The organism is Pseudonocardia kujensis (genome assembly GCF_021283305.1).
In the GTDB taxonomy this organism is placed as follows: domain Bacteria; phylum Actinomycetota; class Actinomycetes; order Mycobacteriales; family Pseudonocardiaceae; genus Pseudonocardia; species Pseudonocardia kujensis.
The window spans coordinates 1-55,520 of sequence record NZ_JAJSOK010000046.1 but is presented as its reverse complement, the minus strand read 5'-3'; the positions used below and the strand labels follow the sequence as shown (position 1 = coordinate 55,520).

Annotated in this window: 57 protein-coding genes and 2 pseudogenes (1 of these 59 running past the window's edge); 38 read left to right on the top strand and 21 right to left on the bottom strand. The window is 74.2% G+C overall.

Going from position 1 to position 55,520, the window contains the following annotated elements; translation table 11 throughout:
• The 5 genes from mtrB to secA form a co-directional block, all read left to right on the top strand.
• A protein-coding gene (mtrB, locus tag LWC35_RS26545) for an MtrAB system histidine kinase MtrB (protein WP_372463105.1) crosses the window boundary here: on the top strand, window positions 1-1,764 show its 3' portion. The gene continues 6 nt to the left of window position 1, outside the view; the window shows 1,764 of its 1,770 coding nt (coding positions 7-1,770); its start codon lies off the left edge, out of view; it ends in the stop codon at window positions 1,762-1,764.
• Window positions 1,761-3,485, top strand: coding sequence for an LpqB family beta-propeller domain-containing protein (locus LWC35_RS26540; RefSeq protein WP_232872985.1), 1,725 nt, complete (start codon window positions 1,761-1,763; stop codon window positions 3,483-3,485). The genes mtrB and LWC35_RS26540 overlap by 4 nt, the downstream gene beginning before the upstream one ends.
• 168 nt (window positions 3,486-3,653) lie before the next feature.
• On the top strand, window positions 3,654-4,520 hold the full coding sequence (locus tag LWC35_RS26535) for a ComF family protein (RefSeq protein ID WP_232872984.1): 867 nt from the start codon (window positions 3,654-3,656) through the stop codon (window positions 4,518-4,520).
• Between the two features lie 141 nt (window positions 4,521-4,661).
• Window positions 4,662-5,354, top strand: a complete 693-nt coding sequence (hpf, locus tag LWC35_RS26530) for a ribosome hibernation-promoting factor, HPF/YfiA family (protein ID WP_232872983.1) — start codon at window positions 4,662-4,664, stop codon at window positions 5,352-5,354.
• 259 nt (window positions 5,355-5,613) lie between these two features.
• The gene (secA, locus tag LWC35_RS26525; RefSeq protein WP_232872982.1) at window positions 5,614-8,559 is read left to right on the top strand and encodes a preprotein translocase subunit SecA; all 2,946 of its coding nucleotides are present in this window, start codon (window positions 5,614-5,616) and stop codon (window positions 8,557-8,559) included.
• A gap of 94 nt (window positions 8,560-8,653) precedes the next feature.
• Here the strand turns inward: secA and LWC35_RS26520 are convergent, their stop codons facing one another.
• Window positions 8,654-9,220 carry an Rv3235 family protein gene (locus LWC35_RS26520; RefSeq protein WP_232872981.1) on the bottom strand — a complete coding sequence of 189 codons (567 nt, stop codon included), beginning with the start codon at window positions 9,218-9,220 and terminating at the stop codon, window positions 8,654-8,656.
• 99 nt (window positions 9,221-9,319) lie between these two features.
• Between LWC35_RS26520 and LWC35_RS26515 the strand changes: the two genes are divergently transcribed.
• Both LWC35_RS26515 and LWC35_RS26510 read left to right on the top strand, forming a co-directional pair.
• Entirely contained in the window at window positions 9,320-9,736 is a 417-nt protein-coding gene (locus tag LWC35_RS26515; RefSeq protein WP_232872980.1) for a MarR family winged helix-turn-helix transcriptional regulator, read from the top strand.
• On the top strand, window positions 9,733-10,107 hold the full coding sequence (locus tag LWC35_RS26510) for an HAD-IA family hydrolase (RefSeq protein WP_232872979.1): 375 nt from the start codon (window positions 9,733-9,735) through the stop codon (window positions 10,105-10,107). The genes LWC35_RS26515 and LWC35_RS26510 overlap by 4 nt, the downstream gene beginning before the upstream one ends.
• Window positions 10,108-10,164: 57 nt before the next feature.
• On the opposite strand, the gene LWC35_RS26505 is transcribed toward LWC35_RS26510, so the two are convergent.
• The 3 genes from LWC35_RS26505 to LWC35_RS26495 all read right to left on the bottom strand — a co-directional run bounded on the left by LWC35_RS26505 (window position 10,165) and on the right by LWC35_RS26495 (window position 12,494).
• Complete coding sequence (locus tag LWC35_RS26505; protein WP_232872978.1) at window positions 10,165-10,392, bottom strand: antitoxin; 228 nt, start codon at window positions 10,390-10,392, stop codon at window positions 10,165-10,167.
• 44 nt (window positions 10,393-10,436) lie between these two features.
• Entirely contained in the window at window positions 10,437-11,657 is a 1,221-nt protein-coding gene (locus LWC35_RS26500; RefSeq protein ID WP_232872977.1) for an alpha-hydroxy acid oxidase, read from the bottom strand.
• An 81-nt stretch (window positions 11,658-11,738) separates the two neighbouring features.
• Window positions 11,739-12,494 carry a TrmH family RNA methyltransferase gene (locus tag LWC35_RS26495; protein WP_232872976.1) on the bottom strand — a complete coding sequence of 252 codons (756 nt, stop codon included), beginning with the start codon at window positions 12,492-12,494 and terminating at the stop codon, window positions 11,739-11,741.
• 36 nt (window positions 12,495-12,530) lie between these two features.
• Between LWC35_RS26495 and LWC35_RS26490 the strand changes: the two genes are divergently transcribed.
• Window positions 12,531-13,943 carry a WS/DGAT/MGAT family O-acyltransferase gene (locus LWC35_RS26490; protein ID WP_232872975.1) on the top strand — a complete coding sequence of 471 codons (1,413 nt, stop codon included), beginning with the start codon at window positions 12,531-12,533 and terminating at the stop codon, window positions 13,941-13,943.
• Window positions 13,944-13,959: 16 nt separating this feature from the next.
• On the top strand, window positions 13,960-14,472 hold the full coding sequence (locus LWC35_RS26485; protein WP_232872974.1) for a DUF6912 family protein: 513 nt from the start codon (window positions 13,960-13,962) through the stop codon (window positions 14,470-14,472).
• Window positions 14,473-14,546: 74 nt separating this feature from the next.
• On the opposite strand, the gene LWC35_RS26480 is transcribed toward LWC35_RS26485, so the two are convergent.
• Together LWC35_RS26480 and LWC35_RS26475 are read right to left on the bottom strand one after the other, a co-directional pair.
• The gene (locus LWC35_RS26480; protein ID WP_232872973.1) at window positions 14,547-15,350 is read right to left on the bottom strand and encodes a crotonase/enoyl-CoA hydratase family protein; all 804 of its coding nucleotides are present in this window, start codon (window positions 15,348-15,350) and stop codon (window positions 14,547-14,549) included.
• A 3-nt stretch (window positions 15,351-15,353) separates the two neighbouring features.
• Window positions 15,354-16,121, bottom strand: coding sequence for an enoyl-CoA hydratase/isomerase family protein (locus LWC35_RS26475; protein WP_232872972.1), 768 nt, complete (start codon window positions 16,119-16,121; stop codon window positions 15,354-15,356).
• Window positions 16,122-16,184: 63 nt separating this feature from the next.
• On the opposite strand from LWC35_RS26475, the gene LWC35_RS26470 reads away from it, so the two are divergent.
• The 9 genes from LWC35_RS26470 (at window position 16,185) to LWC35_RS26430 (ending at window position 26,682) form a co-directional block, all read left to right on the top strand.
• Window positions 16,185-17,441 carry an acyl-CoA dehydrogenase family protein gene (locus LWC35_RS26470; protein WP_232872971.1) on the top strand — a complete coding sequence of 419 codons (1,257 nt, stop codon included), beginning with the start codon at window positions 16,185-16,187 and terminating at the stop codon, window positions 17,439-17,441.
• Window positions 17,441-18,367 carry a cyclase family protein gene (locus LWC35_RS26465; protein ID WP_232872970.1) on the top strand — a complete coding sequence of 309 codons (927 nt, stop codon included), beginning with the start codon at window positions 17,441-17,443 and terminating at the stop codon, window positions 18,365-18,367. The genes LWC35_RS26470 and LWC35_RS26465 overlap by 1 nt, the downstream gene beginning before the upstream one ends.
• Before the next feature lie 87 nt (window positions 18,368-18,454).
• The gene (locus LWC35_RS26460; protein WP_232872969.1) at window positions 18,455-19,096 is read left to right on the top strand and encodes a TetR/AcrR family transcriptional regulator; all 642 of its coding nucleotides are present in this window, start codon (window positions 18,455-18,457) and stop codon (window positions 19,094-19,096) included.
• 16 nt (window positions 19,097-19,112) lie between these two features.
• On the top strand, window positions 19,113-20,510 hold the full coding sequence (locus LWC35_RS26455; RefSeq protein WP_232872968.1) for a phosphotransferase family protein: 1,398 nt from the start codon (window positions 19,113-19,115) through the stop codon (window positions 20,508-20,510).
• 76 nt (window positions 20,511-20,586) lie between these two features.
• The gene (locus LWC35_RS26450) at window positions 20,587-22,137 is read left to right on the top strand and encodes a class I adenylate-forming enzyme family protein (protein WP_232872967.1); all 1,551 of its coding nucleotides are present in this window, start codon (window positions 20,587-20,589) and stop codon (window positions 22,135-22,137) included.
• Window positions 22,138-22,203: 66 nt separating this feature from the next.
• The gene (locus LWC35_RS26445) at window positions 22,204-23,166 is read left to right on the top strand and encodes an SMP-30/gluconolactonase/LRE family protein (RefSeq protein WP_232872966.1); all 963 of its coding nucleotides are present in this window, start codon (window positions 22,204-22,206) and stop codon (window positions 23,164-23,166) included.
• Window positions 23,163-24,848, top strand: a complete 1,686-nt coding sequence (locus tag LWC35_RS26440) for a class I adenylate-forming enzyme family protein (RefSeq protein ID WP_232872965.1) — start codon at window positions 23,163-23,165, stop codon at window positions 24,846-24,848. The genes LWC35_RS26445 and LWC35_RS26440 overlap by 4 nt, the downstream gene beginning before the upstream one ends.
• Window positions 24,845-25,636: an enoyl-CoA hydratase/isomerase family protein gene (locus tag LWC35_RS26435; RefSeq protein WP_232872964.1), complete on the top strand. Its 792-nt coding sequence runs from the start codon at window positions 24,845-24,847 to the stop codon at window positions 25,634-25,636. Before LWC35_RS26440 ends, LWC35_RS26435 begins: the two co-directional genes overlap by 4 nt.
• Window positions 25,633-26,682, top strand: coding sequence for a phosphotransferase family protein (locus LWC35_RS26430; RefSeq protein ID WP_232872963.1), 1,050 nt, complete (start codon window positions 25,633-25,635; stop codon window positions 26,680-26,682). The genes LWC35_RS26435 and LWC35_RS26430 overlap by 4 nt, the downstream gene beginning before the upstream one ends.
• Here LWC35_RS26430 and LWC35_RS26425 read toward each other — a convergent pair.
• Window positions 26,592-27,449: an AraC family transcriptional regulator gene (locus LWC35_RS26425; protein ID WP_232872962.1), complete on the bottom strand. Its 858-nt coding sequence runs from the start codon at window positions 27,447-27,449 to the stop codon at window positions 26,592-26,594. The genes LWC35_RS26430 and LWC35_RS26425 overlap by 91 nt on opposite strands.
• A gap of 86 nt (window positions 27,450-27,535) precedes the next feature.
• Between LWC35_RS26425 and LWC35_RS26420 the strand changes: the two genes are divergently transcribed.
• The 3 genes and pseudogenes from LWC35_RS26420 to LWC35_RS26410 all read left to right on the top strand — a co-directional run.
• Window positions 27,536-28,312 carry a sulfite exporter TauE/SafE family protein gene (locus LWC35_RS26420; RefSeq protein WP_232872961.1) on the top strand — a complete coding sequence of 259 codons (777 nt, stop codon included), beginning with the start codon at window positions 27,536-27,538 and terminating at the stop codon, window positions 28,310-28,312.
• A gap of 119 nt (window positions 28,313-28,431) precedes the next feature.
• The gene (locus tag LWC35_RS26415) at window positions 28,432-29,055 is read left to right on the top strand and encodes a GNAT family N-acetyltransferase (RefSeq protein ID WP_232872960.1); all 624 of its coding nucleotides are present in this window, start codon (window positions 28,432-28,434) and stop codon (window positions 29,053-29,055) included.
• Window positions 29,056-29,080: 25 nt separating this feature from the next.
• Window positions 29,081-29,587, top strand: a pseudogene (locus tag LWC35_RS26410) (oligopeptide/dipeptide ABC transporter ATP-binding protein); the annotation flags it as partial.
• Window positions 29,588-29,649: 62 nt separating this feature from the next.
• Here LWC35_RS26410 and LWC35_RS26405 read toward each other — a convergent pair.
• Both LWC35_RS26405 and LWC35_RS26400 read right to left on the bottom strand, forming a co-directional pair.
• Window positions 29,650-30,792 (bottom strand): acetyl-CoA C-acetyltransferase, encoded by a 1,143-nt coding sequence (locus tag LWC35_RS26405; RefSeq protein ID WP_232872959.1) that lies wholly within the window; start codon window positions 30,790-30,792, stop codon window positions 29,650-29,652.
• A 105-nt stretch (window positions 30,793-30,897) separates the two neighbouring features.
• Window positions 30,898-31,518 carry a TetR/AcrR family transcriptional regulator gene (locus LWC35_RS26400; protein WP_232872958.1) on the bottom strand — a complete coding sequence of 207 codons (621 nt, stop codon included), beginning with the start codon at window positions 31,516-31,518 and terminating at the stop codon, window positions 30,898-30,900.
• A gap of 105 nt (window positions 31,519-31,623) precedes the next feature.
• Here LWC35_RS26400 and LWC35_RS26395 point away from each other — a divergent pair, with 105 nt between their 5' ends.
• The 4 genes from LWC35_RS26395 to LWC35_RS26380 all read left to right on the top strand — a co-directional run bounded on the left by LWC35_RS26395 (window position 31,624) and on the right by LWC35_RS26380 (window position 35,738).
• Window positions 31,624-32,841 carry an acyl-CoA dehydrogenase family protein gene (locus LWC35_RS26395; protein WP_232872957.1) on the top strand — a complete coding sequence of 406 codons (1,218 nt, stop codon included), beginning with the start codon at window positions 31,624-31,626 and terminating at the stop codon, window positions 32,839-32,841.
• 71 nt (window positions 32,842-32,912) lie between these two features.
• The gene (locus LWC35_RS26390) at window positions 32,913-34,013 is read left to right on the top strand and encodes an acyl-CoA dehydrogenase family protein (RefSeq protein ID WP_232872956.1); all 1,101 of its coding nucleotides are present in this window, start codon (window positions 32,913-32,915) and stop codon (window positions 34,011-34,013) included.
• Window positions 34,014-34,026: 13 nt separating this feature from the next.
• A complete protein-coding gene (locus tag LWC35_RS26385; protein WP_232872955.1) occupies window positions 34,027-34,824 on the top strand; it encodes an enoyl-CoA hydratase/isomerase family protein in 798 nt (265 codons plus the stop codon).
• On the top strand, window positions 34,821-35,738 hold the full coding sequence (locus tag LWC35_RS26380) for an enoyl-CoA hydratase-related protein (RefSeq protein WP_232872954.1): 918 nt from the start codon (window positions 34,821-34,823) through the stop codon (window positions 35,736-35,738). The genes LWC35_RS26385 and LWC35_RS26380 overlap by 4 nt, the downstream gene beginning before the upstream one ends.
• A 19-nt stretch (window positions 35,739-35,757) precedes the next feature.
• Here the strand turns inward: LWC35_RS26380 and LWC35_RS26375 are convergent, their stop codons facing one another.
• Window positions 35,758-36,282 carry a DUF1707 SHOCT-like domain-containing protein gene (locus LWC35_RS26375; RefSeq protein WP_232872953.1) on the bottom strand — a complete coding sequence of 175 codons (525 nt, stop codon included), beginning with the start codon at window positions 36,280-36,282 and terminating at the stop codon, window positions 35,758-35,760.
• Between the two features lie 168 nt (window positions 36,283-36,450).
• Between LWC35_RS26375 and LWC35_RS26370 the strand changes: the two genes are divergently transcribed.
• Both LWC35_RS26370 and LWC35_RS26365 read left to right on the top strand, forming a co-directional pair.
• Window positions 36,451-36,858, top strand: a complete 408-nt coding sequence (locus LWC35_RS26370) for a YciI family protein (RefSeq protein ID WP_232872952.1) — start codon at window positions 36,451-36,453, stop codon at window positions 36,856-36,858.
• Between the two features lie 8 nt (window positions 36,859-36,866).
• On the top strand, window positions 36,867-38,006 hold the full coding sequence (locus tag LWC35_RS26365) for an RNA polymerase sigma factor (protein WP_232872990.1): 1,140 nt from the start codon (window positions 36,867-36,869) through the stop codon (window positions 38,004-38,006).
• Between the two features lie 15 nt (window positions 38,007-38,021).
• On the opposite strand, the gene LWC35_RS26360 is transcribed toward LWC35_RS26365, so the two are convergent.
• Genes LWC35_RS26360 through aroA form a run of 4 tightly spaced genes read right to left on the bottom strand, consistent with a single transcriptional unit; the run spans window position 38,022 to window position 42,666 of the window.
• Window positions 38,022-39,464 (bottom strand): serine/threonine-protein kinase, encoded by a 1,443-nt coding sequence (locus tag LWC35_RS26360; protein WP_232872951.1) that lies wholly within the window; start codon window positions 39,462-39,464, stop codon window positions 38,022-38,024.
• 22 nt (window positions 39,465-39,486) lie between these two features.
• On the bottom strand, window positions 39,487-40,326 hold the full coding sequence (locus LWC35_RS26355) for an SCO4651 family lipoprotein (protein WP_232872950.1): 840 nt from the start codon (window positions 40,324-40,326) through the stop codon (window positions 39,487-39,489).
• 37 nt (window positions 40,327-40,363) lie between these two features.
• The gene (gene rsgA / locus LWC35_RS26350) at window positions 40,364-41,389 is read right to left on the bottom strand and encodes a ribosome small subunit-dependent GTPase A (protein WP_232872949.1); all 1,026 of its coding nucleotides are present in this window, start codon (window positions 41,387-41,389) and stop codon (window positions 40,364-40,366) included.
• Window positions 41,386-42,666, bottom strand: coding sequence for a 3-phosphoshikimate 1-carboxyvinyltransferase (aroA, locus tag LWC35_RS26345; protein WP_232872948.1), 1,281 nt, complete (start codon window positions 42,664-42,666; stop codon window positions 41,386-41,388). Before aroA ends, rsgA begins: the two co-directional genes overlap by 4 nt.
• Window positions 42,667-42,757: 91 nt before the next feature.
• Between aroA and LWC35_RS26340 the strand changes: the two genes are divergently transcribed.
• Both LWC35_RS26340 and LWC35_RS26335 read left to right on the top strand, forming a co-directional pair.
• On the top strand, window positions 42,758-43,570 hold the full coding sequence (locus tag LWC35_RS26340) for an SOS response-associated peptidase (protein ID WP_232872947.1): 813 nt from the start codon (window positions 42,758-42,760) through the stop codon (window positions 43,568-43,570).
• On the top strand, window positions 43,567-44,265 hold the full coding sequence (locus LWC35_RS26335) for an alpha/beta hydrolase family protein (protein WP_232872946.1): 699 nt from the start codon (window positions 43,567-43,569) through the stop codon (window positions 44,263-44,265). The genes LWC35_RS26340 and LWC35_RS26335 overlap by 4 nt, the downstream gene beginning before the upstream one ends.
• A gap of 4 nt (window positions 44,266-44,269) precedes the next feature.
• Here the strand turns inward: LWC35_RS26335 and ybaK are convergent, their stop codons facing one another.
• Window positions 44,270-44,749, bottom strand: coding sequence for a Cys-tRNA(Pro) deacylase (gene ybaK, locus LWC35_RS26330; protein WP_232872945.1), 480 nt, complete (start codon window positions 44,747-44,749; stop codon window positions 44,270-44,272).
• 200 nt (window positions 44,750-44,949) lie between these two features.
• Between ybaK and LWC35_RS26325 the strand changes: the two genes are divergently transcribed.
• Both LWC35_RS26325 and rsrA read left to right on the top strand, forming a co-directional pair.
• Window positions 44,950-45,633, top strand: a complete 684-nt coding sequence (locus LWC35_RS26325; RefSeq protein WP_232872944.1) for a sigma-70 family RNA polymerase sigma factor — start codon at window positions 44,950-44,952, stop codon at window positions 45,631-45,633.
• The gene (gene rsrA / locus LWC35_RS26320) at window positions 45,630-45,965 is read left to right on the top strand and encodes a mycothiol system anti-sigma-R factor (RefSeq protein WP_232872943.1); all 336 of its coding nucleotides are present in this window, start codon (window positions 45,630-45,632) and stop codon (window positions 45,963-45,965) included. Before LWC35_RS26325 ends, rsrA begins: the two co-directional genes overlap by 4 nt.
• A gap of 71 nt (window positions 45,966-46,036) precedes the next feature.
• Here rsrA and LWC35_RS41060 read toward each other — a convergent pair whose 3' ends face one another.
• Window positions 46,037-46,111, bottom strand: a complete 75-nt coding sequence (locus LWC35_RS41060) for a 50S ribosomal protein bL37 (protein ID WP_370467464.1) — start codon at window positions 46,109-46,111, stop codon at window positions 46,037-46,039.
• 64 nt (window positions 46,112-46,175) lie between these two features.
• Here LWC35_RS41060 and LWC35_RS26315 point away from each other — a divergent pair, with 64 nt between their 5' ends.
• Entirely contained in the window at window positions 46,176-47,675 is a 1,500-nt protein-coding gene (locus LWC35_RS26315; protein WP_232872942.1) for a sensor histidine kinase, read from the top strand.
• A 213-nt stretch (window positions 47,676-47,888) separates the two neighbouring features.
• On the opposite strand, the gene LWC35_RS26310 is transcribed toward LWC35_RS26315, so the two are convergent.
• Window positions 47,889-48,140 carry a WhiB family transcriptional regulator gene (locus tag LWC35_RS26310; protein WP_093082363.1) on the bottom strand — a complete coding sequence of 84 codons (252 nt, stop codon included), beginning with the start codon at window positions 48,138-48,140 and terminating at the stop codon, window positions 47,889-47,891.
• 437 nt (window positions 48,141-48,577) lie between these two features.
• Complete coding sequence (locus LWC35_RS26305; protein WP_232872941.1) at window positions 48,578-49,528, bottom strand: diacylglycerol/lipid kinase family protein; 951 nt, start codon at window positions 49,526-49,528, stop codon at window positions 48,578-48,580.
• 36 nt (window positions 49,529-49,564) lie between these two features.
• Between LWC35_RS26305 and LWC35_RS26300 the strand changes: the two genes are divergently transcribed.
• On the top strand, window positions 49,565-50,002 hold the full coding sequence (locus LWC35_RS26300; protein ID WP_232872940.1) for a hypothetical protein: 438 nt from the start codon (window positions 49,565-49,567) through the stop codon (window positions 50,000-50,002).
• Here the strand turns inward: LWC35_RS26300 and LWC35_RS26295 are convergent.
• Window positions 49,988-50,476 (bottom strand): GNAT family N-acetyltransferase, encoded by a 489-nt coding sequence (locus LWC35_RS26295; protein WP_232872939.1) that lies wholly within the window; start codon window positions 50,474-50,476, stop codon window positions 49,988-49,990. The genes LWC35_RS26300 and LWC35_RS26295 overlap by 15 nt on opposite strands.
• Window positions 50,477-50,586: 110 nt before the next feature.
• Between LWC35_RS26295 and LWC35_RS26290 the strand changes: the two genes are divergently transcribed.
• Entirely contained in the window at window positions 50,587-51,114 is a 528-nt protein-coding gene (locus LWC35_RS26290; RefSeq protein ID WP_232872938.1) for a L,D-transpeptidase, read from the top strand.
• Between the two features lie 53 nt (window positions 51,115-51,167).
• Here the strand turns inward: LWC35_RS26290 and LWC35_RS26285 are convergent, their stop codons facing one another.
• Complete coding sequence (locus LWC35_RS26285; protein ID WP_232872937.1) at window positions 51,168-51,755, bottom strand: acid phosphatase; 588 nt, start codon at window positions 51,753-51,755, stop codon at window positions 51,168-51,170.
• A gap of 126 nt (window positions 51,756-51,881) precedes the next feature.
• Here LWC35_RS26285 and LWC35_RS26280 point away from each other — a divergent pair, with 126 nt between their 5' ends.
• The 4 genes from LWC35_RS26280 (at window position 51,882) to LWC35_RS26265 (ending at window position 55,289) form a co-directional block, all read left to right on the top strand.
• Entirely contained in the window at window positions 51,882-52,502 is a 621-nt protein-coding gene (locus LWC35_RS26280) for a carboxymuconolactone decarboxylase family protein (protein WP_232872936.1), read from the top strand.
• Window positions 52,503-53,246: 744 nt separating this feature from the next.
• A complete protein-coding gene (locus LWC35_RS26275) occupies window positions 53,247-54,404 on the top strand; it encodes a globin domain-containing protein (RefSeq protein WP_232872935.1) in 1,158 nt (385 codons plus the stop codon).
• 68 nt (window positions 54,405-54,472) lie between these two features.
• Entirely contained in the window at window positions 54,473-54,826 is a 354-nt protein-coding gene (locus tag LWC35_RS26270) for an ArsR/SmtB family transcription factor (protein WP_232872934.1), read from the top strand.
• A complete protein-coding gene (locus LWC35_RS26265) occupies window positions 54,804-55,289 on the top strand; it encodes an SRPBCC family protein (protein WP_232872933.1) in 486 nt (161 codons plus the stop codon). Before LWC35_RS26270 ends, LWC35_RS26265 begins: the two co-directional genes overlap by 23 nt.
• A 129-nt stretch (window positions 55,290-55,418) precedes the next feature.
• Here the strand turns inward: LWC35_RS26265 and LWC35_RS26260 are convergent.
• A pseudogene (locus LWC35_RS26260) lies at window positions 55,419-55,520 on the bottom strand (IS5/IS1182 family transposase); the annotation flags it as partial.

The following is a 55,520-nucleotide window of genomic DNA, read 5'->3' as shown; positions in this document are numbered from 1 at the left end:
CTGAGGTCCTTCGTCGCGCGGCTGCCGCTCGCCCGGCGGGCGAAGCGGGCGGCGGCGTCGGCCGGCGTGCTCGTCTCGGAGATCCGCGCGGTCGCGCTGGCGGCGTGGCGGCGCTCGCTGCAGCTGCGCGTCGTCGTCTCCACCCTCGCCCTGTCCACGGCGGTGTCGCTGGTCCTGGGCCTGGTGCTGCAGACGCAGATCGCCGACCGGCTGCTGCAGGGCAAGTTCGACGCGGCCATCGCGCAGGCCGAGTCCGCGCGGGCGATCTCCGAGCGCGACCTCTCCGGCGTCGACCCGGACCGGGAGGGCGCGCAGGGCACCCTGAACAACGCCCTCGACCAGCTCACGAACCAGTCGACGGCCGACGCCGCGGGCGCCCCCACGGCGGGGGAGTTCCGCGCCGCGCTGACCACGGGCGCCGGGAGCGGCCCCGAGATCTCGGCGGGCAACCTCGACGACGTCTCGCCCGAGCAGCGGCAGACCGTCGCGAACGGTGCGCTGTCCACGCAGTACACCACCGTGGACGGCATCCCGACGCTGGTCGTGGGCCAGCCGGTGCGCACCGCCGGGCGCGAGCTGCAGCTCTACCTGATGTTCCCGCTCGACGCCGAGCAGCGGACCCTGGGACTGGTCCAGAGCACCCTGATCGTCGGCGGACTGGTGCTGATCCTGCTGCTCGCCGGCATCGCCGGCCTGGTCACCCGGCAGGTCGTGCGGCCCGTCCGGCAGGCCGCCGAGGTGGCGGAGCGGTTCGCGGAGGGGCATCTCGACGAACGCATGCCCGTGCACGGCGAGGACGAGGTCGCGCGGCTGTTCGAGTCCTACAACGAGATGGCGAGCAGCATCCAGACCCAGATCCGCCAGCTCGAGGAGTTCGGCGCCCTGCAGCGCCGCTTCACCTCGGACGTCAGCCACGAGCTGCGCACGCCGCTCACCACCGTGCGGATGGCCGCCGACATCCTCTACGCCTCGCGGGACGAGCTGCTCCCGGCGCTGCGCCGCAGCTCGGAGCTGCTGGTCACGGAGCTGGACCGGTTCGAGAACCTGCTCGGCGACCTGCTGGAGATCTCCCGGCTCGACGCGGGGGTGGCCGAGCTGGGCACCGACCGGCTGGACATGCGGCACGTCGTCTCCCGCGCCGTGGAGGCGGTCCGCGGGCTGGCGGAGGAGTCGGGCACGCCGCTGGTCCTGGACCTGCCGGGCGACGTCTACGCGGAGGTCGACTCGCGGCGGGTCGAACGGATCGTGCGCAACCTCGTCGCCAACGCCATCGACCACGGCGAGGGCCGGCCGGTGAACGTCACCCTGGCCGGCGACGAGCACGCGGTCGCCGTGGTGGTGCGCGACCACGGCGTCGGGTTGCGGCCCGGTGAGGCGGGGCTGGTGTTCAACCGGTTCTGGCGCGCCGAGGAGTCCCGGGCGCGGCGCAGCGGCGGCAGCGGGCTGGGCCTGTCCATCAGCCTGGAGGACGCGCGGTTGCACGGCGGCTGGTTGCAGGCCTGGGGCGAGCCCGGCCGCGGCTCCGCCTTCCGGCTCACGCTGCCGCGCACGGAGGGTGACCTGCTCGAGTCGAGTCCGCTGCCGCTGCAGCCCGAGGGCGACGACCCGGACACCGCGCACCCGCTCCCGGCCTCGGTGCCCACGCCGCCGTGGGGCACCCCGATCTCGGCCGAGCTGCGCGCCGGGGAACCCGCGGACGGGAGGGGCGGCGACGCCGTCGCGCCCGCCGAACCGGCCGTCCTGGACCCGCGGGGCGACCGGTGACCCGTCGGCTGCTGCTGGTCCTGGTCGCCCTGCTCGTGCTCGCCACCGGGTGCGCGAGCGTGCCCGGCGAGTCGTCCGTGCAGGTGCTGCGCAAGGTCACCGACGGGGACTCCCCGGACATCCCGGCCGGCCCGGTCGACGGCACCAACCCGCTCGACCTGGTCCGCGGCTTCGTCTACGCCTCGGGCAGCACGGTCGACCGGCACGGGGCGGCCCGCCGGTTCCTCACCGCGGAGGCCTCGCAGATCTGGGACGACGGCGACTCCCTGACCGTGCTCGACGAGCAGTTCGACACCGTCTACCCCCCCACGAGCAGCACCGATCCCGACACCGCGACGGTGCGGATCCGCGGCGACCGGGTCGGCTCGCTCGACGCGCTCGGCGCCTTCGAACCCGCCGAGGCGCCGGTGGAGATCGACGTGACGGTCCGCCGCGCGAACGGGCAGTGGCGGATCGACCGGCTGCCCGCCGGGGTACTCGTGCGGCTCTCGGACTTCCGCACCAACTTCCGCACCGTGAAGGGGTACTTCGTCGACCCCGCGCGGCGCGCCACCGTCGCCGACCTGCGCTACCTCCCGGCGGTGCCCGCACAGGCGCTGCCGTCGCGGACCGTCGACATGCTGCTGACGGGTCCCTCGCCCGCGCTGCAGGACGCCGCGGAGTCCGTCGTGCCGGCGTCGGCCCGGCTGCGCACCAACGTCACCGAGGCCCCGGACGGCGCGCTGGTCGTCGACCTCACGCAGGTCGGCGACCTCGACGAGGCCCGCCGCCGGCTCATCGCGGCGCAGTTCGTGCAGACCTTGGCGGAGATCAACGTCCCGCGGGTGCGGCTGCTCGTCGACGGCGCCCCGCTGCTGTCCGGCACGCCCGACCTCACGGCCGACGACGTCGCCGGTGCCGGCGCCGCGGTCCAGCCCGGCGCCGACGTGCCCGCCCAGGTCGTGACCGGGGGCCGCGTGCGCGCGCTGCCCGGCGGCGACCCGATCGGCGGGCAGGCGGGCAACGGCTCGTTCGACATCGCGTCGGCGGCGACCACCCCCGACGGCGCCCGGATCGCCGCGGTCGCCCGGGACGGCGGGCGGGTGCGGCTGCTGGTCGGGCCCACGGACGGGATGCTGCAGGCGGTGCCGCTGTCCGGCGCGTCGCTGTCCCGGCCGACCTGGACCCCGAGCGGCGGCGAGGTGTGGACCGTGCTGGGCGGTGGCCCGGGGGCCGTCGTCGCGCGGGTGACGGTGGACCCGACCGGGGCCGTCCGGACCGGGCAGGTCAACGTCTCGGCGCTCACCGCGCTGGGGCCGCTCACCGACCTGCGGTTGTCCCGCGACGGCATGCGGGTCGCCGCGGTGGTCGACGGCGGCCTGGTCACCGGGGCCGTGGTGCGGGCGGCCGACGGCGACGTCGCGGTGCGCAACGTCCGCCGGCTGCGCCCGTCGGACCTGTCCGACGTCGTCGGGGTGGACTGGCGGGCCGACGAGTCGCTGATCGTGGTCACGGGACGCTCCGACCGCCCGGTGTCGCTCGTGTCGTCCGACGGGCTCACGTTGCAGCTCGTGCCGGGCAGCAACCTGACCCCGCCGCTCAAGGCCGTGACCGCCGCGTCGAGCCGGCCGTTCCTGGTCGCCGACCAGGGCGGGATCTGGAGCTACGACGGCGGCGAGCTCGACAGCTGGCGGCAGGTGCTCGGCGCGGCGCCGGACGGGGTGCCGCTCTACCCGGGCTGAGCCGCACCGCTCCACGCAGGACCGCGGTGTGGACGACGGCGTGGACGACGGCGTGGACGACGGCGCGGCCGACGTCGGAGCCGGCGGCGAGCCCGGACCTGTGGACAACTCGGCCCGCGAGGCTCGATGCGGGGCGGGGGAGTCGGCGCGGGCGGTCAGGGTGGGGACATGGCTCGCGCCGGCTCCCCGCCCTCGTTCCCGTCTTCGCCCTCCCGGCCGTCCCCGTCGGGTCCGGTCCCGCCCGACCTGACCCCGCGCCTGCTCCTCGCCGGCCTGCTCGACCTCCTGCTGCCCGGCTCCTGCGGCGGCTGCGGGGCGGGTGGGGCGGGCTGGTGCCCGGAGTGCGCCGCGCGGTTGCCGGGCCCGCACCGTGTCGTCCTGCCCGGGGCGCCGGAGACGCTCGCCGCCGGCCGCTACCGCGGCCCGCTGCGCACCGCGCTGCTCGCCTACAAGGAGCGCGGCCGCCGCGACCTGGCCGCGCCGCTGGCGGCGGTGCTCGCCCCGCTCGTGCCCCCCGGGGCGCTGCTCGTGCCGGCCCCCTCGCGGCCCGCGGCGGCCCGCGCGCGCGGCGGGGACCACGTGCTGCGGCTGTGCCGACGGGTCGCGCCCGCACGGACCGTGCGGCTCCTCGGGCTGGCCCGCCGGACCCGGGACTCCCTCGGGCTCGACGCCGCGGGAAGGGCCGCGAACCTCGCCGGCCGGGTGTTCGTGCGCTCCCGGGAGAACCCGTCCGGCCCCGTCCTGCTCGTCGACGACGTGGTGACCACCGGGGCCACGCTGCGTGCCTGCGCACGGGCCCTGGCGGAGGTGGGGATCGGGGTCGCGGGTGCGGTCGTGCTGTGCGACGCGAGCAGCCGGACGGACCGCCGCCACCGGGTCGAAGGGCCTTCCCCGGCGGCCCGGGCAACCGCACCACGATACGTGTTTGCCCAGGTCAGCGAAAGGCAATCGGCCGATTTGGCCCGGTTCGGCGTCACTCGTCGCTCAGGACTGTTGCCAAAGCGTGATGCGCACTACCGTGCCTGGCACACGTAACCCAGACCACAACGGGAGGGGAACACCGATCGTCCGCTTCGGGTCTCCTCAGGGTCACGCCCCGCTGTCGCGCCCCTTGATCCGGGAGGCCCGAGCACACCGCCCCGACGCCGAAAACGCACGGAGAGCGAGGGAAGTCGAGTGGAGATCGTCGTCACCGGCCGGAACGTGGAGGTGCCGGAGCACTTCCGGATCCACGTCGAGGAGAAGTTGACCCGCCTCGAACGGTACGACCACAAGATCGTCGGCATGGAGGTCGAGCTCTTCCACGAGCCGAACCGCCGCCAGGCCAAGATCTGTCAACGCGTCGAGATCACGGGACGGGGCCGGGGCCCCGTCGTACGCGCCGAGGCGTGTGCGCAGGACTTCTACGCGGCACTGGACTGTGCCGTGTCCAAGCTGGAGAGCAGGATGCGGCGCTCCCACGACCGCCGCCGGCTCAACGACCGGCGCTCCCGTGTCATGGCCGGTCGCGGCGGTGTCGGCGTCGCCGTGCTCGAGTCCCTGCCCGAGACCGAGGAGGCCCTCGGCGACGCGGAGGTCCGGGTGCCGAGCCCCCGCGCCCACGGCGAGCATCTCGACGACCTGCCCGTCACCGCGCACGACGCCGGTGGGTACGGCGCCGGTGAGGACGGGGAGGACGGCAGCGTGCCGGGCCGCATCGTGCGGCGCAAGCAGCACTCCGACGAACCGATCAGCGTCGACGAGGCGCTCTCCCGGATGGAGCTGGTCGGCCACGACTTCTATCTCTTCGCCGACGCCGAGAGCGGCACCCCCTCGGTCGTCTACCGGCGCAGGGGCTACGACTACGGCGTGATCAGTCTGGGCGGCTGACCGGGCGCGCCCACCGACCCTGCCCGCGAGGGCGCCGGGGCGGGGCTGTCGGCCGCGCCCCGACACCCGCCCACCGCATCCGACGGCGACGACCCCGGAACCCGCACGGGTCCGGGGTCGTTGCACGGTGAGGGCTCGCCGCGCCGATGGCTACCATGGTTCGCGGGTGTCTGCCGTGCGCCGGCGTACGCCCCGGTCCTCCGGCCCGTCGGGCCCGCAGGACCGCGCCCGAGACCGCGATCGCGAATGAGGTCGACCAGTGCCGTTGTTGAACCGCCTGCTCCGTGCCGGTGAGACGAAGCTGGTGAAACGGCTGGGCAGGATCGCCGCGCACATCGACTCGCTCGAGGAGGAGATCGAGCCCCTGTCCGACGCCGAGCTGCGCGCGAAGACGGACGAGTTCCGCGCGCGGCACGCCGACGGGGAGAGCCTCGACGACCTGCTGCCGGAGGCGTTCGCCGTCGTCCGCGAGGCGGCCAGGCGCACGCTGGGCCAGCGTCCCTTCCCGGTCCAGCTGATGGGTGGCGCGGCGCTGCACCTGGGCAACGTCGCGGAGATGCGCACCGGTGAGGGCAAGACGCTGACCTGTGTCATGCCCAGCTACCTCAACGCCCTCTCCGGCAAGGGCGTGCACGTCGTCACCACGAACGACTACCTGGCCCGCCGCGACTCGGAGAACATGGGCCGGATCCACCGGTTCCTGGGGCTGTCCGTCGGCGTGATCCTCGCCGAGATGACCCCGACACAGCGCCGCGAGATGTACGCGGCCGACGTCACGTACGGCACGAACAACGAGTTCGGCTTCGACTACCTGCGCGACAACATGGCGTGGAACTCCGCCGACATGGTCCAGCGCGGGCACAACTTCGCCATCGTCGACGAGGCGGACTCGATCCTCATCGACGAGGCCCGCACCCCGCTGATCATCTCCGGCCCGGCCGAGCAGAGCGCCCGCTGGTACCAGGAGTTCGCGCGGATGGCGCCGCTGCTGCGCAAGGACGTCCACTACGAGGTCGACGAGCGCAAGCGGACCATCGGCGTCACCGAGGACGGCGTGGCGTTCGTCGAGGACCAGCTCGGCATCGACAACCTCTACGAGGCCGCCAACACCCCGCTCGTCGGCTACCTGAACAACGCCCTGAAGGCCAAGGAGCTGTTCAAGAAGGACAAGGACTACATCGTCCGGGACGGCAACGTCCTGATCGTCGACGAGTTCACCGGCCGCGTGCTGGCCGGGCGCCGCTACAACGAGGGCATGCACCAGGCCATCGAGGCCAAGGAGAAGGTGGACATCCAGGCGGAGAACCAGACCCTGGCCACCATCACGCTGCAGAACTACTTCCGCCTCTACGACAAGCTCTCGGGCATGACCGGTACCGCCGAGACCGAGGCGGCCGAGCTGCACCAGACGTACGGCATGCACGTCGTCGTCATCCCGACGAACCGGCCGATGATCCGCGCCGACCAGGCGGACCTCATCTACAAGACCGAGGCCGCGAAGTTCGAGGCCGTCGCGGACGACATCGCCGAGAAGCACCGCCGGGGCCAGCCGGTTCTCGTCGGCACGACGAGTGTCGAGAAGTCCGAGTACCTGTCGAAGCTGCTGGTGGCGCGCCAGGTGCCGCACGAGGTGCTCAACGCCAAGCACCACGAGCGCGAGTCGATGATCATCGCGCAGGCGGGGCACGCCGGCGCCGTCACCGTCGCCACGAACATGGCGGGCCGCGGCACGGACATCATGCTGGGCGGCAACCCGGACTTCCTCGCCGACCTCGAGCTGCGCGGCCGCGGGCTCGACCCGGTCGAGCACCGCGAGGCCTACGAGGCCGCCTGGGACGACACCGTCGCCCGGATGAAGAAGCAGGTCGCGGCCGAGGCCGAGGAGGTGCGCGAGGCCGGCGGCCTCTACGTGCTCGGCACCGAGCGGCACGAGTCGCGGCGCATCGACAACCAGCTGCGCGGTCGTTCCGGCCGCCAGGGCGACCCCGGCGAGTCGCGCTTCTACCTGTCCCTGGGCGACGAGCTCATGCGGCGGTTCAACGGCGCCATGGTCGAGTCGATCATGAACCGCTTCAACCTGCCCGAGGACGTCCCGATCGAGGCCAAGATGGTCACCCGGGCCATCCGGAGCGCGCAGACGCAGGTCGAGCAGCAGAACTTCGAGATCCGCAAGAACGTCCTCAAGTACGACGAGGTGCTCAACCAGCAGCGCAAGGTGATCTACGCCGAGCGCCGCCGGGTCCTCGCGGGCGAGGACGTCCAGGAGCAGACGCGGCACATGCTGCACGACGTCATCACCGCGTACGTGCAGGGCGCGACCGCCGAGGGCTACGCCGAGGACTGGGACCTCGACAAGCTCTGGACCGCGCTCGGCCAGCTGTTCCCGATCTCCGTCAAGTGGCAGGACCTCGTCGACGGCGACCCGGAGGACGGGGGCCTCGACGAGCTGACCGCGGAGCGCATCATCGACGCCGTCATCGAGGACGCGGAGCGTGCCTACTCGGTGCGCGAGGCCGAGATGGACGCGCTGATCGGCCCGCAGGGCGGCATGCGCGAGCTCGAGCGCCAGGTCCTCATGCAGGTCATCGACCGCAAGTGGCGCGAGCACCTCTACGAGATGGACTACCTCAAGGAGGGCATCGGCCTGCGCGCGATGGCCCAGCGCGACCCGGTGATCGAGTACCAGCGCGAGGGCTACGACATGTTCACCGCGATGCTCGAGGGCATCAAGGAGGAGACGGTCGGGCACCTGTTCAACGTCGTGGTGCAGGTCCAGGAGTCGCCGGAGGCCGAGCCCGTGCCCGCCGGCACCGCGACGGCGCAGAACGGCGCGCAGAACGGGGCCGGGCAGAACGGGGCCGGGCAGAACGGGGCCGGCCAGAACGGGGCCGGCCAGAACGGGGCCGGCGCGCCGGCCGCGGGGGAGCCCGTCACCAGCCGGATCCCGCGGGTGGCCGCGCAGGCCGCCGACGGGCGCCCGGACGACACCCCGACCTCGGTCCTCCCCGCTGCCTTCCGCGCCGGGCCGCCGCAGCAGAACCTGAGCTACAGCGGCCCGAGCGACGACGGCGGCGAGGTCGTCACCCGGGACGGGCAGCGGGCCGGGGCGCAGCGCGGTGGCGGCGGGCAGCGCCAGCCGCAGGGCGCCGGCGGCAACCGCGCCGAGCGGCGGCGCCAGGAGCGGGCCGCGCGCAAGCAGCGCTGAGCGCATCCGGCGCGCTCGCACACGGGGTCGGCGCCTCGCACACCGGCTGTGCGACGCGTGCCGAGCACCGACCCCGTGCGCGAGCCGTCGCTGCTCAGATCACCCGGAGGGCGACGCAGCGCCACTCGCCCTGCCCGGTGAGCTCGAGCCGGGCGGCGAGCGCGCGGACCTTCGCGCCGAAGCGGCACACGGCGGCCACCTCGGCGGCGGTCCGGGCGGGCAGGCTCATGTGCAGGGAGCGCAGTGACGCGCCGGCGGCGCGCGTGTGCCCGCGCCGCGGGACGCCGGCGTTGACGTAGCGCAGCACCTGCGGTGTCGCGTACGGCGCGAGCTGGCGGACCGGGCGGCGGCCGTCGAGCACCTCCAGCGCGGTGCGCACGACGAGCTCCGCCCTCCGGCGTGCAGCGATCGCCCGTTCCCGCTCCCGCCTCATCTGCCCCTCCGGCGGCACGCTGACGCGGAGCCGCCGGTCCGTCCCGCTCACCCGCTCGCGCGCGGACGGCGGTGAGGACTCCCGGGCGGCGTCCCGCCCGTCGACGGCGGGGACGTCCCCTTCCACCACCACTGCCCCGTCGAGGAGCGTGCCCGGCGGCTCGAGGGTCGGCTCATAGGCGACCGTGCCGAAGAGCGGGAGCGCGGGGGCCGGAGCGGTGAGCGTCATGACCCGAGCGTGCGGGCGGCGCGGTGCCACCGGACCGGATCGTGGTACTTCGGTCCCGAACCATCAGCCGGCTGATCGTTCACGGGCTAAGGTGCGGGCGTGGCCGAGCAACCGCTGGACCGGCTCCTGATCACGACCGGGGCGACGCTCGCCCGGTTCCGCCGGCGGGTCGTGGCCGCGCACGGGCTGTCGGCGACCGCGCTCGACCTGCTCACCGTCCTGACCGGCGAGGACGGGCTGCCGCACCGCGAGCTCGCCGGGCGGCTCGGGCTCACCCCGGCCACGCTCACCCCGGTGGTCGACGCGCTCGAACGGGAGGGTGCGGTCCGGCGCGACCGCGACGCGGCCGACCGCCGGGTGGTACGGGTGTGTCTCACCGAGAACGGCTGGCGGCGGTGCACGACCGTCGCCGACCAGGTCGACCGCACCCTGCGGGAGACGGTGCCGGACGAACGGCCGGAGGTGCGCCACTATCTGGACGAGGTGCTCGCCGCGGTGGAGGGACGACTGACGTGACGGACCTGCGCGGGCTGATCCTCGACTACGGCGGCGTGCTCACCGACGGGCCCGCGATGGTGGACCTGCCGCTGCGCGCCCGGGAGGCGGGCCTGCGCGTCGCCCTGCTCTCCGACGCCCACTCCGTCCCCGACGAGTACGCCGACCGCTTCGACGCCGTGGTCCTCGGCGGCGCGACCGGGGCCCGCAAGCCCGATCCCGAGGCCTTCCGCCGCACCGCGGAGCTGCTCGGGCTGGCGCCGGGGGACTGCGTGGTCGTCGACGACCTGCCCGTGAACGTCCGCGGGGCGAGCGCGGCCGGGGCCGTCGGCGTCCGGCACACCGACCCCGACTCGACCCTGCGCGAGCTGGGCATCCTCTTCGACTGGTGAGAACGGGAACGGCGCCGCCCGAGGGCGGCGCCGTGGTGGTCAGTGCCGGTCACCGGGTCACTGCTGCGGCGGGGGCGGCGGCTGCTCGCCCTCCGGCGCGGGCGGCGGCGCGGCCGTGGTGTTCCCCTCGCCGGTCCTCTCCTGCAGGAAGTCGACGCCCTTGTCGATCTGGTCGTCGTGGCCGGCGTACTTCTTCTTGGCCATGTCGCCGGCCTTGTCGAGGCCCTGGTCGACCTTGTCGTCGTGCTGACCGATCAGCTCTTTTGCCTTGTCCAGGAATCCCATGGGGGCCACAGTGGCCCCATCCGCCCGGGACCGCCACTCCGAGCTCACCCGATCGGGCGAAGTCGCGCGTGCTCCCGCCGAAGATCGTCCACCGAGGTGACACCGATGAGCTGCATCGTCCGCGTGATCTCCCCGGTCAGGATGTCCACGGCCTTGGCCACGCCCGCGCGCCCGCCCGCCATCAGCCCGTACAGGTACGCCCGGCCCACGAGGGCACCCCGGGCGCCGAGCGCGATCGCGGCCACGACGTCCGCGCCGTGCATGATCCCGGTGTCGACGTAGACCTCGGCGACGTCGCCGACCTCCTGCACCGTCGGCTCGACGAGCTCGACGGGGACGGGCGCGCGGTCCAGCTGGCGCCCGCCGTGGTTGGAGAGCAGCACCGCGTCGACCCCGGCGTCGACGACCCGGCGGGCGTCGGCGACGTTCTGGATCCCCTTGATCATCAGCTTGCCGGGCCACGCCCCGCGCAACCACTCGACGTCGTCCATGGTCAGGGCGGGGTCGAAGACGCGGTTGATGAGGTCGGCGACCGTGCCCTCGGTGCGCTCCAGCGTCGCGAACGTCAGCGGCGAGGTGGTGAGCAGGTCGAACCACCAGTGCGGGTGCAGGGCCCCGTCGACGAAGGTGCGCAGGGTCAGGGCCGGCGGGATGGTGAGGCCGTTGTGCACGTCGCGGCGCCGGTTGCCGCCGACGGGGGTGTCGACGGTCAGCATGAGGGTGTCGTAACCGGCCGCGGCCGCACGCTGGACCAGGTCCTTCGCGAACGCCCGGTCCCGCCAGAGGTAGAGCTGGAACCACCGGCGCGCCGCCGGGGCGGCCTCGGCGACCTCCTCGATGGTGGTGGTGCCCATCGTGGAGAGGGTGTAGGGGATGCCGGCGTCGGCGGCGACGGACGCGACCGCGGGCTCGCCCTCGGTGCCCATCATGCGGGTGAACCCGGTGGGCGCGAACGCGAACGGCAGCGCCGAGCGCGCGCCGAGCATGTCCCGGCCGAGGTCGACCGCGCTGACGTCGCGCAGCACCGTGGGCGTGAACTCGACGCGGGACCAGGCGTCCCGCGCCCGGTTCAGCGACAGCTCGCCGTCGGCGGCCCCGTCGGTGTAGTCGAACACGGCGCGCGGGGTGCGGCGGCGGGCGATGCCGCGCAGGTCGGCGATCGACGCCGCGCGGCGCAGGCGGCGCTCCGTGGCGTCGCGGACGAAGGGGGCGGGCCGGAGCAGCGGCAGCAGCTCCGCGGGCCTGGGCATCCGACGCTGGACCATCCTGCGAGGCTAGTCCTGCTGACGCCCCGCTGACGCCCCGGCGGCGCACGTCGGGGAGCCCGGTGCGAGCCGTGGACGAGGTCAGCGGCGGCGGTGCAGCTCGTACGCGGCGACGGCGGCGGCGCTGGCCACGTTGAGCGACTCCACCCCGCCCATCAGCGGGATGGCGAGCAGGCCGTCGAGCAGCGGGCGGACGGCGTCGGACAGCCCGTCGGTCTCGTTGCCCAGCACCAACGCGACCCGCGGCGGGAGGTCGGCCGTGAGCAGGTCCTCCCCGCCGGCGTCGAGCCCGAAGACGCCGAAACCCGCCTCCGCCAGCTGTGCGAGCCCTTCCTCGGCGGTGCCGGAGCGCAGCACGGGCGCGGAGAACGCCACCCCCGCCGAGGCCTTGATCACGAGCGGGTCGATCGCGGGCACCCCGCGGCGGGGCAGGAGGACGCCGTCGAGACCGGCGCCGGTGGCCGTCCGGAGGATCATCCCGACGTTCGACGGGTTGGTGACCCGGTCGAGCACCAGGACCCGGGCCGGGCGCCGGGAGCCGAGGTCGCGCAGGAACACCGGCACCGGCGCCATCCGCGGCGCCACGACGTCGGCCAGCACGCCCTGGTCGTGCCGCCCGTTGCCGGCCAGCACCTTCACCCGGTGCGCGCTCGCCCGCTGCACCGGCACGCCGCGGCGGCGTGCGGCGTCGGTGATGGCGCGCACCGACTCGCCCCGCGTGCCCTCCGCGATGATCACCTTGTCGACGGCGAGCGACTCGTCGTCGAGCGCCTCGAGGACCGGCTTGCGGCCGTAGACGGTGATGAAGGAGTCCTTCGGCGAGACCGGCGTTGCCACCCGTGCAGGGTCGCACGCGCACGTAGGATCACGACCATGCCGCCCCGGCTCACCGCGCTCGACGCGTCGTTCCTCTACCTGGAGCAGACGACCACGCCGATGCACGTGGGCGGCGTGGCCGTCTTCAAGCGCGCCGGGAAGGGCGGGCTCGACTACGAGAAGCTCGTCGGGCTCGTGGAGCAGCGCATCTCGCTCGTGCCGCGCTACCGGCAGAAGGTCAAGCACGTCCCGGGCAACCTCGCCCGCCCGGTGTGGGTCGACGACACCGAGTTCGACGTCGCCTACCACGTCCGGCGCTCCGCGCTGCCCCGCCCGGGCACGGACGAGCAGCTGTGCGAGCTCGTGGCGCGCCTGATGTCCCGGCCGCTGGACCACACCCGGCCGCTGTGGGAGATGTACCTGGTCGAGGGCCTGGAGAAGAACCGGGTCGCCGTCGTCACCAAGACCCACCAGGCCATGGTCGACGGCATCTCGGCGATCGACCTGTCGCAGGTGATCCTGGACGTCTCGCCCGACGCGCGACCCGGCGTCGAGGAGGTGTGGATGCCGCGGCCCGAGCCGAGCGACCTGCGGCTGATCGCCGAGGCGGTGGGCGACGCGGTGGCCCGGCCCGGGGAGATCGTGGACAACGTCCGTGCCGCCACCGGCGACGCCGTCGCGACCGCCACCAAGCTCGCGGGCATGGCGGGCAAGCTCCTCACCATGGCGCGGACCGCCTCCCGCCCGGCGCCGGGCACCCCGCTCAACGTGCACATCTCCACGCAGCGCCGCTTCGCGATCGCGCGGACCGACCTCGAGGCCTACCGGCGGATCCGCGCCGCCCACGGCTGCACGGTCAACGACGCCGTGCTCAGCGTGGTGTCGGGCGCCCTGCGCAACTGGCTGCTCTCCCGCGGCGAGCCGGTGACGTCGGGGGCGTCGGTGCGCGCGATGGTGCCGATGTCCGTGCGCGGCGAGGCCGACGTGCCCAGCTCGGCGACGTCGGGCTCGCTCGGCAACCGGGTGTCGTCGTTCCTGGTCGACCTGCCGGTGGGGGAACCGAGCCCGGTCGTGCGGCTGCACCACGTCACGCACGCGATGCGCGAGCACACCTCCACCGGGCGGAACGTCGGCGCGGACACCCTCGTCCGCATCGGCGGGTTCGCGCCGCCCACGCTGCACGCGCTGGGGGCCCGCGCCGCCAGCGGGATCTCCCGGCGGATCTTCAACCTCGTCGTGACGAACGTCCCCGGCCCGCAGTTCCCCCTCTACGCCGCCGGAGCGCGCATGCTGGAGATGTTCCCGGTCGTGCCGCTGGCGAAGGGGCAGGCGCTCGCGATCGGGCTCACCAGCTACGACGGGGGCGTGTACTACGGGTTCAACGGCGACCGGGACGGAATGCCGGACGTCGACGTCCTCGCCGGGCTGGTCGACGAGGCGTTGGACGAGTTGCTGGCCGCGAGCCGCTGAGAGCAGGAGAGAGACCGTGCGGATCTACATCCCCGGGACCTGGCCGATGCTGCGGAAGCTGGTCAAGACCGGGCGGTTCGACCCGATCGGGGGGACCGCGTTCGCGCTGACCCCCCGCTTGCGGGAGGCGTACGTGTCCGGCGACGACGAGGAGCTGGAGTACGCCGCGATGGTCGAGGCGGCCCGGGCGTCGCTGCGCCTGCTCGCCGTCGAGTTCGGGCTGGGGGAGGACGAGACCCCGGCCCGGAGGGTGGTGGTGGCCGCCGACCTCGACGACGTCACGCTGCGGCCCGACCTCGACGACGGCGCCGTCCGCATCACCGGCGCGGTGCCGATGACCGCGATCGCCGCGGTGCACGTCGACTCCGAGGAGGCCGAGCACGCGGTGCGGGAGGCGGCCGCGGTCGTCGACAAGGCGGACCTCGGCGACCTCGACGCCGAGTTCCTCGTCGGCGAGGCCGAGGACCACGAGCTCGCGTGGTACTCGCCCGAGGAGATCGCGTTCCTGGTGGACCTCGGCGACCTGTAGGAGGGCGACCGCCCGGGTGCTGCCCGGGGGCGCGATGCGCCCGCCACCGCGCAGGTCGGCGGGCGCTCCCACGGTCAGTCGGCGAACCTCGGGGCCCGCTTCTCGAAGCCCGCGGCCACGGCCTCCTTCTGGTTCGGGCTGCCGATCAGTGCACCGATCTCGGTCTGCTCGGCGGCCAGCTGCTCCTCGACCGGCACCCGACCCGAGGCCTCCAGCAGCCGCTTCGCCGCCCGCACGGCGTGCGGGTCGAACCCGGCGATCTCCCGGGCCAGCTCCAGCGCGGCCGTGCGCGGGTCCGCGTCCAGCCGGGTGGCCAACCCGATCGCGACGGCCTCCTCGCCGCTGACCTTGCGCCCGGTGAACGTGAGCTCCTTGGCCTTGTCCCGGCCGACGAGCTCGGGCAGCACCTGGGTGCCCGTCATGTCCGGGATCAGGCCCCAGCGGACCTCGAACACCGAGAGCACGGCGTCGGGTGCCACGATCCGGATGTCCGCGCCGAGCGCGATCTGCAGCCCGCCACCGAGCGCGTTCCCGGTCACGGCGGCGATCACCGGCACCGGCAGCGCGGTCCAGACGTGCGCGGCGCGCTGCCCCGTGGCCTTGGCCGGCCCGTCGCCCGGCGGCAGGTCGGCGGTGGCGGAGAGCCGCTGCCCGTCGCGCATCGCCCGGAACGACCCGAAGTCGAGCCCGGCGCAGAAGTCCGGGCCCTCGCCGGACAGCACGACGGCCCGCAGCCCCGGCTCGGTGCGCAGCCGCTCGCCGGTGGTGACGAGGGCCGCGAACATCGCCGGGTCGAGCGCGTTGCGCTTCTCGGGCCGGGCCAGCCGGACGTCGGCCACCCCGTCCGTGATCTCGACGGTCACCCGCTGCTCGCTCAAGTCCTACCTCCCCGTGAACCGGGCCGGCCGCCGCTCCAGGAACGACGCGACCCCCTCGGCATGATCGTCCGACGCGAAGCACTCGGCGAGTGCCTCCCGCGTGGCCGCCACGTGTTCGGCCATCCCGGTCCCGGCCCCGTCGAGCACGAGTTTCTTCGTCCGCGCCAGCGCGAAGGGCGACGCCGTCGCGATCTTCGTCGCCAGCGCCCGCGCGGCCTCCGGGAGCCCCTCGGGCGCGTGCGAGGACACCGCGAACCCCAGCGCGACGGCCTCGTCCGCGCCGAGGTCGTCGCCGGTGTAGAGCAGCCGCAGCGCCGCGGGCGTGCCGATCTGGCGCGGCAGCAGCCACGACCCGGCGCCCGTGTCCGAGACGAGCCCGCGGTGCACGAAGTTCCACCGGAACCGCGCGCGGGTCGAGACGAGCCGCAGGTCGGCCTGCGTGGCGAACTCCGCACCCATCCCGACGGCCGTCCCGTCGACCGCGCAGAGCACCGGCTTCGGGCACTCCATCAGGGCCGGGATCTCGCGTGAGCGGACGGCGCCGCGCTCGTCGGGCGAGCGACCCGCCAGATCGGCCAGGTCGATCCCCGCGCAGAAACTGCCCGGCACCCCTGTGACGAGCAGCACGGCGACGTCGGGATCGTGGCCCGCCTCGTCGATCCGCGCCGTGAACTCCTCCAGCATGGCGTACGTCATGGCCCCGCGTTTCGCGGGCCGGTCGATGGTCAGTGTGGCGACGCGCTCCGCCACCTCGTACCGGATCTCCTGCATCCGACCCCTTCCCTCGGCGCCCGTGCCGATGCATCCTAGCTGAACGATCGTTAAGGAGGGCCCGTGGATTTCGCACTGCCGGTGGAGCTGACCCAGAAGCTCGAGGAGCTCGACGCGTTCATCGAGCGGGAGATCGTCCCGTTGCAGGCGCAGGACGACAACGAGCGGTTCTTCGACCACCGCCGTGAGTGGGCGCGGACCGATTTCGAGGCCGGGGGGACGCCACGACGGGAGTGGGAGGAGCTGCTGCGCGAGATGCGCCGCCGCGCGGACGTCGCCGGCTGGCTGCGCTACGCGCTGCCCAAGCAGGTGGGCGGGCAGGACGGCAGCAACCTCGACATGGCCGTGATCCGCGAGCATCTGGCGCGCAAGGGCCTGGGGCTGCACAACGACCTGCAGAACGAGTCCAGCGTCGTCGGGAACTTCCCGTTCGCGCACATGCTGCTGGCCTTCGCCACCCCCGAGCAGCTCGAGGAGTACATGGAGCCGATGCTCACCGGGAAGGCCCGGATCGGCTTCGGCCTCACCGAGCCCGACCACGGCTCCGACGCCACCTGGATGGAGACCCGCGCCGTCCGCGACGGGGACGACTGGATCATCAACGGCGGCAAGCGGTGGAACTCCGGGATGCACTCGGCCACCCACGACGTCGTCTTCGCCCGCACCAGCGGCAAGGACGGGGACGCCCGCGGCATCACCGCGTTCTTCGTGCCCACGAACAGCCCGGGGTTCTCGGTGGACTTCCACTGGTGGACGTTGAACATGCCCACCGACCACGCCGAGGTCACCATCACCGACGTCCGCGTGCCGAACTCGGCGATCTTCGGCGAGGAGGGCATGGGCCTGGCGGTGGCGCAGACCTTCGTGCACGAGAACCGGATCCGCCAGGCCGCGTCCGGGGTCGGCGCGGGCCAGTTCTGCATCGACCGCGCCGTGGCCTACGCGCGCGAGCGGGTCACGTTCGGCGCGCCGCTGGCCACCCGGCAGGCCATCCAGTGGCCGCTGGTGGAGCTGCAGACCGAGGCGGAGATGCTGCGCGGGCTGGTCCGCAAGACCGCCTGGGAGCTCGACCGGGTGCCGCACATGGAGATCAGCGACAAGGTCTCGATGTGCAACTACCGGGCCAACCGGTTCGTCTGCGAGGCCGCCGACCGGGCCATGCAGGTCCACGGTGGGCTCGGCTACTCCCGGCACACCCCGTTCGAGCACATCTACCGCCACCACCGCCGCTACCGGATCACCGAGGGCGCCGAGGAGATCCAGATGCGCAAGGTCGCCGGCTACCTCTTCGGCTTCGCCGGGCCCGACAAGGTGCGCTGATGACACGGGACTTCCGGGAGCTGGGCAAGCGGTTGTCGAACTGGGGGAGGTGGGACCGCGACGGCGTCCGCGACCAGCGCGGCACCACCAACCTCCTCACGCCCGAGCGGGTCGCCGCGGCGGCCGGGCTCGTGCGCGACGGGCGGATCTTCGACCTCGGCATCCCCTTCGGCCGCGGGGGCCCGCAGCCGGGCGGGGGCCGGACCAACCCGATGATCCTGGTGTCGGAGACCGGTGCGGACCAGGACTACCCGGGCGCCTTCCACTACGCCGACGACTACGTGTTCATGCCGCTGCAGAGCGCCTCGCAGTGGGACGGGCTGGCCCACGTCTTCTACGACGACCAGCTCTACAACGGGTTCCCCGCCTCGTCGGTGAGCCCGCACGGAACCACCGCCAACTCGATCGAGCACCAGGCCAAGGGGATCGCCGGGCGCGGCGTGCTGGTCGACGTCGCCCGGCACCGCGGCGTCGAGTGGCTGGAGGCGGGGGAGGTGATCACCCCGGCCGAGCTCGAGGCGGCGATGGTCGCCCAGGGCGTCGCACTGCAGGGTGGGGACATCCTGCTCGTGCGCACCGGCTGGCGGCGCAAGTTCCTGGTGGAGTCCGACGCCGCCGCGTTCATGGCGGGCGAGCCCGGGCTCGGCCTGGACTGCTGCGAGTGGCTGCACGAGCACGAGGTCGCCGCGGTCTGCTCGGACAACTGGGCGATCGAGGTGCTCCCGGGCGAGGTGCCCGGCGAGCAGCTGCCGGTGCACATGGTGCTGATCCGCGACGTGGGCATGACCCTCGGCGAGATCCTGGACTTCGAGGAGCTCTCCGCGGACTGCGTCGAGGACGGCCGGTACGACTTCTTCCTCACCGCGCCGCCGATCAAGTTCCAGCGGGCGCTCGGCTCGCCGATCAACCCGCTGGCGATCAAGTGACGCGCGCGGACCCGCCGCCGTACGGCCCGGTAGCCTTCCCGGAACCGTCCGGGACCCCGGACGGACCGATGACCTGGGGAGGGATCGATGGCGCGAGCACACCAGCCCGCCACGCGGCCCCCGAACGCGCCGCCGGGCGACGCGGCGATCCTCGAGGCGTCGATCGCGACCATGGCCGAGCACGGCTACCACGGCACGTCGGTGCGGGACATCGCGCTGCGGGCCGGGCTGAGCCCCGCCGCGCTGTACCACCACTTCCCGTCGAAGCAGGCCGTCCTCGCGATGATCATGGAGCGCGGGATCGAGGCGCTGTTGGCCCGGACCCGCGAGGCGCTGGAGCGCGCGGGCGACGACCCGGCCGACCAGCTCAGGGCACTGGTCGAGGTGCAGGTGCTGTTCCACCTCGAGGACCAGCGCGGCACCCTGCTGGGCACCAGCGAGCTGCGGGCGCTGGAGGAGCCGGTGCGCACCCCGCACCTGGCCAAGCGGCACGCGCAGCAGCGGATGTTCGACGAGGTGCTGGCCCGGGGCGTCGAGGCGGGGGTCTTCCGCACGCCGCTGCCGAACGAGGCGTCCCGCGCGATCGTCGTGATGTGCACGGGCGTCGCGAGCTGGTTCTCGCCGGAGGGGCCCGCCTCGCGCGAGGAGATGGTGCACCGCTACCAGCGCCTGGCGCTGGACATGGTCGACGCCGTGGACCCCGGTCCCTGGGACGGCCCGCCCGCCTGACGCGCGGGGGTGCGGCATGACCGCCGCCGCGGAGACCCACAGGCCCACCGGCGACCCCGCCGACCCTTCCGTGCTGGCGGAGCTGCTCGCCGTCCGGCTCACCGAGGTCCTCGACGGGCCGGTCGAGGTCGTCGGGCTGCACCGGCTGACCGGCGGCGCGAGCCGCGAGACCTGGTCGTTCACCGCCCGGACCGGCGCGGGCACACAGCGGCTGGTGCTGCGCCGCGACCCGCCCGGGCCGGGCCGGCCGGCCGGCATGGCGCTCGAGGCGCGGGCGATCGCGGCCGCGGAGCGGGCCGGGGTCCCGGTGCCGGCGCTGGTCGACCACGGCACCGACCCCGCCGTCGTCGGGGCGCCGTACCTGGTCACCCGGCACGTCGACGGGGAGACGCTCGCCCGCCGGCTGCTGCGCGACCCCGAGTACGCGCAGGTCCGCGGCACCCTCGCCGCGGAGCTGGGCCGGGCGGTCGCCCGGGTGCACGCGATCCCCCCGACCCACGTCTCGGGACTGGAGCGCCGGGACCCGCTCGAGCACCTGCGGCAGACCTACGACGAGCTGGGCGAGCCGCTGCCGTCGATCGAGATCGCGCTGCACTGGCTGGCGGAGCACCGCCCGGCCGACGTGCCGGACACGGTCGTCCACGGCGACTTCCGCAACGGCAACATGATCGTCGCGACGGACGGGCTCAAGGCGGTCCTGGACTGGGAGGTCGTGCACCTCGGCGACCCCCGCGAGGACCTCGGCTGGCTGTGCGTGAAGTGCTGGCGGTTCGGCGCCGCGCCCGCGGTCGGCGGGTTCGGCCCGCTCGCCCAGCTGCTCGACGGGTACGCCGAGGTCGCGGGCCACCGGCCGGACGCCGACGCGGTGCACTGGTGGCAGGTCTACGGCACCGCGCGCTGGGCCGTCGGCTGCCGGGGCATGGCCGAGCGGCACCTGTCCGGCGCCGTCCCGTCCGTGGAGCTGGCCGCGATCGGGCGGCGGGTGTGCGAACAGGAGCACGACCTGTTCCTGGCGCTCGGCCACCCCGCCGGCGAGCTGCCGGACCTCCCCGCGGCGCCGCCGTCGGACCTGCACGGCCGGCCCACCAGCAGCGAGCTGCTCGACGCCGTCGCGCTCTACCTGCGCGAGGACGTCATGCCCGGCACGCAGGGCCGGTTACGCTTCAACGCCCGGGTCGCGGCCAACGTCGTCGACACCGTCGCGCGGGAGCTCGCACTCGGGCCGGAGCAGGAGCGCCGGCACAGCGAGCGGCTGGCCCGCTTCGGCCGGACCGACCAGGCCGACCTCGCCGCCGCGATCCGCGCCGGCGTCGTCGACCCGGAGGACCCGGCGCTGCTCGCGGCGGTCCGCGCGGCGGTCACCGACCGGCTCCGCGTGGCCAACCCGAAGTACCTGTCCCACCCCGGCGAATGACCCTGCAGCTCTGACGTTGCAGCTCTGACGTTGCAGCTCTGACCCGTGCAGTTCCACCCCGTGCGAAGGAGCACGAATGCGGATCGGCGACATCCTGTCCTTCACGGCCGCGCGGCGCGCGGACGAACCGGCACTGCTCTTCGAGGGCCGCACCTGGACGTACGCGGAGCTGGACCGCGACGTCCGCAGGCTGGCCGACGGGCTCGCCCGGTACGCCGCCCCCGGGGACCGCATCGCGATCCTCACCGAGAACAACCCGGAGTACGTCCAGGCCTACTACGGCGTCCCGGCCGCGGGGATGGCGCTGGTGTTCCTCAACTACCGGCTCGGTCCGCGCGAGGTCGCCCTCAACCTGGACGACTCCGGCCCGACCATGCTCATCACCGAGCAGAAGTACCTGGAGACGGCGCGCCAGGCGATGGCCGAGGTCCCGTCGATCCGCACGCTGGTGTGCCTCGACGGGCCGGTCGACGGCGCGCTCACCTGGGACGACCTGCTCGGCGAGCCGGCGGAACCCCCGGCCGTCGACGAGGACTCCCCGGCCTGGCTGATCTACACCTCCGGCACCACCGGGCGGGCGAAGGGCGCGGTCCTGACCCACCGCAACGTCGTCGCCGCGGTGATGAACTCGCTGCTCAGCTGGGAGCACGACCACGACCCCGGTGTCTCCCTGATGCCCTGGCCGCTGTGCCACATCGCCGGCTACGGCGTGCCGATGGCCCATCTCAAGGGCGACGCGATGGTCCTGATGCGCCGCTACGACCCCGTCGGCTTCCTGGAGGAGGTGCAGACCCACCGCGTGCGGCAGACCTCCGTGGCGCCGACGATGCTCGCGATGCTGCTGCGCCATCCCCGGTTCCGGGAGTTCGACGTCTCGTCGCTGCGCCGGATCAGCTACGGCTCGGCGCCGATGCCCGCCGCGGTGCTGCGCGAGGCGATGGCCGCGTTCCCGGACGTCAAGTGGCAGACCGGGTTCGGGATGACGGAGCTGGCGGGCAACGTCGTCGTGCACGGCTCGGCCGACCACGTCCGGGCCCTGGAGTCCGACGAGTCCCTGCTCACCAGCGTCGGGAAGCCGCAGTGGCTGTCCTCGGTGCGGATCGTCGACGCCGACGGCAACGACACGGCCGACGACGAGGTCGGCGAGCTGGTGGTCCGCGGCGACCAGGTGTGCGCCGGGTACTGGAACCGGCCCGAGGCGACCGCGGAGGCCAACCAGGGCGGCTGGTTCCACAGCGGCGACCTGGCCCGGCGGGACGCCCGCGGCTACCTCTCCATCGTCGACCGCAAGAAGGACATGATCCTCACCGGCGGGGAGAACGTGTACTCCCGCGAGGTCGAGGAGGTCCTGTTCCGGCATCCGGACGTGGCCGCGGCGGCCGTCGTCGGGCAGCCGGACGAGGTGTGGGGCGAGATCGTCGTGGCGGTGCTCGAGGCGCGCGAGGGTCGCACGCCGACCCAGGAGGACGTGCGCGAGTTCTGCCGCGGCCACCTCGCCGGGTACAAGATCCCGCGCCGGGTGCTGCTGGTCGACGAGCTGCCGCGCACGACCAGCGGGAAGGTCCGCAAGCCGGAGCTGCGCACCCTGGTCCGCGAGCCCGTTGACACCACGGCGGGCCCTTCCTAACGTGGGCTGAACGATCGTTCAGTCCGATACGTCTCCCGGTCTTCCCGGCGTCGGAAGGAGAACCGCATGGTCAGCGTCGACCCCGCCGTCGACCCCGCTCCAGTGCTCCGCGAGGTGGCCTCCGGGCTGCGCTTCCCGGAGGGTCCGATCGTCCTCGCGGACGGCTCGGTGGTGCTCGTGGAGATCCGCCGCGGCACGCTCTCCCGGGTGTGGCCGGACGGGTCGGTCGACGTCGTCGCCGAGCTGGGCGGTGGCCCGAACGGCGCCGCCGTCGGCCCCGACGGGGCGATCTACGTGTGCAACAACGGCGGCTTCGAGTGGCACGACCGGCCGGAGGGCATCGTCGCGCCCGGGCACCAGCCGGCCGACTACATCGGCGGCCGGATCCAGCGCGTCACGCTCGACGGCGAGGTGAAGGACCTCTACACCGAGGTCGACGGGCGGCCGCTGCGCGGGCCCAACGACATCGTCTTCGACTCCGCGGGCGGGTTCTGGTTCACCGACCTCGGCAAGAACCGCGGGCGGGAGATGGACGTCGGCCGGCTCTGCTACGCGCTGCCGGACGGGTCGTCGATCACCGAGGTGGTGCATCCGCTGATGACGCCGAACGGGGTCGGGCTGTCGCCGGACGGGTCCCGGCTCTACGTCGCCGAGACCCAGACCGGGCGGGTCTGGGAGTGGGAGGTCCTCGGCCCGGCGCGCCTGGGGCCGGCCGGCGACCCGCCGCGCGGACCGGGCGGAGCGCACCTGCTGCACGGCTTCCCCGGCTACCAGCTGCTCGACTCGCTGGCCGTCGACGGCGCCGGCAACGTCTGCGTCGCCACCCTGGTCACCGGCGCGGTGAGCGTCATCCGCCCGGACGGCACGCTCGACCGGCAGGTCCCGGTGCCCGAGCCGGACCCGTTCGTCACGAACATCTGCTTCGCCGGCGCGGACTCGCGCACCGCGTACATCACCTCGTCCGGGCGCGGGAAGCTGTACGCGACGGAGTGGCCCTATCCGGGCCTCGACCTGGTGTTCCGGGCGTGACGGTCACGTCGGGCGGGAGCGTCCGGGCCGGGCCGACCGCCGCCCTCACCGCGCCGGGGGCGGAGTTCGCGCTGGTCGAGACGACGGTCCGCGGGATCCCGTGGCGCGTCTACGAGCGCGGCCCGCACACCCTGCGGGAGCTGTTCGAGATCGGCCGGGGCTGGGGCGACCGGGTCTTCACGGTGTACCGCGACGAGCACGTCACCTACGCCGAGCACGCCGGGACCGTCGCCGGGCTGGCCCGCCTGCTGCACGACGAGTACGGGCTGCGCCAGGGCGACCGGGTCGCCGTCACGATGCGGAACTATCCGGAGTGGGCGCCCTGGTTCTCGGCCTGCGCGGTGTCCGGGCTGGTGTTCGTGCCGCTCAACGCCTGGTGGACCGGGCCGGAGCTGCGCTACGCCCTGGAGAACTGCGAGGCCCGGCTCGTGGTCGCCGACGGGGAGCGGGCGGCGATCCTGGAGGGCATCGACCTCCCGATGATCGAGGTGCGCGGGGAGGGCCGGGGCCGGCCGTGGGCCGAGGTCCTGGCCGCCCTGGACCGGACCGCCGCGCTCCCGGACGTCACCGTCTCTCCCGACGACGACGCCACGATCCTCTACACCTCCGGCACCACGGGGCGGCCGAAGGGCGCGGTCGGCACCCACCGCAACCACTGCACGAACATCCTCAACACGCTGCTCGGCGCCCGGGTGGCGGCGATCGTCGCCAACGGCGGGACGCCTCCCGAACCGGGTCCGGCGGCGCCGCAGCCGGGTGCGCTCTGCACGTTCCCGCTGTTCCACATCGCCGGGATCACCAGCCTGAGCTACACCCCGCTGACCGGCGGGAAGCTCGTCACGCAGTACCGCTGGGACCCCGCCGAAGCGCTCGAGCTGGTCCGTCGCGAGGCGCTCACCGGTGTGTCGGGGGTGCCGACGGTCGGGCGGCAGCTGGTCGAGCAGGCGGCCCGGGAGGGTGGTGGGCTGGAGACGCTCGCCGCGCTGAGCATGGGCGGGGCGCCCATCCCGCCGGACCTGATCGACCTCATCGACACCCAGTTCTCGTCGGTGGTGTCCCCGGCGAACGGCTACGGGCTCACCGAGACGACCAGCGCCGTCGTCTCCAACACCGGGCTGGACTACGTGACCCACCCGGACAGCGTCGGTCGGCTCGTCCCCGGAGCCGACATCCGCGTCGTGGATCCCGCGACCGGGGAGGACGCCGAGCCGGAGGGGGTGGGTGAGCTCTGGTTCCGCGGGCCCAACGTGGTGCGCGGGTACTGGAACAACCCCGAGGGCACGGCGGCGGCCTTCACCGACGGTTGGTTCCACACCGGCGACCTGGGCTTCTTCCGGGACGGCTGGGTGTACGTGGTGGACCGGATGAAGGACGTGGTCATCCGGGGCGGCGAGAACATCTACTGCGCGGAGGTCGAGGCCGCACTGTTCGAGCACCCGGCGGTGGCGGACGTGGCGATCGTCGGGATCCCGCACGACCGGCTCGGCGAGCAGGCCGTGGCCGTGGTGAACATTCGCGCCGACGCCGCAGGGGTGTCCTCGGCGGAGCTGCAGCAGCACGTCCGCGAGCGGCTGGCCGAGTTCAAGGTGCCCGAGCACGTCGTGTTCCGCGCGGAGCCGCTGCCGCGCACGCCCAGCGGCAAGGTCCTGAAGCGCGCGCTGCGCACGGAGGTGCAGGCATGACCGCGAGCCCGGGGACGGCGCTCACCGACATCCGGTACGAGGAGGACGGGCACGTCGGCGTGCTCACGATCGCCCGGCCGGAGGTGCACAACGCCCTGCGCCGCAGGACCTACGACGAGCTGGAGGACCTCGTCCGCACCGCGACCGCCCGGGTCCTGGTGATCACCGGCGAGGGTCGCTCGTTCTGCTCCGGCGACGACGTCCGCGAGCTGATGGGCGGCGGTGACCCGGAGAAGCGCCCGCCCCGGCCCGCCCCGCGGCTGACCCCCGCGGCCGGTGCGCTGCTCACGTCGAACGTCCCGGTGATCGCCGCCGTCAACGGCGCGGCGGTCGGCTGGGGCATGGAGCTGGCGCTGATGGCGGACTTCCGGGTCGCGGGGCGGCGGGCGAAGTTCGGCGAGCTGTTCGTCAAGCGCGGGCTGTGCAGCGACGTCGCCGGGATCGCGCGGCTCGCCCAGCTCGTCGGCCGGGAGAAGGCGGCCGAGCTGCTGTTCACCGGCGAGATCATCGACGCCGAGGAGGCCGGCCGGATCGGGCTGGTCGGCCGGGTCGTCGACGACGAGCAGCTGCTGCCGACCGCCCTGGAGCTGGCCGGGCGGATCGCGGCGAACCCGCCGCTGGCCGTCGGTGCGCTCAAGGCGGGGCTGCGTGAGGCGCTCGACCCGGACTGGACCGACCTGGGCCGCTGGGTGAGCACGCGGCTGGGCGAGCTGTTCGCCACCGAGGACCACCGCGAGGGCGTGCGGTCCTTCCTGGAGAAGCGGGAGCCGAGGTACGTGGGGCGATGACGAGTTCGACGACGCTGGCCGGCCTCGACGCGGCGGCCGTCGAGGCATGGCTGGCCGGGCAGGTCGACGGGTTCGCAGGCCCGGCACGGTTCACGCTGGTCGCGGGCGGGCGGTCCAACCTCACCTACCGGATCGACGACGCCGCGGGGCACGCCTACGCGCTGCGCCGACCGCCCCTCGGAGGCGTGCTCAGCACCGCGCACGACATGAGCCGGGAGTGGCGGTTCATCTCCGCGATGGCGCCGACCGCGGTCCAGGTGGCGCCGCCGCGCGCGTACTGCGCGGACCCGGCGGTCACCGGCGCGGAGTTCTCCGTCATGGACTTCGTGGAGGGCACCGTCCTCGCCGACCCCGCGGCCGCGGAGTCGCTGACGCCTGCGGCGCGCGCCCGGGCGGGTGAGCACGTCGTCGAGGTGCTGGCGGCGCTGCACGCGCTCGACCCCGAGGCGGTCGGGCTGGAGGGCTCGCGGAAGGGGTTCGCCGAACGCCAGCTCGCCCGGTGGCACCAGCAGATCCGCAACTCCGGCGTCGAGGGCCCGGAGCTGGCCCTGCTCGACGAGATCCATGCGGCGCTCGCCGCGCACGTCCCGCCGCAGTCCCGCGGCATCGTGCACGGCGACTTCCGGCCCGGGAACATGACCTTCGGGCCGGACGGGACGGTCCGGGCGGTCTTCGACTGGGAGCTCGCCACGCTCGGCGACCCGATGGCCGACCTCGGCTACCTGGTCTCGCTGTGGCAGGAGCCCGGCGACGAGCTGCCCGAGGGGGCCGATCCCGGGCCCACCACGGTCCCCGGCTTCCCGACCCGCGACGAGCTCGTCGCCCGCTACGCGCGGACCACCGGCCGGGACGTCTCGGACCTGCCCTACTGGATCGCCTTCAACCGCTGGCGCTCGGCGTGCATCCTCGCCGGCGTGCAGGCCCGCTACCTCGCGGGCGTGATGGCCGACGACGGCTACGCGGACCAGGTCCGCGCCCGTGTCGCCACCGGGCGGCTGCTCGGCGAGTCCGCTCGCGAGGCGCTGGCGGCGGCCGGGCTGGGCTGACGGGCCGGGTCCCGGAACGCGCTGGGCGGGGCGCCGAGGAGCTGGGTGAACATCGTGGTGAAGGCCCCCGGCCCGGCGTAGCCGAGGTCGGCCGCGATCTCGGCGACGGGGCGGCCCGCGGCGAGCTCGGGCAGGGCGTGCAGGGCACAGGCGCGGCGCCGCCAGGTCGCGAGACCCGTCCCGGTCTCCGCGGTGAAGCGGCGGTGCAGCGTGCGGACGCTGACGTGCAGCCCGGCGGCCCAGGCCTCCGGACGGACGTCGATCCGGGGCCGGGCGAGGAAGTCCCGGCACAGCGCTCGGAGCGCCGGGTCCGCCGGCAGGGGGAGGTCGAGGGGGAGCGGCGCGCAGCGGCGGATCTCGTGCAGGACCAGGGCGAGCAGCGCGGCGTCGCGGCCGTGCGGGGCGTACCGGGGCTCGACGTCGACGGCCTCGCACACCAGCTCGCGCAGCAGCGGCGAGACCTCGACGACGCGGCACCGGTGCGGGAACCAGGGCACGGCGCGGGGGTCGAGGTAGAGGCTGCGGGTGCTGACGCCGTCCATGAGGACGGCGTGCTCGGTGCCGGGCGGGACCAGCACCGCGCGGTGCGGCGGGACGGTCCAGCTGCCGTCGGCGGTCTCGACGCGCATCGACCCCGTGACGCCGTAGAGGAACTGGGCGCGGCGGTGGCGGTGCGCGGGCAGGTGCGTGCCCGGCGCGTACGTGGTGCCGATCGCGACGACGTCCCGGTCGAGGGCGTCGACCTCGTCGATCGGGACGTCACGCACCCGGCCGAGGGTAGTGGCCGGAACTCGGAGGAAGGCGTCCCGACGGCGAATGCCCGCCACGCCGCGGCGATCTACGGTCGGGACACGTGCTCACCACGATCGTCGTCCTCGTCGGGTTCGGGTGTCTGAGCGGGCTGACCACCGTGCTGTTCGGGTTCGGCGGCGGCTTCGTGACCGTCCCGGTGGTCTACGCCGTCGCCGCGTCGGGACCGCAGGTGGGGTCACAGGCGATGCACCTGGCCGTCGGCACCTCGACCGCGGTCATGGTCGTCAACGCGGCCGGCGGGACCCTCGCGCAGTACCGGTCCGGGCGGCTGCGCCGGGACTACGTGTGGCCGCTGGCCGGGTACGTCGCGGTCGGCGCCGGGCTCGGCGCGCTCGCGGCCACCGCCGCCCCCGACGGCCTGCTGCACGTGCTGTTCGCGGTCTACCTGGGCATCACGATCGTCGACAGCGTGGTGCGGCGCGGTTTCCTGCGCGGCGGCGTCCCGCGCCCGCTCGGGGCGCGGACCGCATCGCTGGGCGGGGTCACGATCGGGGCGGTCGCGAGCTTCCTCGGCGTCGGGGGCAGCGTCATGACCGTGCCGTTGCTGCGCCGGCGCGGCCTGCCGATGGCCCAGGCCGTGGCGATGGCCAACCCGCTGAGCCTGCCGGTCGCCGTCGTCGCCACGGCGGTGTACCTCACGGTCCCCGCCCCGGACGGATCGCTCGGCGTCGACCTGCTCGCCGGGGCGCTGCTGCTCGCCGGCTCGTTGCCGACCATCGCCGTCGCCCGCCGGCTGCTCCCGCACGTACCCGACCGCGTGCACGCCGTCGCGTACGTCGGGCTGCTCGGCGTCGCGCTCGTCGCGGTGCTGGTCTGAGACCCGCAGGACGTGCCGGGTGACAGCGGGCCGACAGCGCATCCGACGGCGCGGCGACGGCTGCCCGACATCGCCTCGGTGGACCGTCGTCGTCCCGGTCACCGATGAGGGGAGACCCGATGACCACCGTCCAGCCCGACACCGTCCACGTCCGCGGCGCCACCGTGGGGGAGCGCCCGGCCGTCGCCGCGACCCTCGCGGCGGCCTTCCGGGACGACCCCGTCTTCGCCTGGATCCACCCGGACCCGGCCTACCGCGCGGACCGGACGCGCTTCTTCTTCGACCTCGCCGTCGAGGTGCTCGCGCAGCACGACGACACCTGGGCCGCGGTCCCGGAGGTCGAGGGTGTGATCGACGGGGCCGCGCTGTGGGTGCCGCACGGCAGCGCCCCGATGTCCGACGAGGAGGGCGAGGCCTTCTGCGGCGCCCTCGCGCAGCAGGCCGGCGACGACGCCGAGCGGCTCTTCGCGCTCATGACCGCGATGGAGCAGCACCATCCGCAGGAGCCGCACGAGTACCTGTGGTTCCTCGGCGTGCACCCGCAGCGGCAGGGCCGCGGCCTCGGCAGCGCCACCATGGCGCCCGTCCTCGCCCGCGCCGACCGCGCCGGTCACCCCGCCTACCTGGAGGCGACGACCGTCCGCGCCAAGGCCCTCTACGAGCGGCACGGCTTCGTCGCCGGCACCCCGATCTCCGTCGACGACAGCCCCCCGCTCTGGCCGATGTGGCGCGACCCCCGCTGAGACCCGGGCGGGCAGACCACGCCCCGAGTTCTCCGGCGGGCAGCGGCTGGCGATCGCGCGGGCCATCGCGCTCCACCCGCGGCTGCTGGTGTGTGGCGAGGCGGTCAGCGCGCTCGACGTCTCCACGCAGAACCAGATCCTCAACCTGCTCGAGGACCTGCAGGCCGAGTTCGGGCTGTCGTACCTGTTCATCGCGCACGATCTCGCCGTCGTGCGGCACATCGCGCACCGGGTGGCGGTGATGTACCTGGGCGAGATCGTGGAGACGGCGCCGACCGACCGGCTCTTCGACCGGCCCGCGCACCCCTACACCGAGGCGCTGCTCTCGGCCGTGCCGGTCCCGAACCCGCGCCGGCAGCGGGAACGCGAGCGGATCGTGCTGCGCGGGGAGGTGCCCGACGCGGCCAACCCGCCCGCGGGCTGCGCCTTCCACACGCGCTGCCCCCACGTGATGGACATCTGCAAGGTCGAGGCCCCGCCCGTCATCGCCGCCCCGGGCGGTGGCACGGTGCGCTGCCACCTGCACACCTGAGAACGCGCGAACGCGCTCCCGCTCGGAAGGCCCGAGCGGCAGCGCCGTCCGTCGTGCCGGGATCAGACGCGCTCGAGGATGGTGGCGTTGGCCTGGCCGCCGCCCTCGCACATGGACTGCAGGCCGTAGCGGCCGCCGGTCCGGTGCAGCTCGTGGATCATCTTGGTGGCCAGGATGGCCCCGGTGCCGCCGAGCGGGTGGCCGAGGGCGATCGCGCCGCCGTTGGGATTGGTCCTCGCCAGGTCGGCGCCGGTGTCCTGCGCCCACGCGAGCACGACGGGTGCGAAGGCCTCGTTGATCTCGAAGGTGTCGATGTCGCCGATGCCCAGGCCGGACTTCTTCAGCGCCGCCTGGGTGGCCGGGATCGGGCCGGTCAGCATGAAGACCGGGTCGTCGCCGACCACGGCCAGGGTGTGCACCCGGGCGAGCGGGGTGAGGGAGAAGCGGCGCACCGCATCCTCCGACGCCACCAGCAGGGCCGCCGCGCCGATCGAGATCTGGCTCGCGACGCCCGCGGTGATCGCCCAGCCCTCGCGCAGCGGCTCGAGCGCGGCGAGCTTCTCCAGCGAGGTGTCCCGGCGGGCGCCCTCGTCCGTGTCCAGCCCGGCGATCGGCGCGATCTGGTCGCGGAAGCGGCCCTCGTCGATCGCGGTGATCGCCCGGCGGTGGCTCTCCAGCGAGAACTTCTCCAGGTCCTCGCGGGTGAAGCCCCACTTCTCGGTGATCAGCTGGGCGCCACGGAACTGCGAAATCTCCTGGTCGCCGTAGCGGTCGATCCAGCCCTGGCCCTTGGTGGAGGTGCCCAGCTCGGAGTTGACGATCCCGTTGGCGGTCATCGGGACCATGGCCATCTGCTCGACGCCGGCGGCCACGACCAGGTCCTGGGTCCCGGACATCACGCCCTGGGCGGCGAAGTGCAGCGCCTGCTGCGACGAGCCGCACTGCCGGTCGATGGTCACGCCGGGCACGCTCTGCGGCAGCCCGGCCGAGAGCCAGGCGGTGCGGGCGATGTCGCCCGCCTGGGCACCCGTCTGGCTGACGCACCCCATGATCACGTCCTCGACGGCGGCCGGGTCCACACCCGTCCGCTCGACGAGCTCGCGAAGCACGTGTGCGCCGAGGTCGGCCGGGTGGACCCCGGCGAGGGCTCCCCTGCGCGTCCCGACGGGTGTGCGGACGGCGCCGACGATGAAGGCTTCTGTCACCGGATGACTCCCCTGCGCTGCGGACTCGGCGAACTGAACGATCGTACATTCAGTTCGCCGGTGATCGGCAGTCCCCGGAGCTGTGACGTCCTCGACGGACCCGGGTCAGGCCGCGTGGTCGACGATCCGCATGACGATGAGGGTGTAGTGCTCCACGAGCTCCTCCATCGTCACCGGGCCCGCAGGGTCGTACCACTGCGCGATCGCGTTGCAGGCGGCCTGCGCGGCACGGCGGGCGTCCGCCGGGTGCTCGCAGCGGAAGGACCCCTGCGCGACGCCCGCGTCGACGATGTCCGACCAGATCGTGCTGGCCTTGGTGCGCAGGCCCGCGAGCCGCTCCTCGTGCGCGGGCTCGAGGTTGCGCCACTCGCGCGAGGAGATGTTGCTCTCCGTCTGCCGCTGCACCCGGTACTCGACCGTGGCCTTGACCAGCGCGCGGAGCCGCTCCGCCGGGTCCTCGCCGGCGGAGGCGAGGGCCTCGTCGCAGCGGCGGAAGTAGTCGAGGGTGTTCTCCTCGATCAGGGCCGCGAGCAGGTCCTGCTTGCTCGGGTGCCAGTAGTAGAGCGCCGAGAGGGACAGCCCGGCGCGCTTGGCGATGTCCCGGATCGACGCGCCGTGGTACCCGCGCTGCTCGAAGACCTCGCGCGCGGCCGCCGCGATCGCCTCGCGGCCGCCGCCGCGGGGGATCGGTCCGCCCTCGGGCGATCGGTCTACTGCGGTGCTCACACCGGAGAGGATAGGGCCCGGATGCCCCTTCTGGCCGCTCCACGGCGGTGTTAACTTAACGAGTGATCGTTCAAAGGTCCGCCAGCGACGCCGGGAGGTAAGCGGATGACTGCGGCGACCACCATCGCGACGGGGAGTCCCCCCGATCTGGACGCGTTCCGCGAGCAGGCGCGTGCCTGGCTCCGCGAGCACGCGCCGGCCCCGTCGCCGGTCACCGACATCGAGGCCGCGCGCGCCTTCCAGGCCGCGTTGTACGACGCCGGGTTCGCCGGCATCACCTGGCCGCAGGACGTGGGCGGCCGCGGCCTCTCCACGGCCTACCAGCAGGCCTTCTCCGACGAGGAGGCCTGCTACGAGCTGCCCACCTACCCGTTCACGATCGGGCTGGGCATGTGCGGCCCCACGGTCAACGACCTGGGCACGCCCGAGCAGCGCACCCGCTACCTGCCGCGGCTGCTGCGCGGCGAGGACATCTGGTGCCAGCTGTTCTCCGAGCCGGGCGCGGGGTCGGACGTCGCGAGCCTGCAGACCCGTGCGGTCCTCGACGGCGACTCCTGGGTCGTCGACGGGCAGAAGGTGTGGACCACCAACGCCCAGTGGGCGGACTTCGGCGCGCTGCTCGCCCGCACCGACCCCGACCGCCCCAAGCACTCCGGGCTCACGATGTTCGTGGTGGACATGCACGCGCCGGGCGTCACCGTGCGGCCGCTCAAGGACATGTCCGGCCGGGCGCCGTTCAACGAGATCTACTTCGACTCCGTCCGGATCCCCGCCGACGCGGTGATCGGCGAGGTCAACGGCGGGTGGCACGCCGCCGTGACGATGCTCGGCCACGAGCGCGTCTCCATCGGGTCACGCCGCCGCCCCAAGACCAACCCGCTGGACTTCACCGCGATCACCGCGCTGGCCCGGCGGCTGGGCGTGTCCGGCGAGCCCGCCACCCGGGAGCGGCTGGCCGAGCTGTACGTGCGCGAGCGCGTGCTGGAGCTGTTCAACGTCCGGCTGCGCCAGGAGGCCGCCGCGGGCATCGCGCCCGGGGCCCGCGGCTCCGTGGCGAAGCTGGCCGGCTCGATGCTGGCCCGGCTGGCCGTCGACACGGTCGGCGAGATCGCCGGGCCGGAGATCGTGGCCTGGGACCCGGACGACGCCACCGGTGCCGCGGTGGCGCTGGGGATCAACTCCACGCCGTCGTCGAGCATCGCCGGCGGGACCAACGAGATCCAGCGCGGGATCATCGGCGACCGGGTCCTCGGCCTGCCGAAGGAGCCGTCCGTGGACCGGGGCGTGCCGTTCCGCGAGCTGAAGGTGGGGACGCAGGCATGAGCGAGCTTGCGAGCGGATCATCGACACAGCAGACGAACGAAGCGCCCGAGCTCGCGCAGCGAGGGAGGACGATGAGACTGGTGCTCACCCAGGAGCAGCAGGCGCTGCGCGCGGCGGTGCGCGACCTGCTGACGGACCGGGCCGCGTCGGCGCAGGTGCGCGCGGCGATGGAGTCCGAGACCGGGACCGACCGGGACCTGTGGACGCGGCTCGGCCGCGACCTCGACGTACTGGGGCTGGTCGTGCCCGAGGAGTACGGCGGGGCCGGTGCCGGGCACGTCGAGCGGGCCGTGGTGCAGGAGGAGCTCGGCCGGGCGCTCGCGCCCACGCCGTTCCTCGGCTCGGCGGTGCTGGCCACGGACGCGCTGCTCGCGCTCGACGACGAGGAGGCCCGCCGCGAGCTGCTGCCGCGCCTGGTGTCCGGCGAGCTGATCGCGACCGTCGCCGTGGCCGAGCGGGGTGCGCCGTGGGGGCCGGGCGCCACCACGGCGACCGCGTCCGGGGACGGCTGGACCCTCGACGGGACCAAGACCCCGGTGGTCGCCGGCGACCTCGCCGACGTGCTGCTCGTCGTCGCGATCACGCCGGACGGGCCGGCCTGGTTCCGGGTCGACGCCGCGGACGTCGAGCGGACCACCTTGGCCACGCTCGACCCGACCCGCCGGCTCGCGAAGGTCGTGCTGCGCGGCACGCCGGCGCGCAAGCTGGAGTCGGCGGATCCCGCGGGCGCGCTCGAGCGGGTCGCCGACCTCGCGACGGTCGCGCTGGCCGCCGAGCAGCTCGGCGGGCTGCAGCGGGTGCTGGAGATGGCCACCGACTACGCCAAGGTGCGAGTGCAGTTCGGCCGGGCCATCGGTTCCTACCAGGCCGTGAAGCACGGGCTGGCCGACGTCCACTCGGACTGGGAGCTGGGCCTGTCCGCGCTGCGGTACGCGGCCTGGGCGGCCGACGAGGCCCCGGACGAGGTGCCGGTCGCGTCCGCGCTCGTCGCCACGTTCTTCGGACCGGCCTACTTCAAGGCCGCCGAGGCGTGCGTGCAGTACCACGGCGGCATCGGCTACACCTGGGAGCACGACGCGCACCTCTACTACAAGCGCGCCAAGAGCACGGAGCTGCTGTTCGGGGCCCCCGGGCGCGACCGGGCACGGCTCGCCGACCGGCTGGGCGTCTGAGGAAGGGCGGCACATGACCGAGAGCACGACCGAGAACCCGGTGCTCGTCGAGACGGCGGACGGGATCCGCACGGTGACGATCAACCGGCCGCGGCGCAAGAACGCCCTGAACGCCGAGACCTGGGACGGGCTGCAGACGGCCTTCGCCGACGCGGCGAACGACCCGTCCGTCCGGGTGCTGGTGCTGACCGGCGCCGGCGGTGACTTCTGCGCCGGGGCGGACCTGTCCGGCGGCCCGGCCGGGGGCCACCCCCTGACCCGGATGCACCGCATCAACGAGATCGCGATGGCCCTGCACAGCCTGCCGATGCCGACCGTCGCGAAGGTCAGCGGCGTGGCCGTCGGCGCCGGGTGGAACCTGGCGCTGGGCTGCGACCTGGTGGTCGCCGAGCGCGACGCGCGGTTCTCCCAGATCTTCGCCAAGCGCGGGCTGTCGCTGGACTTCGGTGGGTCCTGGCTGCTGCCCAAGATCGTGGGGCTGCAGCAGGCCAAGCGGCTCGCGCTGCTCGCCGAGATCATCGGCGCGGAGGAGGCCGAGCGGCTCGGCCTGGTGACCTACGTCGTCGAGCCCGGGACGATCGACGGGTTCGTGGCCGACCTGGCCAAGACGCTCGCCGCCGGGGCTCCCATGGCCCTCGCGCAGTCGAAGCGGATGCTCAACGAGAACACGGACAAGACGCTGCGCGAGGCGCTCGAGAGCGAGGCCCGCGCGCAGACGATCAACTTCGCGGGCACGGACGCGCCGGCCGCCTTCGAGGCCTTCATGGCCAAGCGGGACCCGGTGTTCACGGGCGAGTGGGCGGTCACGTGACCAGCACCCAGGACCCCGTGACCGAGCAGGCGTACACGGAGATCGCCTACGAGGTCTCCGACGGCGTCGCCACGATCACGCTCGACCGGCCGGACCGGCTCAACGCCTTCACCACCACGATGATGCGCGAGCTGGTCCGGGCCTACGCCGCGGCCGACGCCGACGACGCGGTGCGCGTCGTCGTCGTCACGGGGCGGGGGCGGGGCTTCTGCGCCGGCGCCGACCTGCAGCGGGGCGGTTCGACGTTCAACGCCGAGGACCCGGCCCGGGCCGCGGAGCGGCGCGACATCGGCACCATCGGCGGGGCCCCGCGGGACGGCGGCGGTGTCACGTCGCTGACCACGGCCGCGTGCCGCAAACCGGTCATCGCCGCGATCAACGGGCCGGCCGTGGGCATCGGCGCCACGATGACCCTGCCGATGGACATCCGGCTGGCCTCGGAGACCGCGAAGTTCGGCTTCGTGTTCGCCCGTCGCGGTCTGGTCCCGGAGGCGGCGTCGAGCTGGTTCCTGCCGCGGATCGTCGGGATCTCGCAGGCCATGGAGTGGGTCGCGACCGGCCGGGTGTTCGGCGCCGAGGAGGCCCTCGCCGGCCGGCTGGTGTCGAAGGTCCTCCCGCCCGACGAGCTGTTGCCCCACGCCTACGGGATCGCGCAGGAGATCGCGGAGAACACCTCGGCGGTGTCGGTCGCGCTCAGCAAGCAGATGCTGTGGGCGATGCTCGGCGCGGACACGCCGTGGGAGGCGCACCGCGTCGACTCGCAGGCGATCCACCGGCTCGGGCAGAGCGCCGACGTGGTCGAGGGCGTGCAGTCCTTCCTGGAGAAGCGGGCGCCCGCGTTCCCGAACACGGTGAGCGCCGACTACCCGGACATCCTGGAGCGCTGGCCGAGCCGGCCGGCAGGGATGGACTGAGGGTTCGCGCCGGGGCGGGTCAGCCGTCCCGGCGCTCGTCGGGCAGCTCCCGGCGCTGCTCGCGCTCCAGCTCCCGCGCGTCCTGACGGTCCTTGGAGAACCCGAGGGCCCCGACGAGCGGGATCAGCAGGAAGGCGAGCCACGCCATCGGCACCCCGGCGGCGTTGAGCACGAAGAACAGGACCAGCGCGACGATCGGGCTGGCGGCCGCGATCCGGGTGCCCCAGCTGCCGCCGAAACCCCGCTGCTGCACCGCCGCCTGCGGCCGGACGGCCGGGGCGCTGCCCGCGCTGCCCGCGCTGCCCGCGCCGCCCGCGCTGCCCGCGCCGCCGGGGCCGCCGGGCAGCCGTGGGTGCGGCTCCGGCAGGTCGGTGAACAGGGCCGTCAGCTCGTCGGCGGTCACGGCGTTGGCCGCCACCGCCGAGCGGTCCGCGTACTCCTCCACGCCCAGCCGGCCGGCCTCCAGATGCGCGTTGAGCGCCGCCGCGGCGGCCTCCCGCTCGGCCGTCCCGATCCGCAGCGCGCCGTCGCCCCCCGTGGTCATGACCGCATTATGGATCCACGGCGCGCCGAGGGCGGTCGATTCCGCGCGTCGTGGATCCATACTGCGTGCCGAGAAAGTTCCGGGCGCGATGTCGAGAAGCCCGGACCGGCTCCGTCCCCGGGGTGCGCGCGGCCACGAGGGGCCGCACCGGCACGGAGGAGAACCACCATGGCCAAGTACCTGCTGCTCAAGCACTACCGCGGCGCCCCCGCCGCGATCAACGACGTGCCGATGGACCGGTGGACGCCGGAGGAGGTCTCGGCGCACGTGCAGTACATGCGCGACTTCGCCGCCAGGCTCGAGGGGACGGGCGAGTTCGTCGACAGCCAGGCGCTCGCCCCCGAGGGGACGTTCGTCCGCTTCGACGGCGAGGGGCGCCCACCGGTCACCGACGGGCCGTTCGCGGAGACCAAGGACCTCGTCGCCGGCTGGATGGTGATCGACGTCGACAGCTACGAACGCGCCGTCGAGCTGGCCGGCGAGCTGTCCGCCGCCCCCGGGGCGGGCGGGAAGCCGATCCACGAGTGGCTCGAGCTGCGCCCGTTCCTGACCGCCCCGCCCACCGTCACCGAGTGACGTCACCGGTGGACGAGGTCCTGCTCCGGAGCCTCACGCCGGGCGTGCTCGCGGTCCTCGTCCGTCGCGGAGCCGACTTCGCGGCGGCCGAGGACGCCGTGCAGGACGCGCTCGTCGAGGCGCTGCGCGTCTGGCCGGCAGACCCGCCCAGGGACCCGAAGGGCTGGCTGGTCACGGTGGCCTGGCTCAAGTTCCTCGACGCGACCCGGGCGGACGCCGCCCGCCGCCGGCGGGAGGATCTCGTCGAGGACGAGCCTGCGCCCGGACCGGCATCCGCGGCCGACGACACGCTCCAGCTCTACTTCCTGTGCGCCCACCCCTCGCTGACGCCGTCGTCGGCGGTCGCGCTCACGCTGCGCGCCGTCGGCGGGTTGACCACCCGCCAGATCGCCCAGGCCTACCTGGTGCCCGAGGCGACCATGGCGCAGCGCATCAGCCGGGCCAAGCGCACGGTCTCCGGCGTGCGGTTCGACCGGCCGGGCGACGTCGCCACCGTGCTGCGCGTCCTCTACCTGGTGTTCAACGAGGGCTACTCCGGCGACGTCGACCTGGCCGCCGAGGCGATCCGGCTCACCCGCCGGCTCGCGGCCGCCCTCGACCACCCGGAGGTCGCCGGGCTGCTCGGCCTCATGCTCCTCCACCACGCCCGGCGCGCCGCCCGGACCGCGTCCGACGGCAGCCTGGTCCCGCTCGCCGAACAGGACCGCACCCGGTGGGACACCCGCTCGATCGCCGAGGGCGTCGCGATCCTGCAGGCGGCGCTGGCCCGCGACCGGCTGGGGGAGTTCCAGGCCCAGGCGGCCATCGCGGCGCTGCACGCCGACGCGCCCACCGCCGGGGAGACCGACTGGCCGCAGATCGTCGAGTGGTACGACGAGCTCGCGCGCCTGACCGACAGCCCGGTCGTCCGGCTCAACCGTGCGGTGGCCGTCGGCGAGGCCGACGGACCGCGCGCCGGCCTGGCCGCGCTCGCGGCGCTGGACGACTCCCTGCCCCGGTACGCCGCGGTGGCGGCGTACCTCCACGAGCGCGACGGCGACACCGCGACGGCAGCCCGGCTGTACGCCGAGGCGGCGCGGAAGGCACCCAACCTCGCCGAGCGCGACCACCTGACCCGTCGGGCCGCCCGGCTCAACGCCGGGCGCTGAGGAAACGGCGCCCGTTCAGAAGAGCTGGTAGGCGGTGCGGGAGAGGCCGAACCCGTGCCCGCTCGCCCCGACCCGGCACTCGACGCCGGTCGGCCGGCTCGTGCAGGTGACGTCGCCGACCCGCAGCGCGCGGCTGTAGTCGAGCACCGGGCCGGTGCCGAAGACCGTGTCGGAGTGACACACGAGGTCGGCCCGCTCGGTGCCCGTGATCTGCAGCGAGTCGCCCCAGACGCCCGCGCACCCCGCGGGCCGGTCCGGAACGGTCGTCGGGTCCCACTCGGCCTGCGCGATGTCGCAGCGCACGGAGTTGGGCTGCAGGAAGCAGGCGATGTTGCCGCTCGGGCTGCTGAAGCCGGCGGGCTCGGCCGAGACCCGGACGTCGGCCGCGGTCGTGGTGGCGGGGGCCGCGCTCGTCGGCGAGGTCGGGGGCGCCGTGGGCACCGTGGGCATCGTGGGCATCGTGGGCGCCGTGCGCACAGCCGCCGCGGCGCCGGTGTCGCCGTGGCCGCGCAGGGCGAGAACCCCGACCACCGCGACCGCGGCGAGCACCGCCACGGCCGCCCCGACCGCCACCGGCGCCTTCCACCGCGGCGCCCGCGCGACCGGACGCGGGGGCGTCGGCTCCAGCACCGCCGGGAGCCAGCCGCCCGTCGGGCGGTCCTGAGGTCCGGACGAGAGCGTTGCGCGGATCCCGTCGGTGGTCGGCCGGCGCGCAGGGTCGCGGTCCAGGCACACCCGCACCAACCCGAGCAGCGGTTCCGGGATGCCGGCGAGGTCCGGCTCGCCGTGGACCGTGCGGTAGAGCAGGGCGTTGACGTCGCCGGTGCCGAAGGGGGCCCGGCCGGTCGCGGCGTAGGCGAGGACCCCGCCGAGGGCGAAGACGTCGCCGGCGGGTTCGGAGCGGGCGTGCGTGATCTGCTCCGGCGCGATGAACCCCGGCGAGCCGACGACGGCGCCCGTGCGGGTCAGCACGGTCGCGTCGGCAGCCCGGGCGATCCCGAAGTCGATCACCTTCGGCCCGTCGGCGCCGAGCAGGACGTTGCCCGGCTTGAGGTCGCGGTGCACGATCCCGGCCGCGTGGATCGCGGCGAGCGCCTCGGCCAGCCCGATCCCCAGCAGCCGGACCTGCTCGGCGGGCATCGGCCCGTGGACCCCGACGGCCTCGCGCAGCGACGGGGCCGGCACGTACTCCGTGGCCATCCACGGCGGGTCGCCGTCGGCGTCGGCCCCGAGCAGGGCCGCGGTGTAGGGGCTGCGGACGCGGGTCGCCGCCTCGATCTCGTGCCCGAACCGGGCGCGGAACTCCGGGTCGCCCGCCAGCTCCGCCCGGACGACCTTCACCGCCGCCTGCACGCCGCCGCGCCGGCCGAGGTACACCCGGCCCATCCCGCCCTCGCCGAGCAGCCGCGTGATCGTGAAGCCGCCGATGCTGCGCGGAGCGACGCGGGGGCCGGGCACGGGCCCAGTCAACCGCATCCGCTCAGGCGGCGGTCCCGGGGGAGGCGATCGCCACGGGGGTGCCCCAGTCGCGGTAGTCCGAGGTCAGGGCCAGTGTCCCGATGCCCGGCATGGTCTGGCGGGTCTCGCTGCGCAGGGGGCGGTTCGCGGCGTCGACCCACAGCGTGGAGGAGATCCGGGTGACGCCGGCCCCGGCCTGGGTGCGCAGCGCCTCCTGCACCGCCGGGTCCTGCTCCAGCTCCGCGGCCCGGACCAGGTCGACGACCACCAGGTACCGCACCGCCGGGACGCCCCCGACCGCGTCGTCCGCGGCGTCCGCGACCAGCGCGGCGTCCCGGTAGCGGGCCAGGTTGGCGGTGGGGTCGGCGCTCGCGACGACGTTGGCTGCCGTGGTCGCCAGGATCTTCTCCGGCGTTCCGGTGGCCGCCTCGTCGATCCGCGTCCACCCGGTGTCGCCCTGGCGCCACACCTGCCCGTTGGGCAGCACCAGGAACGCCGTGCTCTGCGGCTCGCCCCCGGGCGGGCTGAGGGTCTGGACGAACTGCACGGAGAGGCCGCCGCCCTGCTCCACGCGCAGCGCGCCGTCGCCGCCGAGGGCCGTCGGGGCGCCCTCCACGGCGTCGACGCGGCCGGACAGGCTCAGGTGGGCCGTACGGTCCGCGTGCTGGCGCTGGGTGACGGCGGTGAGCAGGTCCGCGGCGGCGTAGTACTTGGGCAGGCCGTGCGCCTCGCCGGCGTCCTCGGAGTTGCCCCGGGCGCACGAGACGACCCCCGCCCCGATCACGAGGACGGCGATCGCCGCGAGCGCCAGGGCGAGCGGCGTGCGGGCCGGCCCCGCTGCCGACCCACTGCGGTGCGGCACCTTCCGCCTCCTCGTTCAGCCGGGAAGGCCTACGAGGTTATCGGTCCGCCGCGAGCGCACCGGGCGGCGCGGCCCGCAGTGCGACGAGCACGCGGCGCAGAGCGGCGAGCCGCCCCGGGCGCAGCGCCCCCTCGGCGACCAGCGCGTCGAGCGCGCACTCCGGGTCGGCGGGCGGCCCGAGGTGCCCGCACCCGCGCGGGCAGTCCTCGACGGCGGCCGCGAGGTCGTCGAAGGCCGCGATGACGTCGTCGGGGGTCACGTGGGCGAGCCCGAAGGACCGCACGCCGGGGGTGTCGACCACCCAGCCGCGCCCCGCCGGCAGCGGCAGCGCCAGTGCCGCGGTGGTGGTGTGCCGGCCCTTGCCGACGCCGGAGACCCGGCCGGTGCGCTGCTCGGCGTCCGGGACCAGGGCGTTGACCAAGGTGGACTTGCCGACGCCGGAGTGCCCGACCAGGGCCGAGACCCGCCCGTCCAGCTGCGCGGCGAGCTCGGTGGGCGGGGTGTCGCGGCGGGTGACCACGACCGGGAACTCCAGCTCGGCGTAGTGCGCGGCGAAGGGCCCCGGGTCGGCGAGGTCGGCCTTGGTCAGGCAGAGCACCGGCTCCAGCCCGCCCGCGTAGGCGGCCACCAGGCAGCGGTCCACGAACCCGGTGCGCGGCTCCGGCTCGGCCAGCGACGTCACGATCACGAGCCGGTCGGCGTTGGCGACGACCAGGCGTTCGAAGGGGTCGGTGTCGTCGGCGGTGCGGCGCAGCACGGTCCGCCGCTCCTCGACCCGGACGATCCGGGCGAGGGTGTCCGGCGCGCCGGAGAGGTCGCCGACCAGCCCGACCCGGTCGCCGACGACGATCGGGGTGCGCCCGAGCTCGCGGGCGCGCATGGCCGTGACCGGCGGGCGGTCGGCGTCGCCGCCGGGGGCGCAGGTCCAGCGGCCCCGGTCGACCACGACGACCATGGCCTCCTCGGCGTCGGCGTGGTCCGGGCGGCGCTTGGTGCGCGGGCGGGACCCCCGGCCCGGGCGGACCCGGACGTCGGACTCGTCGTACTGGCGCGGCCGACTCACGCGACCAGGGAGGCCCAGCGCCCGGGGAAGTCCGGGATGGTCTTGTCGGTGCAGGTCACGTCGTCGATCCGGATTCCGGGGACGACGAGCCCGAGGATCGCGCCGGCGGTCGCCATCCGGTGGTCGGCGTAGGCGCCCCAGGGCCGCTCGCCCGCGATGAGCCGGGCGGGCCGGATCTCCAGCCCGTCGTCGGTCTCGGTGACGGCGCCGCCGAGCGCGCCCAGCTCGGTGCGCAGTGCAGCCAGCCGGTCCGTCTCGTGCCCGCGGATGTGCGCGACCCCGCGGATCACGCTCGGGCCCTCGGCCAGCGCGGCCAGCGCGGCGACGGTGGGGGTGAGCTCGGAGGCCTCGTGCAGGTCGACGTCCACGCCCCGCAGCCGGTCCGGGCCCGCGACCGTCATGCCCGCGTCGGACGCGGTCACGGTGGCCCCCATCCGCTCGAGGACCTCGAGGATCTCCACCCCCGGTTGGGTGGACGCGGCGGGCCAACCCACGACCGTCACCTCCCCGCCGGTGACCGCGGCCGCGGCGAGGAAGACCGAGGCATTGGACAGGTCGGGCTCGACGGCCCACTCCCGCGCCGCGATCGGGCCGGGCTCGACGCGCCAGGTGTTCGGCTCGGCGTCGTCGACGCCGACCCCCGCCTCGCGGAGCATCGCGACGGTCATGTCGATGTGCGGCAGGCTCGGCACCGGCTTGCCGTCGTGGTGCACGGCCACGCCCTTGTCGAAGCGGGCGCCGGAGAGCAGCAGGCCGGACACGAACTGGCTCGACGCCGACGCGTCGATCGTCACCGCGCCGCCCGGCAGGCCGCCCGCGCCGTGCAGGACGAACGGCAGGCGGTCGCCGTCGACCGTCGCGCCGAGGGCGCGCAAGGCGTCGAGGACGGTGCCCATGGGACGCTCGCGGGCGTGCGGGTCGCCGTCGAAGACCACGGCGCCGTCGGCCAGGGTGGCCGCGGGCGGGACGAACCGCATCACGGTGCCGGCCAGCCCGCAGTCGACCGCGCCGCCGCCGACGAGGGTGCCGCCGTCGACCGTGACCGTCTCGCCGTCGGCCCGGACCCCGACCCCGAGCGACCGCAGCGCGCCGCACATCAGGGCGGAGTCGCGGGTGGCGGGCACGCCGTGCACCACGGAGCGGCCCTGCGCGAGCCCGGACAGCAGCAGCGCGCGGTTGGTGACGGACTTCGAGCCGGGGACGGACACCGTCCCGCGGACGGGTCCGTCCGCCGTCGGTGCGGTGTAGGGGCTGGTCGGGGCGCTGGGCTGGGCCACGACCCCATGATTCCGCATGGCCGCGGCCGCGGGGGGCCGCCCCCGGGTCGTGTCCGCACGAACCGTCGGGGGGACGTGCCACGATGGAGCCATGTGCGGGAGGTACGCCTCGACGAAGGCGCCGACGGACCTGGCGGAGGAGTTCACCGCCGTCGACGCCGTCACCGAGAAGGCCGGCGAGGAGCGGCGGCCGGACTACAACGTCGCGCCCACGCGGGACGTGATCGCGGTCGTGCAGCGCCACCCGAGGGACGCGGAGGGCAACCCCGACCCGGACACCACCGAGCGCAGCCTGCGGCTCGTGCGCTGGGGGCTCGTGCCGTCCTGGGCGAAGGACCCGTCCGCGGGCGCCCGCATGATCAACGCGCGCAGCGAGACGGCCGCGGAGAAGCCGGCGTTCCGCCGCGCCCTCGCCGCGCGTCGCTGCCTGCTCCCGGCCGACGGCTGGTACGAGTGGCAGCGCCGGGCCGCCACCAAGGACCACAAGGCGAGCAAGCAGCCGTACTTCACGCACTACAAGGACGGCCGGTCGCTCGCGATGGCCGGGCTGTGGGAGTTCTGGCGGCCCAAGGAGGGCGAGCTCCTCGAGAAGTTCCCCGAGGGCCTGGTCACCTGCACGGTGCTGACCACCGAGGCGGTCGGCCCGCTCGCCCAGGTCCACGACCGCATGCCGCTGGTGCTCCCGCCCGACGCGTGGGACGCGTGGCTGGACCCCGACTCGGACGCGCAGGCGGACGAGGTGAAGCGCTGGCTCGCCCCGCCCTCGCCCGAGCTGGTGGGCACGCTGGACATCGTGCCGGTGTCGGACAAGGTCAACAGCGTGCGCAACAACGGCAAGGAGCTGCTCGAGCCGCTCGACCCGTCCCAGGTCGAGGAGCCGATCCAGCTGGACCTGCTCGGGTGACGAACCTCGGGCCCGCCGAGGTCGTCGAGGTCCCCACACCGCACGGCCCGGCCCGCGTGCACGTCCGCCGCGTCCCGGGCACCGCGCGCGGCGCGCTGCTGATGGGACACGGGGCCGGGGGCGGGGTCGACGCGCCGGACCTGCGTGCCGCCGCCCGCGCCGCGCTCGACGCCGGCCTGCACGTCGTGCTGGTGGAGCAGCCGTACCGGGTGGCGGGGCGCCGCGCCCCCGCCCCCGCCAGGCAGCTCGACACCGCGTGGGAGGCGGTGGTGGGGACGCTGCGTGGCGGCAGCGACGACGGCAGCGACGACGGCAGCGACGACGGCCGCGACGACGGCGAGGGCGGCGCGGACGAGGTCCGCGGGCTGCTCGCGGGGCTCCCGCTGCTGTTCGGGGGGCGCAGCTCCGGCGCCCGGGTGGCGTGCCGGTGCGCCGCTGCGGGCGGGGCGCTCGGCGTCGTCTGCCTGGCGTTCCCGGTGCACCCGCCGGGCAGGCCGGAGAAGCACCGGATGGCGGAGATCGACGGCGTCACGGTCCCGATGCTGGTGGTGCAGGGGGAGTCGGACCCCTTCGGCCGCCCCGGACCCGCCGCCACCCGCGAGGTCGTGCTGCTGGCGGGCGACCACTCGTTGAAGAAGGACGTCCCCGCGGTGGAGAAGGCGGTCGCGGACTGGTTGGCCCGCCACCTCGCCTAGGCTCCTAGCCCCGCGCGGCGATCGGAGCGGTGCGGGCGTCGACCGCGGAGATCAGGTCGCCCGGCGCCAGCTCCACCTCGAGCCCCCGCCGCCCCGCGCTGCAGAACACGGTGTCCCAGGCCGTGGCCGAGGCGTCGACCACCACCGGCAGCCGCTTCTTCTGCCCGAGCGGCGAGATCCCGCCGGCGACGTACCCGGTGGCGCGCTCGGCGTCGGCGACCTCGGCCATGCGCGCCTTCTTCCCCCCGACGGCGGCGGCGAGCGCCTTGAGGTCGAGGGTGGCGTCGACCGGTACCACCCCGACGGTGAGGTTCCCGTCGACCTCGGCGACGAGGGTCTTGAACACCCGCCCGGCCTCGAGGCCGAGGGCGTCGACGGCCTCCTGCCCGTAGGCCGCGCCGCCCGCGTGCTCGTACGAGTGCAGCGTGTGCGCGATCTTCTTCCTGGTCAGCAGCGCCGTCGCCGGGGTGCCCCGCCCTGCCACTCGTCCCGTCCTCCTCACCGCGCCGGCCGGGAATCGGTGCCCGGCCGACGGTGTTGAGACCGTACGTGACCTCAGCACTGATGGACGCCCCGGTCGCGGCCCGACCGGCTCGGCCGCGCCCGTCGTGTCGCGGGCGCGTACGCTCGACCCCCGCAGGCTCACGGACGATCGTGGAGACGGTCGCGGGGGAGAGGAGCGCGGTGCCGGACGACACGGCGGCCGAGACGGCGCAGGACCCGGGACAGGGCCCGGGTCGGGAGGACGAGGCGACCGACTCGCTCGACCGCGCCCCGGAGGAGACCGAGACCGAGCGCGCGGCCCGCTTCGAGCGGGACGCCATGCCGATGCTCGACCAGCTCTACGGCGCCGCCCTGCGGATGACCCGCAACCCGGCCGACGCCGAGGACCTGGTCCAGGAGACCTACCTCAAGGCGTACTCGGCGTTCCGGACCTTCCGCGAGGGCACGAACCTCAAGGCGTGGCTGTACCGGATCCTGACGAACACCTACATCAACGGGTACCGCAAGCGGCAGCGTCAGCCGATCCAGGCGCCCACGGACGAGATCACGGACTGGCAGCTCGCCCAGGCCGGCGAGCACTCGTCGACCGGGCTGCGCTCGGCCGAGGTCGAGGCGTTGGACAACCTGCCGGACTCGGACGTCAAGGAAGCCCTGCAGCGGCTGCCGGAGGACTTCCGGATGGCGGTGTACCTCGCCGACGTCGAGGGCTTCGCCTACAAGGAGATCGCGGAGATCATGGGGACGCCGATCGGCACCGTGATGTCGCGACTGCACCGCGGGCGCCGGCAGCTTCGCGACATGCTGACCGACACGGCTCGAGAGCGCGGCTTCATCCGGGGCGAGCAGGAGGTGACGAGCTCATGAGCTGCGGGAACCACCACGACACCGACTGCTCCGAGGTCCTCGCCGAGGTGTGGCTGTACCTCGACGGCGAGTGCGACCAGGAGCGGAAGCGCCAGCTGGTGCAGCATCTCGACGAGTGCGCCCCGTGCCTGCAGGAGTACGGGATCGACGAGAAGCTCAAGCAGCTCCTCGCCCGCAAGTGCAGCGGCGAGATCGCGCCGGACGGGCTCAAGGACCGGCTGCGCCGCCAGATCCGCACCGCGGTGCTGGAGCAGGCCGAGGTGAGCGTCGAGACGGGGCCGAGCGGCACGACCGTCGAGGTCCGCGCCACCCGGATCGAACGTCACGCCTGATCGACCACACACGAACGGCCCCTCGGCTCCGGACGGAGCGGAGGGGCCGTTCGTGCGTCGTGGGGCGGGCCTCAGGTGTTGGGCCGCTTGCCGTGGTTCGCGCCGCCCTTCTTGCGGTCGCGACGCTTGCGTGCACGCTTCGACATGCTCGTCCCTCCTTCACAAGTACTTGAGGACTGGGACCAGTGTCCCACGTGATTGGATGAGCCCGTGTCGACCCTGAGCGAACTGCTGGCCGAGCACACGAGTCTCCCCGGAGACGCCGTCGAGCACCTGCAGCGGGTCGTCGCCGAGTGGCAGCTTCTCGCGGACATGTCGTTCGCCGACTTCCTGCTCTGGATCCCGCTGCCGCAGGACGCCGACGTCGAGATGGCGGGCGGCCCGGTGGAGTTCCTCTGCGTGGCCCAGGCCCGTCCGACGACCGCTCCCACGGCCCACCCGGAGGACGCCGTCGGCGCCCGGGTCGACACGCGGGACAACCTGCAGCTGCGCCGGGCCGTCGTCGAGGGGCGGATCTGCCGCGAGGAGGAGCCGCGCTGGCACCTGGAGGTGCCCGTGCGCCGCGAGACGATCCCGGTGCGGCACCACGGGCGTGTGGTCGCCGTGCTGTCTCGGGACACCAACCTGGCCATGCCGCGGGTGCCGAGCCCGCTCGAGATCGCCTACCTCGGCAGCGCGTCGGACCTCTGCCAGATGATCGCCGACGGCACCTTCCCGACGACCGCGGCGGCGGCCGGCGCCGACACGAGCCCGCGGGCGGGCGACGGCCTGATCCGGCTCGACGCGCACGGCCTGGTGGCGTACGCCAGCCCCAACGCCCTGTCCGCCTACCACCGGATGGGCCACGACACGGACCTCGTGGGCGTGCCGCTGGCCTCGCTGACGAAGTCCCTGACCCGGGACCCGTTCGACGCCAGCGAGGTCGCCGCGCGCATCCAGGCGGCCCTCGACGGCCGCACCTCCCTGCGGATGGAGATCCGCACCCGCGGCGCCACGATGCTGGTGCGGGCGCTGCCGCTGCGCCCGCGCGGCGACGCGGCCGGCGCGCTCGTGCTGGTCCGCGACATCACCGACCTGCGCCGTCGGGACCAGGCTCTGCTGAGCAAGGACGCGACGATCCGGGAGATCCACCACCGGGTCAAGAACAACCTGCAGACGGTGGCGGCGCTGCTGCGGCTGCAGGCCCGGCGCACCCCGATCCCGGAGGCCCGCCGGGCGCTCGCCGAGAGCGTGCGGCGGGTGACCTCCATCGCGCTCGTGCACGAGGCGCTGGCCTACTCGGTGGCCGAGATGGTGGACCTCGACGAGCTGGTGGACACCGTGCTGCCGGCGATCGGCGACGGCGCCACGGCGGAGGTGCGGGCCAAGGTCCGCCGGGAGGGCTCGCTGGGCACGCTCGGGTCGGCCCTGGCGACCCCGCTCGTCCTCGTGCTGACCGAGCTGGTGCACAACGCGCTGGCGCACGCCTACGAGCCGGGCCAGGCGGGGGAGGTCGTGGTGAAGGCCAACCGCTCCTCGCACACCCTCGAGTTGATCATCGCCGACGACGGCGTGGGCATGCCGGACGGGTTCGACATCGACCGGGCGGACGGCCTGGGCCTGCAGATCGTGCGCACGCTGCTCGCCGAGCTCGACTCGAAACTGGCCCTGCGGCCGCGCGAGGGTGGCGGAACCGAGGCCCTTATCACGGTGCCGATGACGGCGCGATAGCCTTGACGCGTGATCGCCGATCCCGGTGCCGAGGTCGCGCCGGTGCCGTGCTCGACGGTCACGGTTCCGGGGCGGTGCGGTGACACAGCCCGGAACGACAGAAGAGCGGGCCCGTCGCCGGTGGCGTCCGGCTTCGGGCCCGCTCTTCGGAGTCTGCTGAGGGAGCTTGGGTGAGGGCTGGGGGCGACCCTCGACGGGGCTGGTCGTGCTCTCTCAGGCGGTGCGGGCGCGGGTACGGGCGTTGCGGCGCTTGAGGGCGCGACGCTCGTCCTCGCTCATGCCACCCCAGACACCCGCGTCCTGGCCACTCTCGAGCGCCCAGGCCAGGCACTCGGTGACCACCGGGCAGCGGCGGCATACGGTCTTCGCCTCGGCGATCTGCAGGAGGGCCGGGCCGCTCGTCCCCACGGGGAAGAAGAGCTCCGGGTCCTCGTCGCGGCAGATAGCGCGGTGACGCCAATCCATGATCGTCCTACTCCTCGTACTTCGCGATCGGGGTCGCGCCGATCGCACGTCTGTCTGTCACGGTGTTTCCGCGCTTGTGAATGATTTCACGAGCGCCGTCGCTCTTCAAGGGACAAGGTCCGGGCGGGTGAGGAGCCTCACCCACACTTCGCAACGAAACCCGACACGTTCGGTTACTGCATCGATCCGTGCCGCGCACCGCCGCGAAGTGCGAACGACAGTGTCCCTGCCCAACGGGAGCCGGGTTACCCCAATTCCCGCGGACCATGCCGGGTGACCCCGGCGCAGTCCCTCGCTTTCGCAGGACCTACCTTGGATCACGGTCCGCGCAGGTGCGAGCCCCTAGCTGCTCGGTGGTCGCCGAGCATCGGTGAATGGCCACCATGTGTCACTCGTCCGAGTGCCGACACCGCCCGAACTGCGACGAGGGGCGTCTCTCACACGACGACGCGTAACGCTCCGGGCACGGAGACGAACTCGACGTCCGTCCTCGACCCCAGGTGGTCCCCGTCCAGCTGCAGGGCCAGCGGCTCCGCGCTGCGGATCCGTATGGAAGGAACGGCGTCCTGCCGCACGATGTTCCGGCCGTGCGGGTCGCCGTCGGGGGACAGGATGTGGCGCAGGGTGTGTCCGATCGTGGGCAGCCCCAGATGGCGCAGCGCGAAGAGTGCGAGACCTGCGCCGAACGTGGCGCCCGGGTTGGTGCGCACCGCCCGGCCCGCCAGGAAGGTCCACGGGTCGGTGTTGCTCACGAACGCCAGCCGGATGTCCTCCAGCGGCCCGGCCCCCGGCACCTCCACCGTCATCGACGGCGGCCGCACGCGCTGGCGCAGGTACTCCGCGATGGCGGTGCCGGCGTAGCGGATCGGGGTGGCCTCGCGGCCCGCGGCGCGGGCGCGCTCCACCGCGGCGACGACGTCGGCGTCCCAGCCCATCCCGGCGTTGAACGTGAACCACCGGTCGTCCGCCCGCCCGAGGCCGACCAGGCGGCTGCTGCGCCGCTCCAGGGCCCCCAGGATCGCCCCGGTGGCCTCCACGGGGTCGCGGGGCATGCCGAGCGCCCGGGCGAAGACGTTGGCCGAGCCGCCGGGCACCACGGCCAGCGCGGGGGCGTCGGGGTCGCTGCCGTCCGGCGCGCGCGGGCCGGTCGCCTCGCGGTCGACCAGCATGCCGTTGACGACCTCGTTGACCGTGCCGTCGCCGCCGAGCGCGACGATCAGCTCGACGCCCGCGGCACAGGCCGCCGCCGTCGCCTCGGCCGCGTGGCCGCGGTAGGCCGTCTCCAGGACGTCCAGCTTGAGCTCGCTCGCCAGGGCGTGGGTCAGGACGTCCCGCCCCGCCGGGGTCGTCGACGTCGCCCGGGGGTTGACGACGAGGAGCGCGCGCACGGACCCGAGCGTAACCGGGCCCGTATCCTCGTCGTCGTGACCTCCGAGCCGAGTCAGCAGCCGGGCCGGAAGACGGACGGCGCCGCCCCGGGCGCCCCGCCCGTCCAGGTGCGCGCGGCGGCCGGCGTCGTCGGGCTGGAGGGGCTGATCGGGCTCGGCGCGGCCGTCGTCTTCGGCATCGCCTCGGAGGGCGGCCTGGGCGCCCGCCTCGGCGAGGCCTCGTACTTCGTGCTGCTCGGCGGCGCCCTGCTGCTGTGCGCGGTGCTGCTGTGGCGCGGCAGGCACGGCGCCCGCACGCCGTCGATCGTGGCCCAGCTGCTGCTGGTCCCGTTCGTCTACTCGCAGCTCGCCGAGGGCCGGCTCGGCATCGGGATCGTGGCCCTGCTGGTCGTGGTGGGCACGTTCCTGCTGCTGGTCAGCGAGCCGGCCCGGCGCTGGTCCATGGGGGCCGACGAACGCTCACGCGCCGAGTGAGGCCAGCGGCTCCCCGGTGAGCCGGAAGATCGTCCACTCGTCCATCGACACCGCGCCGAGGGACCGGTAGAAGCCGATCGAGGGCTCGTTCCAGTCGAGCACCGACCACTCCAGCCGCGCGTAGCCGTGCTCCACGCAGGTCGCGGCCAGCGCGGCGAGCAGCGTCCGGCCCAGCCCGGAGCCGCGGTGCGCGGGCTGCACGTAGAGGTCCTCGAGGTAGATCCCGTGGACGCCCTCCCACGTGGAGAAGTTGAGGAACCACAGCGCGCAGCCGACGACCGTCCCGTCGACCTCCGCGACGTGCCCGAAGAGCGCCGGCGCCTCGCCGAACAGCGCTGTCCGCAGCTGCTCCGGGGTCAGCAGGCACTGGTCGAGGGCCTTCTCGTACTCGGCGAGCTCGCGCACCAGCCCGACCACCGCCTCGACGTCGCCCGGTTCGACCCGCCGCACCCGATTCGTCCACCGCTCCGTCACGAGTGCACGATATCCGCAGCTCAGCGGCGGAATCTTCTCCGGCGAACGGAGCAACCTCTCCTGCTCCCACTCGTCATACGTGTGGGGGTAGGAACGCCGAGGAGTGACGAGTGGGTAGACACAGCGTGAAGCGGACGGCGGCCGGGAGGGTCCGGGCCGCGTCGGTGACGGCGGCCGTCCTCGGCCTCGGCACACTCGTGGCCGCTCCCGCCCAGGCCGCGCCCGCCCAGGGCGCGCCCGCCCAGGGCGCCCCGCGCGGCGACACCGCCGCGTCCGCCACGGTGGCCGGCACCCCCTGCACCGCCACCGCGCGCGCCTGCGTCGACCTCGCGTCCCACCGCACCTGGCTGCTCGACGAGGGCAAGGTCGCCCGCGGACCCGTGCCGATGATGCCGGGCGACGCCACCGACCCCACCCCGGTCGGCACCTTCCACGTGCAGTGGAAGGACCAGAACCACGTCAGCGACATGCCCAACCACGCCCCGATGCCGTTCTCGGTCTTCTTCGCCGACGGCGGGGTCGCCTTCCACGAGGGCAGCCTGCGGAGCTCGTCGTACGGCTGCGTGCACCTCGCCCACGAGGACGCCGTGGCCTACTTCAACACCCTGCAGGTCGGCGACGAGGTGCAGGTGCACTGAGCCCCCAGGGCCCCAGGGCCCCAGGGCCCCCGGGCCCGCGGGCCCGCGGGCCCTCAGGGGATCCGCAGGTTCACGGCGTCGAGCCGGGGGACGCCGCGCTCGTCGCCGAGGACCGTCCAGGCGGCCGCGTCCATCGCGACGTGCACGCCGCCCTCGGGCGGCAGCCCGATCCAGCGGGCCGTCAGCACCCGGCTGAAGTGGCCGTGCCCGACGAGCACGACGTCCCCCTCGGGCAGCAGTGCCCGGACGTCGGTGAGCAGGGCGTCGGCCCGGGCGCCCACCTGGGAGGCCGTCTCCCCGTTCGGGCAGGGGTGGGCCCACACCGTCCAGCCCGGCATCTCCTCGCGGATCTGCGGCGTCGTCCGGCCCTCGCAGTCCCCGTAGTCCCACTCGGAGAGCCGCTCGTCGACCTCGTCGGGCTGCAGGCCGGCGAGCTTCGCGGTCTCCTGGGCGCGGCTGCGCGGGCTGACGATCACCCGCACCGGCGGCGGATCGCCGCGGCGCAGGGCCTCGAGCGTCGGGCCGGCCTGCGCGGCCAGCTCGCGGCCACGGTCGGTCAGCGGGATGTCGGTCCGGCCCGTGTGCCGGCCCGTGGCGGACCACTCGGTCTCGCCGTGCCGGAGGAGGAAGACGCGTCCCACGCGCCGGAGGCTAGACCGGACAGGAGCGTCTGCGCAGGACTTCCGTCCCGACCTCCTCGCGAGCGCTGTCCGCGGCTGCCACCCCGGGGTATGATCCGTACACTGACCGTGAGCGAGGGGTGCGCGATGGCCGGAGGGGCGATCGACCGTGCGACGGTCCGCGTTCTCCAGGCCGGATGCCGGTGGATGTGGGGCTTCGCACCGCGGATGATCCCGCACATCGTCGCCCGGATGGGCGCGGGCGGCGCCGTCCGGTGGTTCGCCGCCAACATGCCGCGCTACCTCGTCTCGATGCGGGTGCTCGGGCACCAGCGCACGCACCTGGCCGGCATGGTCATCTCCCTCTACAACGGTTGCCTCTACTGCGCCTACGCGCACGGCTACGCCCTCGAGCTGCTCTACCTGCGCGACCGGGACCGACTCTTCCCCCTCGACGCGCGGAGCCTGGAGAGCTGGATCGGGCTGCCGCCGCGGCTGCTCGCCGACCGGGTGCAGGACGTGCTGCGCGCGGCCGGGATGCAGGCCGAGGCGATGTGGGTGGACACCACGTTCGGCCTGCTGCACGGCGACCAGCAGCCGGTCGACGGCGAGGAGCTGCGGCTCGCACACCTGGTCCGGATGTTCGGGACGATGAACCGGATCGCCGTCGAGGCCGGCTGCACCGAGCCCGACGAGGCGCAGAACCCGGTCAACAAGGACCTCGCCGTCAAGGAGCGCAACGCCGCCCTCCGCGCCGCCCACGTCTGACGGGCCGGGAGGGCCGCGACACCGGGTGGTCGCACGCCGACAGCCGACGGCGCCGGACGCCTCGCGGCACCCAGACCGTGATCGTCGGTTGTGGGCGGGGAGGGTCTGGGTGCGGGAGTCAGGATCGTCGGTCGTGGGCGAGATGGGCAGGGACGCGCGGCGAACGTGATCGCCGGTCGTGGGCGAGGCGGGCCGGGACGCGCGGCGAACGTGATCGCCGGTCGTGGGCGAGATGGGCCGGGACGCGCGGCGAACGTGATCGTCGGTCGTGGGCGAGATGGGCAGGGACGCGCGGCGAACGTGATCGTCGGTCGTGGGCGAGATGGGCCGGGACGCGCGGCGAACGTGATCGCCGGTTCTGGACGGGCAGGGGCGTTCTTCGGGGCCATGATCGCGGGTCGTGGAGCGGGAAGGTCGGTTTCCGACCCCCCTGCTCCTTGACCGGTGATCTTGCCCCGTGGGCGCCCGTTGCTGGAGTCGGGAGCCGCTCCGGCGGGGCCGTCGGACAATGTCCGCCCGGTGGGGTCAGCGCGGCCCCATGATCGCGAGTCGTGGAGCGAGGAGGTCGATTCCCGACCCTTCCGCTCCACAGCCAGTGATCTTGTGCCCTGGTCGTCGTGCTGTGGGGGCGCGCAGCGAACCCACCCTGAGCACCGCTGGCCGCCGGACAGGGCAGGCCGGGCTCCGCCGTTCCGCGGCGGCGGCTACGCTTCCGCCCGTGGTGGCGGCTCCCCGGTCCCGGCGATGACGACGGAGAGTCGCGCCCTGCCCGGATCCCTGGCGCCGTACCTGGAGCGTGCCCGGCGCAGCGCCGCCGAGCTCCAGCTCGACCTGGAGGGCTTCGTCCCGCGCTTCTACCGCACGCTCTTCGGCTACGCCCCCGGCCTGCGGGCGCTGTTCCCACTGTCGATGACCACCCAGTACGCCCGTTTCGGCCGCGCCCTGGTGCACCTCGTCGACGGGCTCGACGACCCCGCCTCACTGGTGGCGTTCCTGGCCCAGCTCGGCCGCGACCACCGCAAGTTCGACGTCCGGGAGGAGCACTACACCCTGTTCGGCCAGGCCTTCCTGACCGCGCTGGCCGAGACCGCGGGCGAGGCGTGGACGCCGGAGGTCGCCGAGGCGTGGGAGTACACCTTCGCCTTCCTCGCCGGGACCATGCAGAAGGCGGCGCAGGCCGAGCCCGGGCCCCCGTGGTGGCCGGGCGTCGTCGTGGCCCACGAGCGCGTCGACCGGGACACGGCGATCCTGCGCGTCCAGGTGGAGGGTGCCGACGGGCCGGTGCCGTACCGGGCCGGGCAGTACGTCGGCGTCGAGACCCCGCAGCACCCCCGGCTGTGGCGCTACCTCTCCCCGGCGACCGCGCCGGACCCGTCGGGTGTGCTGGAGTTCCACGTCCGGGCGCTGGGCTACGGCAGCGTGAGCCGCGGGATCGTCGCCTCCGCCCGGCCGGGCGACCGCTGGCGGATCGGCCCGGCGATGGGAGCCCTGGACCGGGCCGCCCGACCGGGCCGCGAACTGCTGATGATCGGCGGCGGCACCGGCATCACCCCGATCCGCGCCCTGCTTGAGCAGTTCGAGCGCGAGGGCGGGCGCGCCGAGCGGGTCGTCGTCTTCTACGGGGCGCGGTCGTGGGACGCCCTGTACGCGCTCGACGAGCTGCGCCGGATGACCTACCGCAACGCGTGGCTCGACGTCGTGCCGGTCGTCGAGGAGCAGCCGCCGTACCCCGGTCCACTGGTGGGCCGGCTCGCCGACGTCGTCACCGGGTTCGGGTCGTGGGGCGACTGCGAGATCGTCGTCAGCGGCTCGCCGGCGATGCTGACCGCCACCGTGCGGGCGCTGCGGGTCGCCGGCGCGGCGCCCGAGCAGATCCACTACGACCCGTTCGTCACGGACTGAGACCGCCGTTCCCGGGCCGTCCCGACGCCGGGCTTGACGTATTCCCATATCGGAATATGGTTGGTCGCGTGGCACGGGCGGCGACCACCACCGACGCGTTCAACGCGGTGGCCGAACCGCGGCGCAGGCAGATCCTCGACGTGCTCGCCGCCGGCGAGCGGTCGGTGACGGACCTCGTCGCGGCGCTGGACCTCGCCCAGCCGCAGGTCTCGAAGCACCTGAGGGTGCTGCACGAGGTGGGGCTGGTGGCGGTCCGGGAGGACGGGCGGCGCCGGCTCTACCGGTTGGAGGGCCGCGGGCTCAAGCCGATCCACGACTGGGTGGCCGGCTTCGCGCGGCACTGGGAGGACCGGTTCGGCGCGCTGGACGCCGTGCTGGAGGAGCTCACGGGGGAGACCGATGGGAACGACCACGAGGGGTAGCGCCGTCGTCACGCTGCCCGCCGCCGACCAGATCCTGATCGTGCGCGAGTTCGCGGCGCCGGCCGCGGCGGTCTACCGCGCCTGGACCGAGCCCGCGCTGGTGAAGCGCTGGTGGGCCGGCACGATGGGGACCGTGACGTCGGCCGAGATCGACCTGCGGGTCGGCGGCCGCTGGCGCTGGGTGATGGAGGCGAACGGCGGGTTCGAGGTGGCGTTCCACGGCGAGTACCGCGAGCTGGTGCCCGGCGAACGGATCGTGACCACCGAGGTGTTCGAGGGCATGCCCGACGCCCACGCCGTGAACACCCTCGACTTCGCCGAGTCCGACGGGCGCACCACGCTCACCATGCTGGTGCAGCACCAGAGCCAGGAGCACCGCGACGCCCACATCGGGTCGGGCATGGAGGGCGGCATGCAGACCTCCATGGACGCCCTCGAGGACGTCGCGGTCTCCCTGACGTGAGCCGCGCATTATGGCTCCATAATGCGATTCCCCGCCCGGATCTGGCGCACTATGGAACCATAATGCGCTCTGAGGCCCGCGAAATTCGCATTATGGTTCCATAGTGAGCCTTTCTCAGTAGGCCGTTGATCATGTTGTGCGGTCGTGTTCGTGGTGCAGGACGACGAGCGCAGCGGCGGTGATGGCGCCGATGCGGCGGGGGCAGAGGCTGACCCGGCGCAGGGCTTTGAA

Excerpts from the sequence above, each read along its gene's own strand:
- LWC35_RS26535 (WP_232872984.1), top strand. The coding sequence starts at position 3,654 with ATGGCTCGCGCCGGCTCCCCGCCCTCGTTCCCGTCTTCGCCCTCCCGG.
- LWC35_RS26520 (WP_232872981.1), bottom strand. The coding sequence starts at position 9,220 with ATGACGCTCACCGCTCCGGCCCCCGCGCTCCCGCTCTTCGGCACGGTC.
- LWC35_RS26505 (WP_232872978.1), bottom strand. The coding sequence starts at position 10,392 with ATGGGATTCCTGGACAAGGCAAAAGAGCTGATCGGTCAGCACGACGAC.
- LWC35_RS26500 (WP_232872977.1), bottom strand. The coding sequence starts at position 11,657 with ATGGTCCAGCGTCGGATGCCCAGGCCCGCGGAGCTGCTGCCGCTGCTC.
- LWC35_RS26490 (WP_232872975.1), top strand. The coding sequence starts at position 12,531 with ATGCCGCCCCGGCTCACCGCGCTCGACGCGTCGTTCCTCTACCTGGAG.
- LWC35_RS26475 (WP_232872972.1), bottom strand. The coding sequence starts at position 16,121 with ATGCAGGAGATCCGGTACGAGGTGGCGGAGCGCGTCGCCACACTGACC.
- LWC35_RS26465 (WP_232872970.1), top strand. The coding sequence starts at position 17,441 with ATGACACGGGACTTCCGGGAGCTGGGCAAGCGGTTGTCGAACTGGGGG.
- LWC35_RS26460 (WP_232872969.1), top strand. The coding sequence starts at position 18,455 with ATGGCGCGAGCACACCAGCCCGCCACGCGGCCCCCGAACGCGCCGCCG.
- LWC35_RS26455 (WP_232872968.1), top strand. The coding sequence starts at position 19,113 with ATGACCGCCGCCGCGGAGACCCACAGGCCCACCGGCGACCCCGCCGAC.
- LWC35_RS26450 (WP_232872967.1), top strand. The coding sequence starts at position 20,587 with ATGCGGATCGGCGACATCCTGTCCTTCACGGCCGCGCGGCGCGCGGAC.
- LWC35_RS26445 (WP_232872966.1), top strand. The coding sequence starts at position 22,204 with ATGGTCAGCGTCGACCCCGCCGTCGACCCCGCTCCAGTGCTCCGCGAG.
- LWC35_RS26435 (WP_232872964.1), top strand. The coding sequence starts at position 24,845 with ATGACCGCGAGCCCGGGGACGGCGCTCACCGACATCCGGTACGAGGAG.
- LWC35_RS26430 (WP_232872963.1), top strand. The coding sequence starts at position 25,633 with ATGACGAGTTCGACGACGCTGGCCGGCCTCGACGCGGCGGCCGTCGAG.
- LWC35_RS26415 (WP_232872960.1), top strand. The coding sequence starts at position 28,432 with ATGACCACCGTCCAGCCCGACACCGTCCACGTCCGCGGCGCCACCGTG.
- LWC35_RS26395 (WP_232872957.1), top strand. The coding sequence starts at position 31,624 with ATGACTGCGGCGACCACCATCGCGACGGGGAGTCCCCCCGATCTGGAC.
- LWC35_RS26390 (WP_232872956.1), top strand. The coding sequence starts at position 32,913 with ATGAGACTGGTGCTCACCCAGGAGCAGCAGGCGCTGCGCGCGGCGGTG.
- LWC35_RS26385 (WP_232872955.1), top strand. The coding sequence starts at position 34,027 with ATGACCGAGAGCACGACCGAGAACCCGGTGCTCGTCGAGACGGCGGAC.
- LWC35_RS26375 (WP_232872953.1), bottom strand. The coding sequence starts at position 36,282 with ATGACCACGGGGGGCGACGGCGCGCTGCGGATCGGGACGGCCGAGCGG.
- LWC35_RS26370 (WP_232872952.1), top strand. The coding sequence starts at position 36,451 with ATGGCCAAGTACCTGCTGCTCAAGCACTACCGCGGCGCCCCCGCCGCG.
- LWC35_RS26340 (WP_232872947.1), top strand. The coding sequence starts at position 42,758 with ATGTGCGGGAGGTACGCCTCGACGAAGGCGCCGACGGACCTGGCGGAG.
- rsrA (WP_232872943.1), top strand. The coding sequence starts at position 45,630 with ATGAGCTGCGGGAACCACCACGACACCGACTGCTCCGAGGTCCTCGCC.
- LWC35_RS26310 (WP_093082363.1), bottom strand. The coding sequence starts at position 48,140 with ATGGATTGGCGTCACCGCGCTATCTGCCGCGACGAGGACCCGGAGCTC.
- LWC35_RS26280 (WP_232872936.1), top strand. The coding sequence starts at position 51,882 with ATGGCCGGAGGGGCGATCGACCGTGCGACGGTCCGCGTTCTCCAGGCC.
- LWC35_RS26275 (WP_232872935.1), top strand. The coding sequence starts at position 53,247 with ATGACGACGGAGAGTCGCGCCCTGCCCGGATCCCTGGCGCCGTACCTG.
- LWC35_RS26265 (WP_232872933.1), top strand. The coding sequence starts at position 54,804 with ATGGGAACGACCACGAGGGGTAGCGCCGTCGTCACGCTGCCCGCCGCC.